50 protein-coding genes and 8 tRNA genes (2 of these 58 cut by a window edge) are annotated in these 56,343 nt (G+C 67.0%); 23 read left to right on the plus strand and 35 right to left on the minus strand.

Features of this window, described 5'->3' with window-relative positions; genetic code table 11:
- The 3 genes from lpdA to KGA65_RS13765 all read right to left on the minus strand — a co-directional run.
- Window positions 1-638: the beginning of a dihydrolipoyl dehydrogenase gene (gene lpdA / locus KGA65_RS13755; RefSeq protein WP_225863696.1), read on the minus strand. 790 nt of this gene lie to the left of the window's left edge; 638 of the gene's 1,428 nt are visible here — the first part of the coding sequence; the start codon lies at window positions 636-638; the stop codon falls past the left edge of the window.
- Between the two features lie 15 nt (window positions 639-653).
- Window positions 654-1,925, minus strand: a complete 1,272-nt coding sequence (odhB, locus tag KGA65_RS13760) for a 2-oxoglutarate dehydrogenase complex dihydrolipoyllysine-residue succinyltransferase (RefSeq protein ID WP_225863697.1) — start codon at window positions 1,923-1,925, stop codon at window positions 654-656.
- A gap of 74 nt (window positions 1,926-1,999) precedes the next feature.
- Window positions 2,000-4,858 (minus strand): 2-oxoglutarate dehydrogenase E1 component, encoded by a 2,859-nt coding sequence (locus tag KGA65_RS13765; protein WP_225863698.1) that lies wholly within the window; start codon window positions 4,856-4,858, stop codon window positions 2,000-2,002.
- A 381-nt stretch (window positions 4,859-5,239) separates the two neighbouring features.
- Here KGA65_RS13765 and KGA65_RS21075 point away from each other — a divergent pair, with 381 nt between their 5' ends.
- Window positions 5,240-5,467 (plus strand): hypothetical protein, encoded by a 228-nt coding sequence (locus KGA65_RS21075; RefSeq protein ID WP_310740966.1) that lies wholly within the window; start codon window positions 5,240-5,242, stop codon window positions 5,465-5,467.
- Between the two features lie 43 nt (window positions 5,468-5,510).
- Here KGA65_RS21075 and KGA65_RS13775 read toward each other — a convergent pair whose 3' ends face one another.
- Window positions 5,511-6,443 (minus strand): electron transfer flavoprotein subunit alpha/FixB family protein, encoded by a 933-nt coding sequence (locus tag KGA65_RS13775; RefSeq protein ID WP_225863700.1) that lies wholly within the window; start codon window positions 6,441-6,443, stop codon window positions 5,511-5,513.
- A 2-nt stretch (window positions 6,444-6,445) separates the two neighbouring features.
- Entirely contained in the window at window positions 6,446-7,195 is a 750-nt protein-coding gene (locus tag KGA65_RS13780; RefSeq protein ID WP_225863701.1) for an electron transfer flavoprotein subunit beta/FixA family protein, read from the minus strand.
- Between the two features lie 227 nt (window positions 7,196-7,422).
- Between KGA65_RS13780 and murI the strand changes: the two genes are divergently transcribed.
- Window positions 7,423-8,235, plus strand: a complete 813-nt coding sequence (gene murI, locus KGA65_RS13785) for a glutamate racemase (protein ID WP_225863702.1) — start codon at window positions 7,423-7,425, stop codon at window positions 8,233-8,235.
- Between the two features lie 17 nt (window positions 8,236-8,252).
- Here the strand turns inward: murI and KGA65_RS13790 are convergent.
- The 12 genes from KGA65_RS13790 to KGA65_RS13845 all read right to left on the minus strand — a co-directional run bounded on the left by KGA65_RS13790 (window position 8,253) and on the right by KGA65_RS13845 (window position 19,603).
- Window positions 8,253-8,341: transfer RNA gene (locus KGA65_RS13790), tRNA-Leu, on the minus strand.
- A gap of 90 nt (window positions 8,342-8,431) precedes the next feature.
- Window positions 8,432-8,507, minus strand: a tRNA-Gly gene (locus tag KGA65_RS13795).
- Between the two features lie 60 nt (window positions 8,508-8,567).
- A tRNA-Gly gene (locus KGA65_RS13800) sits at window positions 8,568-8,643 on the minus strand.
- 17 nt (window positions 8,644-8,660) lie between these two features.
- A tRNA-Cys gene (locus KGA65_RS13805) sits at window positions 8,661-8,734 on the minus strand.
- 76 nt (window positions 8,735-8,810) lie between these two features.
- Window positions 8,811-8,886 (minus strand) — tRNA-Gly (locus tag KGA65_RS13810).
- A 171-nt stretch (window positions 8,887-9,057) separates the two neighbouring features.
- Window positions 9,058-11,490, minus strand: coding sequence for an endopeptidase La (lon, locus tag KGA65_RS13815; protein ID WP_225863703.1), 2,433 nt, complete (start codon window positions 11,488-11,490; stop codon window positions 9,058-9,060).
- A 103-nt stretch (window positions 11,491-11,593) separates the two neighbouring features.
- Entirely contained in the window at window positions 11,594-12,865 is a 1,272-nt protein-coding gene (gene clpX / locus KGA65_RS13820) for an ATP-dependent Clp protease ATP-binding subunit ClpX (RefSeq protein ID WP_225863704.1), read from the minus strand.
- A gap of 57 nt (window positions 12,866-12,922) precedes the next feature.
- Window positions 12,923-13,531: an ATP-dependent Clp endopeptidase proteolytic subunit ClpP gene (gene clpP, locus KGA65_RS13825; protein ID WP_310740967.1), complete on the minus strand. Its 609-nt coding sequence runs from the start codon at window positions 13,529-13,531 to the stop codon at window positions 12,923-12,925.
- Window positions 13,532-13,689: 158 nt separating this feature from the next.
- Window positions 13,690-14,997 carry a trigger factor gene (gene tig / locus KGA65_RS13830; protein WP_225863705.1) on the minus strand — a complete coding sequence of 436 codons (1,308 nt, stop codon included), beginning with the start codon at window positions 14,995-14,997 and terminating at the stop codon, window positions 13,690-13,692.
- Between the two features lie 42 nt (window positions 14,998-15,039).
- A tRNA-Leu gene (locus KGA65_RS13835) sits at window positions 15,040-15,126 on the minus strand.
- Window positions 15,127-15,319: 193 nt separating this feature from the next.
- Window positions 15,320-18,466, minus strand: coding sequence for an efflux RND transporter permease subunit (locus KGA65_RS13840; protein ID WP_225863706.1), 3,147 nt, complete (start codon window positions 18,464-18,466; stop codon window positions 15,320-15,322).
- A gap of 21 nt (window positions 18,467-18,487) precedes the next feature.
- Window positions 18,488-19,603, minus strand: a complete 1,116-nt coding sequence (locus tag KGA65_RS13845; RefSeq protein WP_225863707.1) for an efflux RND transporter periplasmic adaptor subunit — start codon at window positions 19,601-19,603, stop codon at window positions 18,488-18,490.
- A 119-nt stretch (window positions 19,604-19,722) separates the two neighbouring features.
- On the opposite strand from KGA65_RS13845, the gene hpnC reads away from it, so the two are divergent.
- From hpnC to KGA65_RS13865, 4 genes are all read left to right on the plus strand, one after another.
- Window positions 19,723-20,556, plus strand: coding sequence for a squalene synthase HpnC (gene hpnC / locus KGA65_RS13850; RefSeq protein WP_225863708.1), 834 nt, complete (start codon window positions 19,723-19,725; stop codon window positions 20,554-20,556).
- Window positions 20,553-21,401: a presqualene diphosphate synthase HpnD gene (gene hpnD, locus KGA65_RS13855; protein WP_225863709.1), complete on the plus strand. Its 849-nt coding sequence runs from the start codon at window positions 20,553-20,555 to the stop codon at window positions 21,399-21,401. The genes hpnC and hpnD overlap by 4 nt, the downstream gene beginning before the upstream one ends.
- Complete coding sequence (gene hpnE, locus KGA65_RS13860; protein WP_225863710.1) at window positions 21,398-22,723, plus strand: hydroxysqualene dehydroxylase HpnE; 1,326 nt, start codon at window positions 21,398-21,400, stop codon at window positions 22,721-22,723. Before hpnD ends, hpnE begins: the two co-directional genes overlap by 4 nt.
- 84 nt (window positions 22,724-22,807) lie before the next feature.
- On the plus strand, window positions 22,808-23,593 hold the full coding sequence (locus KGA65_RS13865; protein WP_225863711.1) for an IclR family transcriptional regulator: 786 nt from the start codon (window positions 22,808-22,810) through the stop codon (window positions 23,591-23,593).
- A gap of 93 nt (window positions 23,594-23,686) precedes the next feature.
- On the opposite strand, the gene pbpG is transcribed toward KGA65_RS13865, so the two are convergent.
- From pbpG to KGA65_RS13895, 6 genes are all read right to left on the minus strand, one after another.
- Complete coding sequence (gene pbpG / locus KGA65_RS13870) at window positions 23,687-24,841, minus strand: D-alanyl-D-alanine endopeptidase (RefSeq protein WP_225863712.1); 1,155 nt, start codon at window positions 24,839-24,841, stop codon at window positions 23,687-23,689.
- 183 nt (window positions 24,842-25,024) lie between these two features.
- Window positions 25,025-26,566: a 2-isopropylmalate synthase gene (locus tag KGA65_RS13875; protein WP_225863713.1), complete on the minus strand. Its 1,542-nt coding sequence runs from the start codon at window positions 26,564-26,566 to the stop codon at window positions 25,025-25,027.
- A 272-nt stretch (window positions 26,567-26,838) separates the two neighbouring features.
- Complete coding sequence (gene pssA / locus KGA65_RS13880; protein WP_225864111.1) at window positions 26,839-27,621, minus strand: CDP-diacylglycerol--serine O-phosphatidyltransferase; 783 nt, start codon at window positions 27,619-27,621, stop codon at window positions 26,839-26,841.
- A 170-nt stretch (window positions 27,622-27,791) separates the two neighbouring features.
- Window positions 27,792-28,808 (minus strand): ketol-acid reductoisomerase, encoded by a 1,017-nt coding sequence (ilvC, locus tag KGA65_RS13885; RefSeq protein ID WP_225863714.1) that lies wholly within the window; start codon window positions 28,806-28,808, stop codon window positions 27,792-27,794.
- Window positions 28,809-28,862: 54 nt separating this feature from the next.
- Complete coding sequence (gene ilvN, locus KGA65_RS13890) at window positions 28,863-29,354, minus strand: acetolactate synthase small subunit (RefSeq protein ID WP_225863715.1); 492 nt, start codon at window positions 29,352-29,354, stop codon at window positions 28,863-28,865.
- Window positions 29,355-29,518: 164 nt separating this feature from the next.
- Window positions 29,519-31,324: an acetolactate synthase 3 catalytic subunit gene (locus tag KGA65_RS13895; protein WP_225863716.1), complete on the minus strand. Its 1,806-nt coding sequence runs from the start codon at window positions 31,322-31,324 to the stop codon at window positions 29,519-29,521.
- 260 nt (window positions 31,325-31,584) lie between these two features.
- Here KGA65_RS13895 and KGA65_RS13900 point away from each other — a divergent pair, with 260 nt between their 5' ends.
- From KGA65_RS13900 to KGA65_RS13925, 6 genes are read left to right on the plus strand one after another with little or no spacing between them, the layout of a single operon-like run.
- On the plus strand, window positions 31,585-32,157 hold the full coding sequence (locus KGA65_RS13900; protein ID WP_225863717.1) for an RNA polymerase sigma factor: 573 nt from the start codon (window positions 31,585-31,587) through the stop codon (window positions 32,155-32,157).
- Window positions 32,158-32,168: 11 nt separating this feature from the next.
- Complete coding sequence (locus KGA65_RS13905) at window positions 32,169-32,636, plus strand: DUF3619 family protein (protein WP_225863718.1); 468 nt, start codon at window positions 32,169-32,171, stop codon at window positions 32,634-32,636.
- A 10-nt stretch (window positions 32,637-32,646) separates the two neighbouring features.
- Entirely contained in the window at window positions 32,647-33,405 is a 759-nt protein-coding gene (locus KGA65_RS13910; RefSeq protein WP_225863719.1) for a DUF3106 domain-containing protein, read from the plus strand.
- On the plus strand, window positions 33,402-33,938 hold the full coding sequence (locus KGA65_RS13915; RefSeq protein ID WP_225863720.1) for an RDD family protein: 537 nt from the start codon (window positions 33,402-33,404) through the stop codon (window positions 33,936-33,938). The genes KGA65_RS13910 and KGA65_RS13915 overlap by 4 nt, the downstream gene beginning before the upstream one ends.
- Before the next feature lie 43 nt (window positions 33,939-33,981).
- The gene (locus KGA65_RS13920) at window positions 33,982-34,371 is read left to right on the plus strand and encodes a diacylglycerol kinase (RefSeq protein ID WP_225863721.1); all 390 of its coding nucleotides are present in this window, start codon (window positions 33,982-33,984) and stop codon (window positions 34,369-34,371) included.
- Entirely contained in the window at window positions 34,368-34,967 is a 600-nt protein-coding gene (locus tag KGA65_RS13925; RefSeq protein ID WP_225863722.1) for an LOG family protein, read from the plus strand. The genes KGA65_RS13920 and KGA65_RS13925 overlap by 4 nt, the downstream gene beginning before the upstream one ends.
- A 24-nt stretch (window positions 34,968-34,991) precedes the next feature.
- Here KGA65_RS13925 and KGA65_RS13930 read toward each other — a convergent pair whose 3' ends face one another.
- Both KGA65_RS13930 and KGA65_RS13935 read right to left on the minus strand, forming a co-directional pair.
- Window positions 34,992-35,330 (minus strand): P-II family nitrogen regulator, encoded by a 339-nt coding sequence (locus KGA65_RS13930; protein ID WP_225863723.1) that lies wholly within the window; start codon window positions 35,328-35,330, stop codon window positions 34,992-34,994.
- Between the two features lie 48 nt (window positions 35,331-35,378).
- Entirely contained in the window at window positions 35,379-37,079 is a 1,701-nt protein-coding gene (locus KGA65_RS13935; protein ID WP_225863724.1) for an NAD+ synthase, read from the minus strand.
- A 22-nt stretch (window positions 37,080-37,101) separates the two neighbouring features.
- Between KGA65_RS13935 and KGA65_RS13940 the strand changes: the two genes are divergently transcribed.
- On the plus strand, window positions 37,102-38,262 hold the full coding sequence (locus KGA65_RS13940) for a GNAT family N-acetyltransferase (RefSeq protein WP_225863725.1): 1,161 nt from the start codon (window positions 37,102-37,104) through the stop codon (window positions 38,260-38,262).
- A 60-nt stretch (window positions 38,263-38,322) separates the two neighbouring features.
- On the opposite strand, the gene ppa is transcribed toward KGA65_RS13940, so the two are convergent.
- On the minus strand, window positions 38,323-38,856 hold the full coding sequence (gene ppa, locus KGA65_RS13945; RefSeq protein WP_225863726.1) for an inorganic diphosphatase: 534 nt from the start codon (window positions 38,854-38,856) through the stop codon (window positions 38,323-38,325).
- Between the two features lie 99 nt (window positions 38,857-38,955).
- Here ppa and aat point away from each other — a divergent pair, with 99 nt between their 5' ends.
- The 6 genes from aat to KGA65_RS13975 all read left to right on the plus strand — a co-directional run bounded on the left by aat (window position 38,956) and on the right by KGA65_RS13975 (window position 44,240).
- On the plus strand, window positions 38,956-39,723 hold the full coding sequence (gene aat / locus KGA65_RS13950) for a leucyl/phenylalanyl-tRNA--protein transferase (RefSeq protein ID WP_225863727.1): 768 nt from the start codon (window positions 38,956-38,958) through the stop codon (window positions 39,721-39,723).
- Window positions 39,720-40,481 carry an arginyltransferase gene (locus KGA65_RS13955; RefSeq protein ID WP_225863728.1) on the plus strand — a complete coding sequence of 254 codons (762 nt, stop codon included), beginning with the start codon at window positions 39,720-39,722 and terminating at the stop codon, window positions 40,479-40,481. Before aat ends, KGA65_RS13955 begins: the two co-directional genes overlap by 4 nt.
- Before the next feature lie 98 nt (window positions 40,482-40,579).
- The gene (locus KGA65_RS13960) at window positions 40,580-41,332 is read left to right on the plus strand and encodes a head GIN domain-containing protein (RefSeq protein ID WP_225863729.1); all 753 of its coding nucleotides are present in this window, start codon (window positions 40,580-40,582) and stop codon (window positions 41,330-41,332) included.
- 86 nt (window positions 41,333-41,418) lie between these two features.
- A complete protein-coding gene (locus tag KGA65_RS13965) occupies window positions 41,419-41,769 on the plus strand; it encodes a hypothetical protein (RefSeq protein WP_225863730.1) in 351 nt (116 codons plus the stop codon).
- Window positions 41,770-41,811: 42 nt separating this feature from the next.
- The gene (locus tag KGA65_RS13970) at window positions 41,812-43,332 is read left to right on the plus strand and encodes a thymidine phosphorylase family protein (protein ID WP_225863731.1); all 1,521 of its coding nucleotides are present in this window, start codon (window positions 41,812-41,814) and stop codon (window positions 43,330-43,332) included.
- Window positions 43,329-44,240 (plus strand): ribose-phosphate diphosphokinase, encoded by a 912-nt coding sequence (locus KGA65_RS13975; protein WP_225863732.1) that lies wholly within the window; start codon window positions 43,329-43,331, stop codon window positions 44,238-44,240. The genes KGA65_RS13970 and KGA65_RS13975 overlap by 4 nt, the downstream gene beginning before the upstream one ends.
- 63 nt (window positions 44,241-44,303) lie before the next feature.
- Here KGA65_RS13975 and KGA65_RS13980 read toward each other — a convergent pair.
- The 4 genes from KGA65_RS13980 to lgt form a co-directional block, all read right to left on the minus strand.
- A tRNA-Val gene (locus tag KGA65_RS13980) sits at window positions 44,304-44,378 on the minus strand.
- Between the two features lie 27 nt (window positions 44,379-44,405).
- A tRNA-Val gene (locus KGA65_RS13985) sits at window positions 44,406-44,480 on the minus strand.
- A gap of 87 nt (window positions 44,481-44,567) precedes the next feature.
- Entirely contained in the window at window positions 44,568-45,275 is a 708-nt protein-coding gene (gene dnaQ / locus KGA65_RS13990; RefSeq protein ID WP_225863733.1) for a DNA polymerase III subunit epsilon, read from the minus strand.
- Entirely contained in the window at window positions 45,272-46,108 is an 837-nt protein-coding gene (lgt, locus tag KGA65_RS13995) for a prolipoprotein diacylglyceryl transferase (RefSeq protein ID WP_225863734.1), read from the minus strand. Before lgt ends, dnaQ begins: the two co-directional genes overlap by 4 nt.
- A 108-nt stretch (window positions 46,109-46,216) precedes the next feature.
- On the opposite strand from lgt, the gene ilvD reads away from it, so the two are divergent.
- Window positions 46,217-48,064: a dihydroxy-acid dehydratase gene (gene ilvD / locus KGA65_RS14000; RefSeq protein ID WP_225863735.1), complete on the plus strand. Its 1,848-nt coding sequence runs from the start codon at window positions 46,217-46,219 to the stop codon at window positions 48,062-48,064.
- Between the two features lie 45 nt (window positions 48,065-48,109).
- Here the strand turns inward: ilvD and KGA65_RS14005 are convergent, their stop codons facing one another.
- The gene (locus KGA65_RS14005) at window positions 48,110-48,358 is read right to left on the minus strand and encodes a TIGR04438 family Trp-rich protein (RefSeq protein ID WP_225863736.1); all 249 of its coding nucleotides are present in this window, start codon (window positions 48,356-48,358) and stop codon (window positions 48,110-48,112) included.
- Window positions 48,359-48,477: 119 nt separating this feature from the next.
- Between KGA65_RS14005 and KGA65_RS14010 the strand changes: the two genes are divergently transcribed.
- A complete protein-coding gene (locus tag KGA65_RS14010) occupies window positions 48,478-48,789 on the plus strand; it encodes a c-type cytochrome (RefSeq protein ID WP_225863737.1) in 312 nt (103 codons plus the stop codon).
- Between the two features lie 59 nt (window positions 48,790-48,848).
- Here the strand turns inward: KGA65_RS14010 and acs are convergent, their stop codons facing one another.
- Window positions 48,849-50,816: an acetate--CoA ligase gene (gene acs / locus KGA65_RS14015; RefSeq protein ID WP_225863738.1), complete on the minus strand. Its 1,968-nt coding sequence runs from the start codon at window positions 50,814-50,816 to the stop codon at window positions 48,849-48,851.
- Window positions 50,817-51,071: 255 nt separating this feature from the next.
- Between acs and KGA65_RS14020 the strand changes: the two genes are divergently transcribed.
- On the plus strand, window positions 51,072-51,653 hold the full coding sequence (locus KGA65_RS14020) for a TIGR00645 family protein (protein WP_225863739.1): 582 nt from the start codon (window positions 51,072-51,074) through the stop codon (window positions 51,651-51,653).
- A gap of 2 nt (window positions 51,654-51,655) precedes the next feature.
- Here KGA65_RS14020 and nhaA read toward each other — a convergent pair whose 3' ends face one another.
- Window positions 51,656-52,837, minus strand: coding sequence for a Na+/H+ antiporter NhaA (nhaA, locus tag KGA65_RS14025; RefSeq protein WP_225863740.1), 1,182 nt, complete (start codon window positions 52,835-52,837; stop codon window positions 51,656-51,658).
- Between the two features lie 109 nt (window positions 52,838-52,946).
- Between nhaA and KGA65_RS14030 the strand changes: the two genes are divergently transcribed.
- Complete coding sequence (locus KGA65_RS14030; protein ID WP_225863741.1) at window positions 52,947-54,473, plus strand: fumarate hydratase; 1,527 nt, start codon at window positions 52,947-52,949, stop codon at window positions 54,471-54,473.
- Window positions 54,474-54,531: 58 nt separating this feature from the next.
- Here the strand turns inward: KGA65_RS14030 and KGA65_RS14035 are convergent, their stop codons facing one another.
- Both KGA65_RS14035 and KGA65_RS14040 read right to left on the minus strand, forming a co-directional pair.
- Window positions 54,532-55,824: a mechanosensitive ion channel family protein gene (locus tag KGA65_RS14035; RefSeq protein WP_225863742.1), complete on the minus strand. Its 1,293-nt coding sequence runs from the start codon at window positions 55,822-55,824 to the stop codon at window positions 54,532-54,534.
- Between the two features lie 33 nt (window positions 55,825-55,857).
- Window positions 55,858-56,343, minus strand: partial view of a histone deacetylase family protein gene (locus KGA65_RS14040; RefSeq protein WP_225863743.1) — the 3' portion only. The gene runs 450 nt beyond the window's last position; 486 of the gene's 936 nt are visible here — the last part of the coding sequence; its start codon lies beyond the right edge, outside the window; it ends in the stop codon at window positions 55,858-55,860.

Genomic DNA, 56,343 nt, shown 5'->3' on the forward strand with positions numbered 1-56,343 from the left:
TCGAGGATGGTGACCTCGGCCCCCAGACGGCGCCAGACCGAGCCCATTTCCAGGCCGATCACGCCGGAGCCGATCACGCCCAGCTTCTTGGGCACCGAGCCCAGGCGCAACGCGCCGTCGTTCGAGAGGATGTGCTCCTCATCGAAGGGCACGCCCGGCAGGGCACGGGCATTCGAGCCGGTGGCGACGATCACCTGCTTGCCGGTGATGGACTCCTCGGCAGACCCCGTGACCTTGATCTCGTAGGCGCCATCCTTGGCGGCCACGAAGGAGCCACGGCCGTGGAAGAAGCTGACCTTGTTCTTCTTGAACAGGTAGAGGATGCCGTCGTTGTTCTGCTTCACGACGCCGTCCTTGCGGGCCACCATCTTCGCCACGTCCATCTTCACCGTGCCGGTGCTGATGCCGTGCTCGGCGAAGTGGTGGGTGGCGTGGTCGAAGTGCTCGGAGGACTGCAGCAGCGCCTTGGATGGGATGCAGCCGACGTTGGTACAGGTGCCGCCCGGGGCCGGGCCACCGGCGGCGTTCTTCCATTCGTCGATGCAGGCCACGTTGAAGCCCAGCTGGGCCGCGCGGATGGCGGCGATGTAGCCACCGGGGCCGCCGCCGATCACGACGACGTCAAATTGCTTGGACATGAAAACTCCCGGGGATCAGATGTCGAACAGCAGGCGAGCCGGGTCTTCCAGCGCTTCCTTCATCGCCACCAGGCCCAGCACGGCTTCGCGGCCGTCGATGATGCGGTGGTCGTAGGACATGGCCAGGTAATTCATCGGACGCACCACGACCTGACCGTTCTCCACCACGGCGCGGTCCTTGGTGGCATGCACGCCCAGGATGGCCGATTGCGGCGGGTTGATGATCGGGGTCGACAGCATCGAGCCGAAGGTGCCGCCGTTGGAGATGGAGAAGGTACCACCCGACAGGTCTTCCAGACCCAGCTTGCCGTCCTTGGCCTTCTGGGCGAAGACGCCGATGGTCTTCTCGATCTCGGCGAAAGTCAGCTGGTCGGCGTTGCGGATGATGGGCACCACCAGGCCACGCGGCGAACCGACGGCGATGCCGATGTCGAAGTAGCCGTGGTAGACGATGTCGTTGCCATCGACCGAGGCGTTCAGGATCGGGTACTTCTTCAGGGCGTGCACCGCGGCCTTCACGAAGAAGCTCATGAAGCCCAGTTTGATGCCGTGTTCCTTCTCGAACTTGTCCTGGAAGCGCTTGCGCATCTCCATCACCGGGGCCATGTTGACCTCGTTGAAGGTGGTCAGGATGGCGTTGGTGGACTGCGACTGCAGCAGACGCTCGGCGATGCGGGCGCGCAGACGCGACATCGGCACGCGCTGTTCCGGACGGTCGCCCAGGTTCTGAGCCACCGGCGCGGCCACGGCGGGCAGCGGCTTGGCGACGGAGGGAGCCACCGGCGCGGCGATCGGTGCGGCAGCGGGCTTGGCGCCACCGGCCACGGCGGCCAGCACGTCACCCTTGGTCACGCGGCCATCCTTGCCGGTGCCGGCCACGGAACCCGCGGCCAGGCCGTTGTCGGCCATCAACTTGGCAGCGGCCGGCATGGCCACGTCGGACTTGCTGCCACCGGTGGCAGCCGGGGCCGCCACGGCGGCGGCTGCGGGGGCCGGCGCAGCGGCAGCAGCGGCCGGGGCCGGCGCAGCCACGGCACTCGCGGCGGCTTCGGTATCGATCTTGGCGATCACCTGATCGCTGACCACGGTGCCGCCATCGGCCACCACGATCTCGGTGATCACCCCGGCCGAGGGAGCCGGCACCTCGAGCACGACCTTGTCGGTCTCGATCTCGATCAGGATTTCATCGACGGCGACGGCCTCACCGGCCTTCTTCTTCCATTGCAGCAGGGTGGCCTCGGCCACGGACTCAGACAGCTGCGGAACCTTGACTTCTACGATTGCCATGATGGGGAGATTCTTTGAAGTGTGCGACAGGGCTCCGGCGCACAGGCGCCAGAGCCGCGTTCAATGTGTTGTGCTTACTTGGAGAGCACGAAGCCCTTGAGCTTGCCGAAAGCCTGGTCCAGCAGCGACTTGAGTTGCTCCTGGTGCAGATGGGCGTAGCCCACGGCCGGCGAAGCCGAGGCCGGACGGCCGGCATAACCCAGCTTCTGGCCTTCGAGCATGTTCTCGTGGATGTAGTGCTGCACGAAGAACCAGGCGCCCTGGTTCTGCGGCTCGTCCTGGCACCACACGATCTCGGTCGCGTTGGGGTACTTCTTGATTTCCGCGGCAAAGGCCTTGTGCGGGAAGGGGTAGAGCTGCTCGACGCGGAGGATGGCCACGTCGTGCGCCTTCTTCTCTTCACGCTTCTTGACCAGGTCGTAGTAGACCTTGCCCGAGCAGGCGACCACGCGCTTCACCTTGGCAGCATCGATCTCGGCATGGCGTTCGCCGATCACGGTGTGGAACTCGCCCTTGGTGAACTCGCTCAGCGGCGAGGTGGCATCCTTGTTCCGCAGCAGCGACTTCGGGGTGAAGATCACCAGCGGCTTGCGGAACATGCGCACCATCTGACGGCGCAGCACATGGAAGATCTGGCTGGCCGTGGTCGGCTGGACGACCTGCATGTTGTTGTCCGCGGCCAGCTGCATGAAGCGTTCGACGCGGGCCGAGCTGTGCTCGGGGCCCTGGCCTTCGTAGCCATGCGGCAGCAGCAGCGTCAGGCCATTGGCACGGCCCCACTTCACCTCGCCGGAGGCGATGAACTGGTCGATCACCACCTGGGCACCGTTGGCGAAGTCGCCGAACTGGGCTTCCCAGATCGTCAGCGTGTTGGGATCGGAGCCGGCGTAGCCGTATTCGAAGCCCAGCACCGCCTCTTCGGACAGGATGGAGTCGATGACCACGAACGGCGCCTGGCCTTCGGCCACGTGCTGCAGCGGCACGTAGATGCCTTCGTCGTACTTGTCGCGGTTCTGGTCGTGCAGCACGGAGTGGCGGTGCACGAAGGTGCCACGGCCGCAGTCCTCACCGGACAGACGCACCGGATAGCCAGAAGCAACCAGCGAGGCGTAGGCCAGGTGTTCGCCCATGCCCCAGTCGACATTGATGTCGCCCCGGCCCATGGCGGCGCGGTCGGCGATGACCTTCTCGACCAGCGGATGCAGCTTGAAGTTCGAGGGGATCGTGGTGATCTTCTCGGCCAGGCGCTTGATCTCGGCCAGCGGCAGCGCGGTGTCGGCGGCGTCGGTCCACTTCTTGCCCAGGAACGGCGTCCAGTCGACGGCGTACTTGCTCTTGAAGTTGGTGAGCACCGGATCGACCGTGTGCTTGCCCGCGTCCATCGCGGCGCGGAAGGCCTTGACCATGTCGTCCGGGCCACCGGCGGGCAGCACGCCCTGGGCGACCAGCTTGTCGCCATACAGCTTGCGGGTGCCGGGGTGCGCCGCGATCTTCTTGTACATCAGCGGCTGGGTCAGCGAGGGGGTGTCCTGCTCGTTGTGGCCCAGCTTGCGGTAGCAGACGATGTCCACCACCACGTCCTTCTTGAACTGCTGGCGGTAATCCATCGCCAGCTGGGTGCACCAGACCACGGCATCGGGATCGTCGCCGTTCACGTGCAGCACCGGCGCCTCGATCATCTTGACCACGTCCGAGCAGTACAGCGTCGAGCGGGTGTCACGCGGGTCGGAGGTGGTGAAACCGATCTGGTTGTTGATGACGATGTGCACCGTGCCGCCCGTGTAGTAGCCACGGGTCTGGGCAAGCGCCAGCGTTTCCATCACCACGCCTTGGCCGGCAAAGGCCGCATCGCCGTGCACCAGCACCGGCAGCACGGTCGTGCCTTCCTTGTCGCCACGGCGATCCAGGCGCGCCTTCACCGAGCCCTCGACCACCGGGTTCACGATTTCCAGGTGGGACGGGTTGAAGGACAGCGACAGGTGGACGGGGCCACCGGCGGTGGTCACGTCGCTGGAGAAGCCCTGGTGGTACTTCACGTCACCGGCCGGCAGGTCTTCCGGTGCGGTGTGCTCGAACTCGGCGAACAGGTCCTTGGGCATCTTGCCCAGGGTGTTGACCAGCACGTTCAGGCGGCCACGGTGGGCCATGCCGATCACGATCTCCTGCACGCCGTTCTCACCGCCGTGCTGGACGACCTCGTCCATCGAGGCGATGAAGCTCTCGCCGCCTTCCAGCGAGAAACGCTTCTGGCCGACGTACTTGGTGTGCAGATAGCGCTCCAGGCCTTCGGCCGCGGTCAGACGCTCCAGGATGTGCTGACGCTTTTCCGGCGAGAAGCTGGGCTTGGAACGCACGCTTTCCAGGCGTTCCTGCCACCAACGCTTCTCGGTCGGGTCCGTGCAGTGCATGAACTCGGCGCCCACGGTACCGCAGTAGGTCTCACGCAGGGCCTGCATGATGTCGCGCAGCGACATGTGCTCGGCGCGCGAGAAATAGGTGTTCGCGGCGCTGAACGGAATGTCCATGTCCGCTTCGGTCAGGTCGTAGAACGACGGTTCCAACTCGGGAATCTTCGGGCGCTCGCGGCGCTTGAGCGGATCCAGATCGGCCCAGCGCGAGCCCAGGAAGCGGTAGGCGGCGATCAGGGACTGGACGTGGACCTGCTTGCGGGCCACGGCCAAGTCGGTGGAACTGGCCTTCACCGTGAAGGCATTCGACTTCGCGCGCTGCGCAAAGGATTCGATCACGGGGGCGTGGGGAACGTCGCGACCGGACGAACCGTCCACGGCGGGCACGTTCTGCAGCGCGTCGAAATACTCGCGCCAGTTGTCAGGCACCGAGCCCGGGTTGTCGAGGTACGCTTCGTACATCTCTTCGACGTACGGGGCATTGCCTCCGAACAGGTACGAGTTCGACCTGTATTGCTGCATCATTTCTCGCTCACCTTTTGCTCCGGTTTCCAGAGCTCCGATGGGTTGATCAACCTTCCGCGGCCCGGCTCGACCGTTTGGCGGATTGCGATCCGCCTTGCTGCCTTGGGGTAGGGCCAGCAAGGGGACACAGAAGGACCTAAATTGTCACCGGCGAGACTGTAGCACCGTTGGCCCCACCCCGCCGTACGGTAACTACCCTGCACCAGAGTAGGTCTTCGGTGCATCGGCCGCGGACTTGAGTGGCAAAGTCCGTGCGGCATGGCTCCCCACCCTCCCCCCCATTCGCGCACCCTCTGGCTGCAAGCCCAGGCCCCGCCCAAGCCGCCACTGGGATCGCCATGCAACGGATGCGGTGTGTGCTGCGCCCTGGAGCCCTGCCCCGTGGGCATGCTGCTGAGTCGCCGACGCCACGGCGGTTGTTCGGTGCTGCGCTGGGATGCGGCGGCCAGGTGCTATCGCTGCGGCCTGATCAGCGCGCCGGACGACGTGCTGGCACGCTGGCCCCGACCGCTGCGGCGATGGATCGACCGCCGGGCATGGCGCTGGATTGCCAGCGGCAGCGGATGCGATGCCGATTGGGAAATCGCCCTTGAACAGAGTCCACCATGAAAAAAGCGCCCCGCAGGGCGCTTTCAGAGGAAGGCCATGAAGGTCACAGCGCCTTGACCAACTCCGGCACAGCCGTGAACAGGTCGGCTTCCAGACCATAGTCGGCCACCGAGAAGATCGGTGCTTCTGGATCCTTGTTGATCGCGACGATCACCTTGGAGTCCTTCATGCCGGCCAGATGCTGGATGGCGCCGGAGATGCCGCAGGCCACGTACAACTGAGGCGCCACGATTTTGCCGGTCTGGCCGACCTGCCAGTCGTTGGGAGCGTAACCCGCGTCCACCGCGGCGCGGGAAGCACCCAGCGCGGCACCCAGCTTGTCGGCCAGTGGCGTCAGCACTTCGGTGAACTTCTCGCTGCTGCCCAGCGCCCGCCCCCCAGAGACGATGATCTTGGCCGCCGTCAGTTCGGGGCGGTCGCTCTTGGTGACCTCCCGGCCGACGAAGCTGCTCTGGGCCCCGGCGGCAACGGCCGCGAGGCTCTCCACCGCCGCGGAGCCACCGGTGGCCGCCGCCGGGTCAAAGGCCGTGCCACGCACGGTGATGACCTTGACCGCATCGGCGCTCTGCACCGTGGCGATCGCGTTGCCCGCGTAGATCGGACGCTCGAAGGTGTCGGCGCTCACCACCTTGGTGATGTCGGTGAGCTGCGCCACGTCCAGCTTGGCGGCCACGCGCGGCGCGACGTTCTTGCCGCTGGCGGTGGCCGGGAACAGGATGTGGCTGTAACCCGAGGCGATGGCCAGCACCTGGGCCGCCAGGTTCTCGGCCAGGCCGTCGCCCAGGCCGGCACCGTCGGCGTGCAGCACCTTGGTCACGCCGGCGATCTGGGCCGCCGCCTGGGCCGCAGCCCCAGCGTTCTGACCCGCCACCAGCACATGCACGTCGCCACCCAGCTGGGTCGCTGCGGTGACGGTGTTCAGGGTCGCGCCCTTGATCGACGCGTTGTCGTGTTCAGCAATGACGAGGATGGCCATGTTCAGATCACCTTGGCTTCAGTCTTGAGCTTGGCCACCAGGGTGGCGACGTCCGGCACCTTGATGCCGGCACTGCGCTTGGGCGGCTCGGCCACGCTCAGGGTCTTGATGCGCGGCGTCACATCCACCCCCAGATCGGCGGGTTTGATGTTCTCCAACGGCTTCTTCTTGGCCTTCATGATGTTGGGCAGCGTGACGTAACGCGGCTCGTTCAGACGCAGGTCGGTGGTGACCACGGCCGGCAGTGTCAGCTTCAGCGTCTCCAGGCCGCCATCCACTTCACGGGTGACCGTGACCGCACCGTCGGCCACGTCCACCTTGGAGGCGAAGGTCGCCTGCGGCAGATCGGCCAGCGCCGCCAGCATTTGGCCGGTCTGGTTGCAGTCGTCGTCAATGGCCTGCTTGCCCAGGATCACCAGCGCCGGCTGTTCCTTGTCGACCAGGGCCTTGAGGATCTTGGCCACGGCCAGCGGCTGCAGCTCGGCGTCGGTCTCGACCAGGATGCCGCGGTCGGCGCCGATGGCCATCGCGGTGCGCAAGGTTTCCTGGCACTGCGTCACGCCGCAGGACACGGCCACCACCTCGGTGACCACGCCCTTTTCCTTCAGGCGCACCGCCTCTTCGACAGCGATCTCGTCAAAGGGGTTCATGCTCATCTTCACGTTGGCCAGATCCACCCCCGTGCCGTCGGACTTCACGCGTACCTTCACGTTGTAGTCGACGACGCGCTTGACGGCTACCAGTACCTTCATATCGCGTTGCTCCTGTCGGATCGTTTGAGTGATTTGACGTTTACGTAAACTGTCGGATTCTAGGACCTGACCCGAGATGCGCCAAGAGGCCATCCCCCGATACTGTCCTATCGAACGATCTCAAAACCGCACGACCGTTCTATTTTATGGCCCTGCAGCCACTTGCTGGCTCGCGTATCCTTGGGGACAACCCTAGGTTGGTCCCGTGCCAGCCCGGCTTTCACACCATGTCCGACCTGATTGCATCCGTCCCGCCCATCGGCATCTTCGACTCGGGCGTCGGCGGCCTGTCGGTGCTGCGCGCCTTGCGCACGCGTCGTCCCGACATTCCCCTGCTCTACGTGGCCGATTCCGGTCACGCCCCCTACGGCGACCGCGACCCGACCCATGCGCTGCAACGCTCGCTGCGGGTCACGGAACACCTGATGGATCAAGGCGCCCGCCTGATCATCGTGGCCTGCAACACCGCCACCGCCCGGGCCATCGACACCTTGCGGCGGCGCTATCCCGAGGTCACCTGGGTGGGTGTCGAGCCCGGCGTGAAGCCCGCCGTGCGCCACAGCGCCAATGGCCGCATCGGCGTGCTGGCCACGCCTTCGACGCTGAGCAGCCCGCGTTTCGATTCCCTGATCGACCGCTTCGCCCAGGGCTGCGAGGTCATTCGCGTGCCCTGCAAGGGCTTGGCCGCCGCCATCGAGAAGGGCGGCCCCTCCGACCCAGCCCTCGACCCACTGCTGGACCGCTACTGTGCGCCCGTGATCCAGGCCGGAGCGGACACGGTGGTGCTGGGCTGCACCCACTACCCCTTTGTGGCCGAACGCATCGCCGCGCGGCTGGGGCCGCACGTGCAACTGCTGGACACCGCCGATGCGGTGGCCGCCCATGCCCTGCATCTCTGGCCGAACGCCACGGACGAATGGCTGCCGCGCGAGGCCAGCGCCCCTGTTCAGCTTGAGACGACCGGCGACGCCACGGTGCTGGCACGCCTGGCCAAGGAAGGCCTGGGGCTGGATGTGCCGGTGCGAGCCATTGAGGTGTGATCGACAGGCCGCGCCGATGGTGCCCGGAACCGGGATCGAACCGGTACGCCCCGTGAAGGGCGGCAGATTTTAAGTCTGCTGCGTCTGCCTGTTCCGCCATCCGGGCACGGGGCGGGATTATGGCGGCCACGCGGCCAGCCTCCCGCGAAGCGGCAAGAAAAAAGGGAAGCCTCACGGCTTCCCTTTTTTGAGCATTTGGAGCGGGAAACGAGGCTCGAACTCGCGACCTCAACCTTGGCAAGGTTGCGCTCTACCAACTGAGCTATTCCCGCTCGGGATCACCAGGAAGCTCCTGGCGCCAGCCCCGTGCAAGCACGTGACCGTTTGGTATTTGGAGCGGGAAACGAGGCTCGAACTCGCGACCTCAACCTTGGCAAGGTTGCGCTCTACCAACTGAGCTATTCCCGCACGTCGTCTTCGTTTTTTGGAGGCGCGATCCAGAGTCGAACTGGACTAGACGGATTTGCAATCCGTTGCATAACCGCTTTGCTATCGCGCCTTCGAAAACCGAAGACCTGCATTCCGCCCACTGCCCTGCCTGATGAAAAAGGGAAGCCGGGGCTTCCCTTCGAATCTGGAGCGGGAAACGAGGCTCGAACTCGCGACCTCAACCTTGGCAAGGTTGCGCTCTACCAACTGAGCTATTCCCGCATGGCTCCTGACGGAACACGTTTCCTGAACTGTGTTTGGTGACACCGACCCGGTTGTTTCTGATTTCTCAGACGTTCCCGCGTCGCATCAGGAAAGCACGCATTATAGGCATGCTTTTTAGGCTTCGACAAGCCCTCTGTCAAAAAACAGAGGGCTTGTCCCAGCGGCCCCTCAATGCGGCCGCACGTCCCCCGCGGGCGTCGCAGCGGCTGCCGGGGCCTCGGCCGGCGCCGCAGGGGCAACGGCGACCGGCTCCTCATCAGGCAACGGTGTCGGCGCACGCTCCAGCGCCACCTCCAGCACCTTGTCGATCCAGCGCACGGGCACGATCTCCAGCTGGCTCTTGACGTTGTCCGGAATGTCTTGGAGGTCCTTGACGTTGTCTTCCGGAATCATCACCAGCTTGATGCCCCCGCGGTGGGCGGCCAGTAGCTTCTCCTTCAGGCCGCCGATGGCCGTCACCTCGCCGCGCAGCGTGATCTCGCCGGTCATGGCGACATCCGCACGCACCGGGATGCCGGTCAGCGCCGAGACAAAGGCCGTGGTCATCGCGGCCCCCGCGCTCGGGCCGTCCTTGGGCGTCGCACCATCGGGCACGTGGACGTGCACGTCGCGCTTCTCGAACAGCTCGTCCTTGATGCCCAGGCGGCGCGAGCGGCTGCGCACCACGGTGCGCGCGGCCTCGACCGATTCCTTCATCACGTCGCCCAGCGAGCCGGTGCGGATGATGTTGCCCTTGCCCGGCATGGCCGTGGCTTCGATGGTCAGCAGATCGCCGCCCACCTCGGTCCAGGCCAGACCGACCACCTGGCCAACCTGGTTGGTCTTCTCGGCACGCCCGAAGTCGTACTTGCGCACCCCCAGGAAGTCGTTCAGATTCTCATCCGTCACCACCACCTTGCCGGTGTAGGTCTTGAGCAGCAGGCCCTTGACCACCTTGCGACAGATCTTGGAGATTTCACGCTCCAGCGACCGCACACCGGCTTCGCGGGTGTAGTAGCGGATGATGCCCCGGATGGCGTCCTCGGTGACCTCCATCTCGTCGTCCTTCACGCCGTTGTTCTTGGCCTGCTTGGGCAGCAAGTACTTCTGCGCGATGTGGAGCTTCTCATCCTCGGTGTAACCCGACAGGCGGATGACCTCCATCCGGTCCAACAGGGCCGGCGGGATGTTCATCGAGTTGGACGTGGCCACGAACATCACATCGGACAGGTCGAAATCGACCTCGATGTAATGGTCGCCGAAGGTGTGGTTCTGCTCCGGATCCAGCACCTCCAGCAGGGCCGACGAGGGATCGCCGCGGAAATCCATGCCCAGCTTGTCGATCTCGTCGAGCAGGAACAGTGGATTGCGCGTACCGACCTTGGCCAGGCTCTGCAGCACCTTGCCCGGCATGGAGCCGATGTAGGTGCGACGGTGCCCGCGGATCTCGGCCTCGTCGCGCACGCCGCCCAGCGCCATGCGGACGAACTTGCGGCCCGTGGCGCGCGCCACGGACTGCCCCAGCGAGGTCTTGCCCACGCCCGGGGGCCCCACCAGGCACAGGATGGGTGCCTTCACCTTGTCCACGCGCTGCTGCACGGCAAGGTATTCGAGGATGCGGTCCTTGACCTTCTCCAGACCGTAGTGGTCCTCGTTGAGCACCTCCTCGGCCAGACCCAGGTCGTGCTTGATCTTGGTCTTGCGCGACCACGGCAGCCCGATCAGCGTGTCCAGGTAGTTGCGCACCACCGTGGCTTCGGCCGACATCGGCGACATCAGCTTGAGCTTCTTGAGCTCGGCTTCGGCCTTCTTGCGTGCCTCCTTGGGCATGCGGGCGGCCTGGATCTTCTTTTCCAGCTCTTCCAGGTCGGCGCCCTCTTCGCCGTCGCCCAGTTCCTTCTGGATGGCCTTGACCTGCTCGTTCAGGTAGTACTCGCGCTGGCTCTTCTCCATCTGGCGCTTGACGCGGCCACGGATGCGCTTTTCCACCTGCAGGATGTCGACTTCGTGCTCGAGCTGCTCCAGCAGCTTCTCGAGCCGCTGGGCCACGTCGAACAGATCCAGCACCGATTGCTTGGCTTCCAGCTTGAGCGGCAGATGCGCGGCAATGGTGTCGGCCAGACGGCCCGGGTCGTCGATGCCGGCGATCGAGGTGAGGATCTCCGGCGGGATCTTCTTGTTGAGCTTGACGTACTGGTCGAACTGCTGGGTCACCGCGCGGCGCAGTGCCTCCACCTCGGGGGTGGGTTCACCGGCCGGCTCCACCGGCAGCACTTCGGACACGAAGTGTTCGCCGTTGTCGCTGACGCTCTGGGTCTGGGCGCGCTGCACACCTTCGACCAGCACCTTCACGGTGCCGTCGGGCAGCTTGAGCATCTGCAGGATGCTCGACACACAGCCCACGCCAAACAGGTCTTCGGCCCGCGGTTCGTCCTTGCCAGCGGCCTTCTGGGCCACCAGCATGATCTGGCGGCCGCCATCCATCGCGGCTTCCAGAGCCTTGATCGACTTGGGGCGCCCCACGAACAGCGGGATGACCATGTGGGGGAACACCACCACGTCCCGCAGCGGCAGCAGCGGCAGCGTGGTCGGTTCCGGGGGGAGGATGGGATGTCCTGACATGGGTTGCCTCACTTTCTCGGATCCACATGGGGCCCGAGGGTTGGATTGCAAGAAGCCGGCTCGGTCAAAAAACCGGGGGACCGGCGTGGAAGGACATGGAGGCTCAGGCGCTGGCCTTGGCCTGTTCCCTGTAAACCAGCAGGGGCTTGCCGCCCTCTTCGATGATGTGCTCGTCGACCACGACCTTGGCCACGCCATCGAGCGTGGGCAGTTCGAACATGGTGTCGATCAAGGCCGCTTCCATGATGGAGCGCAGGCCACGCGCGCCGGTCTTGCGCTTGAGTGCGCGGCGGGCGATCGCGCTCAGCGCGGTCGGGCGGATCTCCAGCTCGACCCCGTCCATCGCGAACAGCTTCTGGTACTGCTTGAGCAGCGCGTTCTTGGGCTCGACCAGGATCTGGATCAGCGCCTCCTCGGTCAGCTCGCCCAGGGTGGCGACCACCGGCAGGCGGCCCACCAGTTCGGGGATCAGGCCAAAGCGCACCAGATCCTCGGGCTCGACGTTGCGGAAAACCTCGGAGACCCGCTTCTCGGACTTGCTGTGCACGGTCGCCCCAAAGCCGATGCCCGACTTCTCGGTGCGGTTCTGGATGACCTTCTCCAGACCATCAAAGGCCCCGCCGCAGATGAACAGGATGTTGGTCGTGTCGATCTGCAGGAAGTCCTGGTTCGGGTGCTTGCGGCCACCTTGCGGCGGCACGCTGGCCATGGTGCCCTCCACCAGCTTCAGCAGGGCCTGCTGCACGCCCTCGCCCGAGACATCGCGGGTGATCGACGGGTTGTCGGCCTTGCGGGAGATCTTGTCGATCTCGTCGATGTAGACGATGCCGCGCTGCGCCCGCTCGACGTCGTAGTTGCAGTTCTGCAGCAGCTTCTGGATGATGTTCTCGACGTCCTCGCCCACGTAACCGGCTTCGGTCAGCGTGGTGGCATCGGCGATCACGAAGGGCACGTTCAACAGCCGGGCCAGCGTCTGGGCCAGCAGCGTCTTGCCGGAGCCGGTGGGGCCGATCAGCAGGATGTTGCTCTTGGCCAGCTCCACCTCGTCCTTGCTCGCGCCCATGTGCTTGAGACGCTTGTAGTGGTTGTAGACCGCCACCGAGAGCGTGCGCTTGGCCGTGTCCTGGCCAATCACGTACTGGTCCAGGCTGGTCTTGATCTCGGCCGGAGTGGGCAGATCCGACTTGGCCGGAGACTTGGCCGCGCCGGGTTCGGCTGGCGTTTCATCCCGGATGATGTCGTTGCACAGCTCGATGCACTCGTCGCAGATGAAGACCGAAGGTCCCGCGATGAGCTTCTTGACCTCGTGCTGGCTCTTTCCGCAGAAAGAGCAGTAGAGGACCTTTTCGCCAGAGGCGCCTTTCTTGTCCGACATGAGTGTGTGCCTGGGCTGTGCTAGGGAAGCGTGAAGGAATGATAGAGCAAGCGCCGATCAACCCCGCTTGTCGAGAACCTGATCGATCAGGCCGTAGGCCTGGGCTTCGGCAGCGGACATGTAGTAGTCGCGCTCGGTGTCGGCCTGGATCTTCTCCAGCGGCTGGCCGGTGCGTTCGGCCAACACACGGTTGAGCTGCTCGCGGGTCTTCAGGATCTCGCGGGCGTGGATCTCGATGTCCGTGGCCTGGCCCTGGGCGCCGCCCAGCGGCTGGTGGATCATGATCTTGCTGTTGGGCAGCGAGAAACGCTTGCCCTTGGCCCCGGCCGCCAGCAGGAAGGCGCCCATGCTGGCTGCCATGCCGATGCACAGCGTCGAGACATCGGGCTTGATGAACTGCATGGTGTCGAAGATCGACATGCCGGCGCTGACGCTGCCGCCCGGGGAGTTGATGTAGAAGGAAATGTCCTTGTCGGGGTTCTCACTCTCCAGGAACAGCAGCTGAGCGACCACCAGGTTGGCGCTCTGGTCATTGACCGGCCCCACCAGGAAGACGATGCGCTCGCGCAGCAGCCGGGAGTAGATGTCGTAAGCACGCTCGCCGCGCCCCGACTGCTCGATGACCATGGGAACCATGCCGAGGGCTTGGGTGTCCAGTGCGCTCATGGAACTCCTTCAGGAAGGTATGTGACGGTTTGTCCTGCTGCCCATTATGTCGCCGCAGGAAAACCGTGGGATCGAAGAAAAAAAGCCCGGCCAACAGGCTCGGGCGATTTTTCAGGAACGGGGCCGGATCAGCCCGGCCACCGTCTGCTTGATTGAAATCAAGCGGTCATCAGCTCGTCGAACGGCAAGGCCTTGTCGACCACCTTGGCCTGGCCCAGCACGAAGTCGGTCACGTTGTTCTCGATGACGATGGCCTCGACCTCGGCCATGCGCTGACGGTCCGACAGGTACCAGCGCACCACCTCGGCCGGCTTCTCGTAGGACTGGGCCATCTCTTCGATGTGGGCCTGCAGCTGCTCCGGCTTGGCCTGCAGGTTGTTGGCGCGCACCAGCTCGCCCACCACCAGGCCCAGGCGCACGCGCTTCTCGGCCTGCGGCGCGAAGATCTCGGTCGGGATCGGGGTCTTGTCGGCGTCCTTGATGCCGCGCTGCTTCAGGTCCTCGCGGGCGCCTTCGACCAGGCGATCGGTCTCGGCGGAGATCAGGGCCTTGGGCAGGTCCAGCTCAGCGGCCTTGACCAGGGCGTCCATCACGGCCGCCTTGTTGCGCGCCAGCACGCGGAACTTGACCTCGCGCTCCAGGTTCTTCTTCACATCGGCGCGCAGGGCTTCGACCGTGCCCGCCTCGATGCCCAGGGCCTTGATGAAGTCGCCGTCCACCTCGGGCAGGTGCTGGGCTTCGATCTTCTTCATGGTCACCAGGAAGTCAGCTTCCTTGCCGGCCACGTCCTTGCCGTGGTAGTCAGCCGGGAACTGCAGCGGGAAGGTCTTGGACTCGCCCACCTTCATGCCGCGCACGGCCGCGTCGAACTGCTCCAGCATCTGGCCTTCGCCGACCAGGAACTGGAAGCCTTCGGCCTTGCCGCCGGCAAACGGTTCGCCGTCGATCTTGCCTTCGAAGTCGATCGTGACGCGGTCACCGGCTTCAGCGCCTTGATCGGCCGGGCGCTGGGCGAAGGTGCGGCGCTGCTTGCGCAGGATATCGACGGTCTTGTCGATCGCGGCGTCATCCACCTCGGCGGACACGCGCTCGACCTCGACGGCCGACAGGTCGCCCAGCTTCACCTCGGGGTAGACCTCGAAGGTGGCGTCGAAGGCCATCTGGCCTTCCGCGGCTTCGTCCTTCTGGGTGATGTTGGGCACACCGGCCACGCGCAGCTGCGCCTCGTTGGCGGCCTGTGCGAAGGCCTGGCCCAGCTTGTCGTTCATCACTTCGTACTGCACCGAATAGCCATAGCGCTGGGCGACGACCGACATCGGCACCTTGCCGGGGCGGAAGCCATCGGCCTTGACGGTGCGCGCCAGCTTCTTCAGACGGGCTTCGACTTCGGAGTTGATCTCGCTGGCCGCCAGCGTCAGGGTGATGCGGCGTTCGAGCTTCTCGAGGGTTTCAACGTTGACTGCCATGGTGCGAACTCTGATGTTGCGTGTACGGAAACGTCATGGGGGTGGTGCGCGGGGCCGGACTCGAACCGGCACGCCCGTGAAGGCGTCAGGACCTAAACCTGGTGCGTCTACCAATTTCGCCACCCGCGCGATCCTGGCTCGGCGCGACGGCATCCACTGCCGCCGGCACGCCGGACCTGTCCCGATGACTGATGTGTCGGAGCGGACCCCCACCCCTTTTCAGGCGTGCGCATCCACCCCGGGCGAACCGGTAAACCGCGTATTCTATCGGTCAACCGGTCCGCTGAACGCCACGGCCGTCATGCCGTGGCAAAAACAGGGCTCAAACCGCCTCCTTCGACGGTGGCACCGGCGCGGGCTGCACGCGGAACCACGCCGCATACATGGCCGGCAGGGCCAGCAGGGTCAGCGCCGTGGCGGCGACCAGCCCGCCCATGATGGCCACCGCCATCGGCCCCCAGAACACGCTGCGTGACAAGGGAATCATCGCCAGCACCGCCGCCGCTGCCGTCAGCACGATGGGCCGGAAACGACGCACCGCCGATTCGACGATGGCCTCCCAGGCTGGCACGCCACGCAGCCGGTCCTGCTCGATCTGGTCGATCAGGATCACCGAGTTGCGCATGATCATGCCCACCAGGGCGATGAAGCCCAGCATGGCCACGAAGCCGAAGGGCCGGTCCAGCAGCAGCAGCGCGGCGGCCACGCCGGCAATGCCCAGCGGTGCGGTCAGCACCACCAGCATGGCGCGCGAGAAGCTCTGCAGTTGCAGCATCAGCAGCGTCAGCATCAGGAAGCCCATGATCGGCAGCCCGACCATGATGGAGCCCTGTCCTTTGGCGCTCTCCTCCACCGCGCCGGCCAGTTCGATGCGCATGTCGGGCGGCATGCGCTGCTGCAAGGCCTGCAGCCGGGGCCACAGGGCGAAGCTGACGGTGGGCCCCTGGATGCCCTCGATCACGTCGCCCTGCACGGTGATGGCGTATTTGCGGGCGTCACGCCACAGCACGCCAGGTTCCCAGCCCTGTTCCCAATGGGCGATCTGGCTGAGCGGGATGGCGCGGCCACTGCTGGTGGCCACATAGGCGCTGTCGAGCTGGCTCACGCTGCGCCGCTCCTCGGGCGGCTGGCGCAGCACGATGCTGACCAGCCGGTCGTTCTCGCGGTACTGACCGATGGTGCGCCCACTGAACAGGGTCTGGGTGGCCTGGGCGATGGACTGACTGGTCACCCCCAGCGCGCGGGCCTTGTCCTGATCGACCGACAGCCGCACCACGCGCACCGGCTCGTTCCAGTTGTCGTTCACCCCGCGCATGCGGGCATCGGCCCGCATCAGGGCCTTGACCTCGTCGGCCCAGTGCCGCACCGCCGGGATGTCGTCCCCCAGCACGCGGAACTGCACCGGGTAGGCCACCGGTGGCCCGCTGGGCAGCAGCTTCACCCGCCCCCGCACTTCCGGGAACTCGGTGGCCAGCAGTTCGGGCAGGCGCTTGCGCAGGGCCTCGCGGGCCACCAGGTCCTTGCTCAGCAGGATGAACTGGCTGACGTTGGTCTGCGGAAAGATCTCGTCGAGCGGCAGGTAGAAGCGCGGTACGCCGCGCCCCACCCAGGCGGCCACCGATGCCAACCCGGGCTCCTTCAGCATGCGCTGCTCGAAGCGTTGCGCCACGCGGTCGCTGTCCTGGATCGTCGAGCCTTCGGGCAGCCACAGGTCCACCAGGATCTCCGGCCGGTTCGAGTCCGGGAAGAACTGCTGCTGCACCCGGCTCATGCCCACCACGCCCAGGGCAAACACCGCGACCGTGATGCCAATCGTCCACCAGCGGTGGGCCACGCACCAGTTCACCGCCGCGCGGAAGCGGCTGTAGAACGGCGTGTCGAACAGTTCGTGGATCTCCCCTTCGCCATGGGCAGCCCGGGTGTGCAGCAGCCAGGCCCCCAGGTAGGGCACGAAGTAAACCGAAACCACCCACGAGATGATCAGGGCCGCGGCCGTCACGGCGAACATCGCAAAGGTGTACTCGCCCACCGTCGACTGGGCCATGCCGATGGGCAGGAAGCCGGTGGCGGTGATCAGCGTGCCGGTCAGCATCGGCATCGAGGTCACCTCGTAGGCGTGGGTGGCGGCATGCAAGCGGTCATAGCCCTCCTCCAGCTTGCGCACCATCATCTCGACCGCGATGATCGCGTCGTCCACCAGCAGCCCCAGCGCCACGATCAGCGAGCCCAGCGAGATCTTGTGCAGGCCCACACCCCAATAGAACATGGTGACGAAGGTGATGGCCAGCACCAGCGGGATGGTGATGGCCACCACCAGGCCCGGCCAGACATCGATGCGCAGCGGCCGCGTGTGCAGCCCCAGGCTCAGAAAGCTCACCGCCAGCACCACCACCACGGCCTCGATCAGCACGTGAACGAACTCGCTGATCGAATGGCTCACCGCCTCGGGCTGGTTCTGGATTTGACCGAGCGTCACGCCCACAGGCAGTTCGGCCTGGATGGCCTTCACCTGCGCCTGCAGGGCCTGGCCCAGCGCGATGATGTCACCACCCTTGGCCATCGACACGCCCAAGGCCACCACGGGATGGCCCTGGAAACGCACCATCGTCGTGGGCGGATCCACATAGCCGCGGTGGATGTCGGCGATGTCGCCCAGCTTGATGGTGCTGGCCGCCCCCGTCGTCGGATTCACGGCGCGGATGGGCATCTGGCGCAGCGCATCCAGCGAGTCCAAGGCCCCCTGGACCCGGATCTGCACATTGCGGCTCTCGGTGTTCACCACCCCCGCCGCCGCCACCGCGTTCTGGGCGTTGAGCTGCGAGACCACCTGGTTCATGTCCAGCCCCAGTTCCGCCAGGCGGCGCGCCGAGATCTCAACCTTCACCTCCTCGGCCTGGACGCCGAACAGCACCACCTTGGCCACGCTGGGCACGCGCAGCAGGCGCGAGCGCACATCCTCGGCGAAGACGCGCAGTTCCTCGTCCGAGAAGCCATCGGCCGACAACGCGAAGATGGAGCCGTACACGTCCCCGAAGTCGTCGTTGAAATACGGCCCCTGCACGCCCGAGGGCAGCGTGGGCGCCATGTCGCCGATGCGCTTGCGCACCTGGTACCAGGCCTCGCTGACCTCCTTGGGCGGCGTCGAGTCCTTCACCTGGAACAGCGTCAGCGACTCTCCCGGCTTGGTGTAGCTGCGGATGGTGTCCGCATGGGGCACTTCCTGCAGCGTGCGCTCGATCTTGTCGGTCACCTGCTCGGCCACCTGCTGTGCCGTGGCACCGGGCCAGTAGGCCTGCACCACCATGGCCCGGAAGGTGAAAGGCGGGTCCTCGTCCTGCCCCAGCTGGAAATAGGCGAACAGCCCCAGCGTCATCAGGACGATCATCAGATAGCGCGTCAGCGGCGCATGTTCCAGCGCCCAGCGCGAAACGTTGAACGGGGCGCGGCGCGACTCTTGGTTGGCATCCATCTCGGGTTCCCGGTCGACCGATCAGCGCGAGGCGGCCATCTTGGCCGGCTCCACATAGCGTTTGACCGTCTGCCCAGCCGCCAACAGGTGCGTGCCGGCCGTGACCACCTCGTCGCCAGCCTTCAGCCCGGCCGACACCACCACCTGGCTGCCTTCCGAACGGGCCACCTGCACGGGCTGCGGCTTCACCGTCATGGAGGCCGGATCCAGCAACCAGACCGCGTCGTGGCCCTGCTGGCTCACCAAGGCGGTCAAAGGCAGACGGAGGACACCGGATTGGGCTGGCTGCCGCACCGACACCGTGGCCGTGCGGCCCAGGCGCAGCTCGGCCGCCCCCACATCGGCCTTGACCAGAAAGGTCCGGGTCACCGGATCGGCCGCGGCGGCCACCTCCCGGATCACCACCGGCCACCGTGCGTCCTGGCCCCAGGCCTTGACCTGGACCGCCCCGGACCGCCCCACCATCCCCCGCACCGCCTCGACCTGGGTTTCCGGCACCGCGAACACCGCATCCCGCGGCCCGTCGTGGGCCAAGCGCACCACCGGCGTGCCCGCAGCCACCACCTGCCCCGGCTCGGCAGGTGTGGCGGTGATCACCCCCGATGCGTCGGCCAGCAGGTCCGCATAGCCGGTCTGGTTGCGCTGCACCTGGGTCTGGGCCAGGGCCTGCTCCCATTGGGCGCGGGCCGTCTTCTCGGTCGTCTCATGCCGCTCCAGTTCGGCAGCGCCGATGAAGCCCTGCTCCCGCAGCGCCCGGTAGCGTTTCAGGTTGGCGCTGGCCAACTCCAGGCTGGTCTTGGCTGCGGCTTCGGCGGCCTGGGCGACATCCTGCCCCAGTTGCAGATCCCGGGCGTCCAGCCGGGCCAGCAGTTGGCCGCGCCGCACCGTCTGTCCCAGGTCCACCGGTCGGGTCAGCAGTTTGCCGCCCACCCGGAAGCTCAGATCGGTCTCGGTGCGGGCCCGGATCTCCGCCGCATAGTCCACCATCGGTTGCAGTTCCCCGCCCCCCAGCTTGAGCGTGCGGACCGCCCGCACGGGTTCAGGGGCGGCGGGTTTGGGTGCACAGGCGGACAGCAACAACACCGGCAGCAGCGCAACCAACAGAACAGGGCTGCGGCGAAGCGACAGATTCGTCATGGGCGAGGGACAGGCGGTCACCTGTCGGGATGGTTAATGACTGACTGGTCAGTAATGTAGGCAGCCCGCCTGGCGACGTCAATCCGCGCGCACGGGCGCTGCGGCGACAATCCCCCGCCGTGAGCGTTGAACATTACGAAAACTTCCCGGTGGCCTCCTGGCTGTGCCCGCCAGCCCTGCGTCCGCCGATCACCGCCATCTACTGGTTCGCCCGCACGGCCGACGATCTGGCGGATGAAGGCGATGCGCCGGCCGAACAGCGCCTCGCCGATCTGTCAGCCTACCGGGCCGAGCTCCAGCGGGTGGCCGCTGGTCAGTCGCCCGGGCCGCGCTGGGCGCCCATCTTCACGGCGCTGGCCCGGGCCCTCCAGGCCCACGCCCTGCCCCTGCCGCTGCTGGACGACCTGCTTCAGGCCTTTGAGCGGGACGTCCCCAGCCCGCGCTATGCCGACCGGGCCGAACTGCTGGACTACTGCCGCCAGTCGGCCAACCCGGTGGGCCGGCTGCTGCTGCACCTGCATGGCATCACGCAGCCACAGGCCCTGGCGCAATCCGACGCCATCTGCAGCGCGCTGCAGCTGATCAATTTCTGGCAGGACCTCAGCGTGGACCTGCCCCGCGGGCGCTGCTACCTGCCGGCCGAGGACCTGGTCCGGCACGGGCTGATGCCCAGCCAGCGGCCCACCACCGACACGGCCGCCACGCAGGCCCTGGTGGCTGACTTGTGCGCCTGGGCCCGGGCCCTGATGCGGCAAGGCGCCCCGCTGGTTCACACACTGCCGGGCCGGGCCGGCTGGGAACTGCGCCTGGTCGTGCAGGGCGGCCTGCGCATTCTGGAGAAAATCGAGGCCATGCACTGTCGCAGCTTGACCCGACGCCCCACCCTGGGCCCGACCGACCTGGCCCGGATGGCCTGGCGCAGCCTGTGGATGCCTCGGAGCACCCTGTCATGACCCCCCAGCAATACGTCGAACAAAAGGCCGCGGCCAGCGGCTCCTCGTTCTATTACGCCTTTCTCTTCCTGCCCCCCGAGCGGCGGGCCGCCATCACCGCCTTCTATGCCTTCTGCCGGGAGGTGGATGACGTGGTCGACGAGGTGCACGACCCCAGCGTGGCAGCGGCCAAGCTGGCCTGGTGGCGCCAGGAGGTCCGGCAGGCGTTTGCGGGCCACCCCACGCACCCGGCCATGCAGGCGTTGATGCCGCTGGCGCCCCGCTACGCCATCACGGCCGAGCACCTGGACCAGGTCATCCAGGGCTGCGAGATGGACCTGACCCAGACCCGCTATCTGGATTACCCTGGCCTGCAGCGCTACTGCCACCTGGTGGCGGGTGTGGTCGGCGAGGTGGCCTGCAACATCTTCGGCCGCACCCAGGAGACGACGGTAGCCTACGCCCACCAGTTGGGCCTGGCCCTGCAGCTGACCAACATCATCCGTGACGTGGGCGACGACGCCCGGCGTGGCCGCATCTACCTGCCGATCGAGGACCTGCAGCGTTTTGACGTGAAGGCCCATGAGCTGCTCAAGCGCGACGCGCCCTGGGGCTACAGCGATCGCTTCCAGGCCTTGATGCAGTTCCAGGCGCAGCGGGCCCAGCGCTGCTACGACGAGGCGCTGGCCCTGCTGCCCGAGGTGGACCGCAAGGCCCAGAAGCCCGGCCTGATGATGGCCTTCATCTACCGCGACCTGCTGCGCGAGATCGAGCGCGGCGGCTTCCAGGTGCTGCACCAGCGCATCTCGCTGACGCCGCTGCGCAAGCTCTGGCTCGCCTTCAAGACCCAGTGGCGGGGCCGGTGAACCCTGCCCACGCCCGCCCGCCCGGCCGGCTGGCCGTCGTCGGGGCCGGCTGGGCCGGGCTGGCCGCGGCCGTCGAAGCGGTGGACGCCGGCTGGGCCGTGACCCTGTTCGACATGGCCGGGCAGCCCGGCGGGCGAGCCCGCAGCACGGCCCAGGACGGACTGGAGCTGGACAACGGCCAGCACATCCTGATCGGCGCCTACCGGGACACACTGGCGCTGATGCGCCACGTCGGGGTGGCCCCCGAGACGGTGCTGCATCGCCAGCCTCTGGCGCTGGTTCCCCCGGCCGGCGGTGGCCTGCGGTTGCCAGCTGGGCCGGCCCTGCCTGCCTTTCTGCGTGGCGTGCTGGGCTGGCGTGAACTGTCCTGGCGGGCTCGCCTGGCCCTGCTGGGCCGGGCGGCCCGCTGGCGCCTGTCGGGATTTCGCTGTCCGCCCCACTGGAGCGTGGAGCGTCTCTGCGCCGGCCTGCCCCGGGAGGCCTTCGAGGCGCTGATCGACCCGCTGTGCGTGGCGGCCCTGAACACCCCCGCCCACCAGGCCAGTGCACAAGTGCTGCTGACGGTGCTGCGGGACGCCCTGTTCGGCCCGCCGGGCAGCGCCGACCTGCTGCTGCCGACGCGGCCGCTGCAACAACTGCTGCCGACCCCCGCCCTGCACTGGCTGCATCAGCAGGGGGCCCGGTGGTGCCCCGGCCACCGGGTCCACCGACTCGCGCCCCAGGAACACGGCTGGCAGGTCGACGGCGAAGACTACGACGCCGTGGTCCTGGCCTGCAGCGCCGTGGAAGCGGGCCGTCTGCTGGCCGATCTGGCCCCGGACTGGTCCGCCCAGGCGCTGGCCATGGACTACCAGCCCATCGTCACGGTCTGGTTGAGCCAGCCCGGTGCGCGCTGGCCTGAAGCGATGATGGCGCTGCCCGCATCCCCGAACGCAGCGACAGCCCCGGCGCAGTTCGGCTTTGACCTGGGCCAGTTGGGCGGCCCGTCCGGCACCTTTGCGCTGGTGATCAGCGGGGCCGCCCGCTGGGTGGCCCAAGGGCGTGAAGCGACGGTGGCCGCCGTCCGCCAGCAGTTGAGCCAAGCGTTTGCCGACACGCCCTGGCCCTGGAACGACGCCACCGCCTCGCTGCAGGCCGTGCGGACCGAGAAACGGGCCACGTTTGCCTGCACCCCCGGTCTGCAGCGACCCGCGCCCACCCCCCTGCCCCGCCTGGCGGTGGCCGGCGACCATGTCGCCGGGCCCTATCCCGCCACATTGGAGGGCGCGGTCCGCAGCGGAATCGCCGCGGTGCGGCATCTGTCAAGCCAGGAGGGTCGTTGAGCCCGGGCCCATTGCTGCAGCGCAACACATGGCCCCGGTGTCTTTTCGCCATGTAAAATGCAGCCTTCTCCTGGTCGGATTGCCATGCAAAAGAAAGACCCGCAAACGCCGAGCATCCAGGTCCTCGCACGTGCTTTCGCCCTGCTGGATGTCCTGGCGGCCCAACCGGACCCGGTCCCCCTGAAGGACCTGAGCGAACGCACCGGGCTGCACCCGTCGACCGCCCACCGCATCCTGAACGATCTGGCCGCGGGCCGCCTTGTCGATCGCCCCGAAGCCGGCACCTACCGCCTGGGCATGCGCCTGCTGGAGCTGGGCAATCTGGTGAAGGCCCGCCTCGACGTGCGTGAGGCCGCATTGGGCCCCATGCGAGAGCTCAACCGCCTGACCAACCAGCCAGTCAACCTGTCGGTGCGGCAAGGTGACGAGATCGTCTACATCGAGCGGACCTACAGCGAACGCTCGGGCATGCAGGTGGTGCGCGCCGTCGGCGGCCGCGCCCCCTTGCACCTCACCTCCGTGGGCAAGCTGTTCCTGGCCTATGAAGAGCCTCAGCGCGTGCGCAGCTATGCCACACGCACCGGCCTCACCGGCCACACCCGCAACAGCCTGACCACCCTGCCCGCGCTGGAGCGCGAGCTCTCACAGGTGCGACGCCAGGCCGTGGCGCGCGATGACGAGGAACTGGAGCTGGGCGTGCGCTGCATGGCCGCCGGCATCTTCGACGACCAGGGCAAGCTGGTGGCTGGGTTGTCGATCTCGGCCCCCAGCGACCGGCTGGAGGAATCGTGGATGGAACGGGTGAAGTCCACCGCCAGCCAGATCTCCGCCGCGCTGGGCTACCGTGGGCCAGCGACACCGGTCGTCTGAGACCGGGGCTCCAACGCGCGTTGGTCCCACCCCAAAAACAAAGGCAGCCTGTGGGCTGCCTTCTTTTTGATCCCGCGGGCGGCGGGATGACGCTCAGCTTGTCGGCTTGAGGCGGCTGTCCAGGGTACCGACCGGGGTCGGGTGGTTGGTCAACAACCACTTTCGGATGCGTTCGGCATCGGCGATGCGCGAGTACTTGCCGGCCGAATCCAGCAGCACCAGGATCAGCTTGCGGCCCGCCAGCTTGGCCTGCATGACCAGGCACTGGCCTGCTTCGGTGATGTAACCCGTTTTCTGCACCCCGATGTCCCAGTCTGGGCTCTTCACCAGGCGGTTGGTCGTGTGGTACTGCAGCTGCCGTGAGCCCACTTCCACCTGGTATTCCTGTGAGGTCGACAGCTGCCGGATCAGCGGCACCTGGGATGCGGCCTTCACCAGCACCGCCAGATCCTGAGCGCTCGACTGGTTCTGACTCGACAGGCCCGTGGGTTCCACATAGCGGGTGTCGTGCATGCCCAGTTGGCGGGCCTTGGCATTCATCGCAGACACGAAGGCCGAGATGCCACCCGGGTAGTTGTGACCCAGCGCACTGGCGGCCCGGTTTTCGGAGGACATCAGCGCCAGGTGCAGCATCTGGCCCCGGGTCAGCTTGGTGCCCACGCGCAGACGCGAAGAGCTCATCTTCTCGGTGTCGACGTCGTCCTGCGTGATGGACAGCGTCTCGTCCATCGGCAGATGCGCCTCGGTCACCACCATCGCGGTCATCAGCTTGGTGATCGACGCGATCGGCAGCACGGCCTGGGAATTCTTGTTCAGCAGGACCTCATTGGTGTCCTGGTCCAGCACGAAGGCCACGCTGCTGCGCAGCGACAGCGGATCGTCGGTCGAATGCAGGCCATACATCTGGCCGAAGGAGCGGGCCCCCGGCGCTGGCGTGAACGACGCGGGCTCCACCGGCTTGCGCTCCGGCGCCACGGCCTTGGCGGCATGCACCGGGCGCTGCGAGGAGGCCGAAGCGGTCCGGGTCCGCGGCTTGGCAGCCGCTGCCGTCTTGCGGGTCGAAGACGACTTGCTTGCGCTGCTCGACTTCTTGCTCTTGACACCGGAAGCCTTGCCGCTCGTCGACGCCTTGGCCGACGCACTGGCCTTGTGGTGCGAGCCCCCCTGGGCATCGGCCGCCCACGCGTGGGTTCCGGCCACCGAGGCCACCAAACAACACAGCGCCACCAAAGCCTTGTGAGATCTCATCTTCATCCTTCGCGTCGTCTCTCGCAGTCAGGCAGCCCCTGCCGGTGTCACCCACCACACCGGGACGACTTTGTCGCCCTCTTGAAACACAGTTTCATTATCGCCCCCTGAGTTCCCCATGGCAATGAAAAAAGACATGCAAGACATTGACTTGCACGTCCTTCCTCAAGTGCCAGGGTGTACTCAGCCCTGGGCGGCCACACGCTCCACGCCGGCGTGCAGCTTGCTCAACGCAGACAGATAGGCTTTGGCTGACGCGACCACGATATCCGGATCGGACCCCACGCCATTGACAATGCGCCCCCCCAGCTGCAGCCGGAAGGTCACCTCGCCCTGGGATTCTGTGCTGCCCGAGGTGATCGCATTGACGGAATAAAGCACCATCTCCGCACCACTTTGGACCTTGGACTCGATGGCCTTGAGCGTGGCATCCACCGGACCATTGCCTTCGCTCTCGACCACCGTTTCCTGCCCGCCCATCGTAAGCACGACACGTGCCCGCGGACGCTCACCGGTCTCGGAATGCTGGGACAGAGACACGAACCGGTAGAAATCGGGCTCGGCGGCGCGCGAACTGTCGCCCACCAGCGCAATGATGTCTTCGTCGAAGATCTCGCTCTTGCGGTCGGCCAGATCCTTGAAACGGGCGAAGGCGGCGTTCAGGTCCGCCTCCGAGGCCAGCTCCACCCCCAGCTCCTGCAGACGCTGCTTGAAGGCATTGCGCCCAGACAGCTTGCCCAGCACCAGCTTGTTGGCCGCCCAGCCCACGTCCTCGGCCCGCATGATCTCGTAGGTGTCACGCGCCTTCAGCACACCATCCTGGTGGATGCCGGAAGCGTGCGCAAAGGCGTTCGCTCCCACCACGGCCTTGTTGGGTTGCACCACGAAGCCAGTGGTCTGGCTGACCAGGCGGGAGGCCGGCACGATCTGGGTCGTGTCGATGCCCACCTCGAGACCGAAGTAGTCGCGGCGGGTCCTGACCGCCATCACCACCTCTTCCAGCGAGCAGTTGCCGGCGCGTTCACCCAGGCCGTTGATCGTGCACTCGACCTGCCGCGCCCCACCGATCTTCACCCCGGCCAGGGAGTTGGCCACCGCCATGCCCAGGTCGTTGTGGCAGTGCACCGACCAGATGGCCTTGTCCGAATTGGGCACCCGCTCGCGCAGATGCTTGATGAAGTTGCCGTAGAGCTCGGGGATGGCGTAGCCGACCGTATCGGGGATGTTGATGGTCGTCGCGCCTTCGGCGATGACCGCCTCCACCACCCGGGCCAGGAAATCCGGCTCCGAGCGGTAGCCGTCTTCGGCCGAGAACTCGATGTCCGCGCACAGGTTGCGGGCGAAACGCACCGACAACCGGGCCTGCTCCAGCACCTCTTCCGGCGTCATCCGCAGCTTCTTTTCCATGTGCAGCGGGCTGGTCGCGATGAAGGTGTGGATGCGGCTGCGGGCCGCGCCGGCCAGCGCCTCGGCCGCCCGGCTGATGTCGCGGTCATTGGCGCGGGCCAGCGAGCAGACCGTGGAATCCTTGATCTGGTTGGCGATCGTGCGCACAGCCTCAAAGTCGCCGTTCGAGGCGGCGGCGAAACCTGCCTCGATCACATCCACGCGCAGACGCTCCAGTTGGCGCGCAATGCGCACCTTCTCTTCACGGGTCATGGAGGCCCCGGGGGACTGCTCACCGTCACGCAACGTGGTGTCGAAAATGATGAGCTTGTCGGTCATGCGGAAATCTCCTGGAACGCTGCGGCGGCCTGGACGGCAACCCGGTGGGAACGGAAGGTGAAGGACATGGACGTCTCCGGTGGAAATGCACGCAGCCGGAGGTCAAAGAAAAACGGCCCGCTGCGATGCGCTGGCGGGCCGTGATCCGAAAAAATGGTTCGGTGAACTTCGATGGACGTGTTCGATCAGCGTGCCCGCAGACTGGCTAGGGGCAGCGATAGCAGCAGAGCGCAGGCCATCACGATCGAGTTCATGTTTTCAAGTATAGCGTCTCAGTGCAGACCACGCTCATCGGGTTCGTCCTTGGAGGTGGAAATCACGCTCACCGGACGCCCCTTCATGCGCTTGTAGCCGTACACCGCGTAGCCCGACACGCCATAAATGCAGAACAGGCCGAACAGCACGATGGGAGGGTGGATGTTGATGATGGCGATGCCCAGCGCGATCAGCACGATGACGATGAAGGGCACGCTGCGCTTCAGGCTGATGTCCTTGAAGCTGTAGAACGGCACGTTGGTGACCATCGTCAGCCCCGCGTACAGGGCGAAGGCAAAGGCCGTCCAGGTGAGCGCCGGGGAACCGACGACATTCTTGATGCCCTGGTCATCGACGACCCAGATGAAGCCGACCACCATGGCTGCCGCGGCCGGGCTGGGCATGCCCTGGAAGAAGCGCTTGTCGACGATGCCGATGTTGGTGTTGAAACGCGCCAGACGCAGCGCGGCGCACGCGCAGTAGACGAAGGCGGCGATCCAGCCGGCCTTGCCCAGGCCCTTGAGGGCCCATTCATAGACGATCAGGGCCGGCGCGGCGCCAAAGCACACCATGTCGGACAGGCTGTCCATCTGCTCGCCGAAGGCGCTCTGGGTGTGGGTCAGCCGGGCCACACGGCCATCCAGGCTGTCCAGCACGGCCGCGCAGAACACGCCGACGGCGGCCATGTCGAAGCGCCCGTTCATGGCCATCACTACTGCGTAGAAGCCGCCGAACAGGGCGCCCAGCGTGAACAGGTTCGGAAGTATGTAGATGCCACGACGCCGGCGACGCGGCGGCATGTCGTCCAGATCCTGGTCGTCATCATCCAGGGCATCCGGAACGTGCGGAGTCAAATCGGTCATGGGAAAGAGGATACCTCAGCGTCCCGGGCCCCACCGGCCCGCCAACGCAACGGGCCGCCCGCAGGCGGCCCGCTGGACAGAGGGCAGCCAGAGGCCGCCCGTCTGCATCAGTTGCGGGTCTTGTCGACCAGCTTGTTGGCCTTGATCCAGGGCATCATGGCGCGCAGCTTCTCGCCCACCACCTCGATCGGGTGCTCGGCGGTCAGGCGGCGGCGCGAGGTCAGCGTCGGGGCGCCGGCCTTGTTCTCCAGGATGAAGCTCTTGGCGTACTCACCGGTCTGGATGTCCTTCAGGGCCTGACGCATCGCGTTCTTGGTGTCTTCGGTCACCACGCGCGGGCCGGTCACGTACTCACCGTACTCGGCGTTGTTCGAGATCGAGTAGTTCATGTTGCCAATGCCGCCTTCATAGATCAGGTCGACGATCAGCTTCAGCTCGTGCAGGCACTCGAAGTAGGCCATCTCAGGCGCGTAACCGGCTTCGGTCAGCGTCTCGAAGCCGGCCTTGATCAGCTCGACCGCGCCGCCGCACAGCACGGCCTGTTCGCCAAACAGGTCGGTTTCGGTTTCTTCGCGGAAGGTGGTCTCGATGATGCCGGCCTTGCCACCGCCGTTCGCCACGGCATAGCTCAGGGCCAGGTCACGCGCCTTGCCCGACTTGTCGGCGTAGACAGCGATCAGGTGCGGCACGCCGCCACCCTGGGTGTAGGTGCCACGCACGGTGTGGCCCGGGGCCTTGGGGGCGACCATCCAGACGTCCACGTCGTCGCGCGGCACGACCTGGTTGTAGTGCACGTTGAAACCGTGGGCGAAGGCCAGCGAGGCGCCCGGCTTCAGGTTCGGGGCCACCTGGTTGTTGTACACGTCGGCGATCTGCTCGTCAGGCAGCAGGATCATCACGACGTCGGCGCCCTTGACCGCCTCGGCGATCTCGGCCACCTTCAGGCCGGCCTTCTCGGCCTTGCCCCAGGACGCGCCACCCTTGCGCAGGCCCACGGTCACCTTCACGCCGCTGTCGTTCAGGTTCAGCGCGTGGGCGTGGCCTTGCGAGCCGTAGCCGATGATGGTGACGTTCTTGCCCTTGATGAGGGAGAGGTCGGCGTCCTTGTCGTAGTAAACCTTCATGGGATGTCTCTTCGGTTGGATGGGTACAAATGGAGCGGGAAGTGATCGCGGGGATCAGACGCGCAGGATGCGCTCGCCGCGACCGATCCCGCTGGAGCCGGTGCGCACGGTTTCGAGGATGGCGGTGCGGTCGATCGCCTCGATGAAGGCGTCGAGCTTGCCTGCGTCCCCGGTCAGTTCGATGGTGTAGCTCTTCTCGGTCACGTCGATGATGCGGCCACGGAAGATGTCGGCCATGCGCTTCATCTCCTCGCGTTCCTTGCCCACGGCACGGACCTTGATCAGCATGAGCTCACGCTCGGTGTAGTGGCCTTCGGTCAGGTCAACGACCTTGACCACGTCGACCAGCCGGTTCAGGTGCTTGGTGATCTGCTCGATCACCTCGTCCGAACCGTTGGTGACGACCGTCATGCGCGACAGCGACGGATCTTCCGTCGGCGCCACGGTCAGGCTCTCGATGTTGTAGCCGCGGGCGGAAAACAGGGCCACCACACGGGACAGGGCGCCGGGCTCGTTCTCGAGCAGCACCGCGATGATGTGTTTCATGTGCATTCTCCTGGCGCGCTCTTCAGGATGACGGCGGTAACCGCCATCCCTTGGCCACGCCGCATTGGCACGGTTGGGACAATCTCAGCCTCGGCTGCGGGAACCCCCTGAGCCAGCGCAGTCGGCGGCGCGGTAACGCCATCGCCCCGCCAGCCCGAAGGCGCTCACAGGTCCTCGGCGCCGAGCAGCATCTCCGAGAGACCCTTGCCCGCCTTGACCATGGGCCAGACGTTCTCGGTCGGGTCGGTGCGCACGTCCAGGAAGACGGTGCGGTCCTTCAGACGCATCATCTCCTTCAGGGCCGGTTCGATCTCCGAGGGCTTCTCGATCTTGATGCCGACGTGGCCATAGGCCTCGGCCAGCTTCACGAAGTCCGGCAACGCATCCATGTAGCTGCTGGAGTAGCGGCCTTCGTAGTCAATCTCCTGCCACTGCCGCACCATGCCCAGGTAGCGGTTGTTCAAGGCGATGATCTTGACCGGCGTCTTGTACTGCTGGCAGGTCGACAGTTCCTGGATGCACATCTGGATCGAGCCTTCGCCGGTGATGCAGAACACATCCGACTGCGGCTTGGCCAGCTTGATGCCCATGGCATACGGCAGGCCCACGCCCATCGTGCCCAGGCCGCCGGAGTTGATCCAGCGGCGCGGCTCGTCAAAGCGGTAGTACTGGGCGGCCCACATCTGGTGCTGCCCCACGTCCGAGGTGATGTAGGTGTCGGTGCCGCGGGTCATCTCCCACAGCGCCTCGATCACCTGCTGCGGCTTGATCACATCCGGGCTGCGCCGATAGGCCAGGCACTCGCGGCGGCGCCATTCATTGATCTGGCTCCACCACTGGGAGATCACCGCGGTGTCGGGCTTCTGCTGCGCTTCCTTGATCTGGGCGATCAGTTCCTGCAGCACGTCCTTCACGTCCCCGACGATGGGGATGTCCACCTTGACCCGCTTCGAGATCGACGAGGGGTCGATGTCGATGTGGATGATCTTGCGCTCCACCGAAGCGAAGTGCTTGGGGTTGCCGATCACCCGGTCGTCAAAACGTGCGCCCACGGCCAGCAGCACATCGCAGTTCTGCATGGTCATGTTGGCTTCGTAGGTACCGTGCATGCCGGGCATGCCCAGGAACTTCGGGTCCGAGGCCGGTGTGGCGCCCAGGCCCATCAGCGTGTTGGTGACCGGGAAGCCCAGCAGATCGGACAGCTGGCGCAGTTCGGTCGAGGCGTTGCCCAGGATGACCCCACCGCCCGAATAGATATAGGGGCGCTTGGCATTCAGCAGCAGCTGCACCGCCTTGCGAATCTGCCCTCCATGCCCCTTCTTCACCGGGTTGTACGAGCGCATCTCGACGTGCTCGGGGTAGTGGAAGGGGGCCGTCTTCAGCGAGACGTCCTTGGGAATGTCCACCACCACCGGGCCGGGACGGCCGGTGCGGGCAATGTGGAAGGCCTTCTTGATCGTGGCCGCCAGGTCGCGCACATCCTTGACCAGGAAGTTGTGCTTGACCACCGGGCGCGTGATGCCCACGGTGTCGCATTCCTGGAAGGCATCCAGGCCAATGGCGGTGGTCGGCACCTGGCCGGTGATCACCACCAGCGGGATCGAATCCATGTAGGCGGTGGCAATGCCGGTCACGGCATTCGTCACCCCGGGGCCGGAGGTGACCAGGGCCACCCCGACGTCGCCGGTCGCACGGGCATAGCCGTCGGCGGCATGGACTGCGGCCTGCTCATGACGCACCAGCACGTGCTGGATGCTGTCCTGCTGGTACAGCGCGTCGTAAATGTAGAGAACCGAGCCACCCGGGTAACCCCAGATGTGCTTGACACCCTCGGCCTGCAGACAGCGCACGAGGATCTGGGAGCCATTGAGCTCCTTGGGGGAAGCGGAAGACGTGGAGGAAGCGTTCGGAGAGATGGCGCGCCCTTCGGAAGGGGCGGCCCGCTTGACGTCCGCGGCAGACATGTTCATTTCGAACCTCTGTGAATTTCTCTGACGAAAAACCTTCGGTGCCCCTCCCCGCGCCCTCGTGAGGCGGGATTGGAACCTGCGCGGTCAACAATCGCCGGCACCCGCGGTCGGGGCGGCCTGAGGACCTGTTCGCAATAGTGCGAGCGGGCATTATGACATCACTCGGAACCGCCGACCGCGCCGCGCCATGCTGCAATGACATAATCCGCCTTCCCCAGACCGGTCCACCCGCCGTTTGTATCGGGTGGATTTCGCAGCTCGTGGCTTCCGACAAAGAACTTACCGACTTCCTGAAAAGCATCGACAAGCGCGCCTTCAAGCGGACGGTCTACACCGTGCGCGATGAGGATGCCGCCTTGGACATCGTTCAGGACGCCATGATCCGCCTGGCCGAGAAATACGCCGACCGCCCTGCGGCGGAGCTGCCCCTGCTGTTCCAGCGCATCCTCTCCAATGCCACGATGGACTGGTTTCGTCGCCGCAAAGTGCGTCAGGCGGTGGAACAGAGCCTGTCCGACTTCGACGGACCGGATGGCAGCGACGGCGGCGACTTCGACCTGCTGGAACTGCTCGAGACCGCCGAAGGCAGCCTGGGCTCGGAAAGCGCCGCCGACACGGTGGGGCGGGAACAGATCCTGCTCGCGATCGAACAGGAGGTGGCCCAGTTGCCCACCCGTCAACGGGAGGCCTTCCTGCTGCGTTACTGGGAAGAACTCGATGTGGCTGAAACCGCCAGTGTGATGGGGTGCTCGGAAGGCAGTGTCAAGACGCACTGCTCCCGGGCCGTGCATGCACTGGCGAAGTCACTCAAAGCCAAGGGGATTGCGCCGTGAACACCCGTCCAATGACTTCTCGTCTGCTGCCACAGGAAGTGAGCACCCTGGAGGCACGTTTCGGCCTGCGTGTGGGGGCCGCCCTGACCGAGCGCAGCGCCCTGCCGCAACATGACATCGCCGAGCGGCTGCGCGTGGCCCGCGAGCAGGCCCTGGCCCGGGCGCGCAGCGCGCGCACCGCGGGATCGGTCGTGCAGACTGCCGCCGAGACACAAGGGGTCATGGCCCATGCGAACGGCACCTTGTCGCTGGGTCGTGCGGGCGGCGATCCCTTCCAGGGGGGGCGCTGGGCCCTGCTGGCCTCGTTCCTGCCTTTGCTGTTGCTGGTGCTGGGCCTGGTCCTGATCGACACCTGGCACGATCGCGTGCAATCCGCCACGGTGGCCGAGGTCGACACAGCCTTGCTGGCCGACGACCTGCCGCCCGACGCCTACACCGACCCCGGTTTCACCGAGTACCTGAAGACCGGCCAACCCTGATGCCATGTCGATGACCGCTCCTTCTGTCTGCCGATGGCTGAGCCTGCCTGTGCTGGGCTTGGTGCTCGCGCTGGCTGGCACCCCTGTCTGGGCGCAGGCCAGCCAAGCCGGCCCGGCGAGCCAAGCCGCCAGCGCAGGCACCCCCTGGGAGAGCCTGAGCCCCGCCCAGCAGAAGGCGCTGGCGCCACTGGCCAAGGACTGGAACCAGTTGCCCGAGGAGCGCCGGCACAAGTGGGAAGAAGTGGCCGAGCGTTTCGACCGCATGTCCCCGGTGCAGCGCCAACGTGTGCAGCGGCGCATGACCGAATGGGCCCGCATGAGCCCCCAGGAACGGGATCGCGCCCGCCTCAACTACCAGAAGGCCCAGCAGCTTTCCGCCAAAGAACGCGAAGCGCGTTGGCAGGCCTACCAGGCGCTCAGCCCCGAACAACGCCACGCGTTGGCCGCCAAGGCCCGTCCGGCCTCCACCTCAGCCGAAGGCAACAGCCTGCGCGCCCTGCGCCGCGCACCGGTGGACGCCCAGGCCCCCAAGTCGAACATCGTGCGCCCCCCCCAGGGGCCAGGCACGGCACCCAAGTCGGTGTCGCCGGTGCTGGTCCAGGGGCGGCCGGGCGCCAGCACCTCGCTGATCAACCAGCGCATGCAACCACCGGTGCACCAGCGCGCGGGACAGCCGAAGATCACCGTGTCGCCGGCCGAGGTGAACCCCAACACCCTGCTGCCCCGCCAACGCCCGCCTGCGCCGCCGGCCTCCGGAGCGGCCCGGTGAGCGGCGCGGTTTCCGCCGCGCCCGGCACCCCCGATCCCGCCCCCCTGCCCACCCCGGCCCTCGGCCGGCGGCTGGCGGCCTTCCTGTATGAGGGGGTGCTGCTGTTCGGCGTGATGTTCATCTCGGGCTGGCTGTACTCCACCCTCACCCAACTCAAGGATCCGGACCATCAGGGCACCCTGGGCCTGCAGCTGTTTCTGTTGCTGGTGTTGGCCGTGTACTTCTGCTGGTTTTGGACCCACGGCGGCCAGACGGTGGCCATGAAGGCCTGGCACATCCGCCTGGTGGACCGCGCCGGGCAGCCGGTCACCCCGGGCCGTGCCCTGGCACGCTTCGCCCTGGCCTGGCTCTGGTTCGTCCCCGCGCTGTTGACCGCCAAGCTGGCCGGCCTGCATGGCGGTGCCTTGTTCGGCCTGATGCTGGTGGGCGTGGGCGCCTATGCCGCGCTGGCCCGCCTGCACCCCGATCGCCAGTTCTGGCACGACGCGGTGTGTGGCACCCGTCTGGTGGACTGGCGCCCCACCCGCCCCTGACCTGCGCCATCGCACCCCAGGCATCGGCGACAATCCCGACCCGATGACACCTCCGTTCCCTCGCCGCACCGGCCTGTCCCGCATCCTCCACGCCTTCGGCTATTCCCTGGCCGGCCTGCGTTCCGCCCTGCTTGGCGAAAGCGCCTTCCGTCAGGAAGCGGTGCTTGCCGTTGTGCTGCTGCCCGCCTCGTTCTGGCTGGGCGACGGCTGGGTGGAGGTGGGCCTGCTGGCCGGCTCCGTGATCCTGGTGCTGGTGGTGGAACTGCTCAACACCGCGGTGGAATCCACCATCGACCGCATCGGCCCAGAGCGGCACGAACTGTCCGGCCGGGCCAAGGACCTGGGCAGCGCGGCCGTGCTGCTGAGCCTCCTGCTCGCGGCCGGCCTCTGGGCCGGGGCCTTCTGGCAACACTTCATGAGATCAGGCGCATGAGCCAACGACCGTTTTCTGTCTGTGTGTACTGCGGCTCCCGTCCGGGCAGCCAAGCCCTCTATGCCGAATCCGCGGCCCGGCTGGGCCAGGAAATCGCGCGCCGGGGTTGGCGGCTGGTCTATGGCGGCGGCCATGTCGGCCTGATGGGCATCGTGGCCGACGCGGCGCTCTCGGCCGGCGCCCCGGTGATCGGCATCATCCCCGAGCGCCTGCAGTCACGCGAAGTCGGCCACCGCGGCCTGACGGAACTGGTGGTCGTGTCCAACATGCACCAGCGCAAGCAGCGCATGGCCGAGGAAGCCGATGCTTTTCTGTCCATGCCCGGCGGGCTGGGCACCTTCGAAGAGTTGTTCGAGGTCTGGACCTGGCACCACCTGGGCTACCACAGCAAGCCCATCGGCCTCTTGAACGTGGCGGGTTTCTACCAGCCGCTGCTGGACTACATGGGCTTTGCCCATGAGCAGGGCTTTGTCGACGCCAGCCAGCAGCAGGCGCTGACGGTGGACGAGGTGCCGGGCCGTCTGCTGGACCGGCTGGCCGCCCGTGCCGGCCACAAGGCCCTCAACGCCAGCCCGACCGACTACTCGGCCATCTGAACGTCCCGGGCCCGCGGGCGCGGCTCAGACCGCGTTCGCGTCGGTCTCGCCGGTGCGGATGCGCACCACCTGCTCCACCGCCGTCACGAAGATCTTGCCGTCGCCGATCTTGCCGGTCTTGGCCGCCTTGACGATGGCCTCGAGGGCATGGTCCACGTCCTCGTCACGCACGACGACCTCGACCTTCACCTTGGGCAGGAAGTCCACCACGTATTCGGCACCGCGGTACAGCTCGGTATGGCCCTTCTGCCGGCCAAAACCCTTCACCTCGGTCACGGTCAGGCCGGACACGCCGACATCGGCCAGTGCTTCACGCACCTCTTCCAGCTTGAACGGTTTGATGATGGCGGTGATCTGCTTCATGGTGTGTTCTCCGTGTCAGGACATGCGCTCGTGGCGCCTGACACGAATTTAAGCACGGAACTTCGAAGTGATCGGATAGCGCCAATCCCGCCCGAACGCACGGTGGGTGATTCGGATCCCGACCGGTGCCTGGCGGCGTTTGTACTCGTTGAGCTTGATGAGCCGCGTCACCTTCTCGACATCGGCCCGCGCGAAGCCCGCGGCGACGATTTCGTCGATGCCCTGGTCCTCTTCCATGTAGCGGGCCAGGATGGCGTCCAGCACCTCGTACGGGGGCAGACTGTCCTGGTCGGTCTGGTCGGGACGCAGTTCGGCCGAAGGCGGCCGGGTGATGATGCGCTCGGGAATCACCGGCCCGATGCTGCCGTCGGCGCGGCGGCTCGGCTGCCGGTTCTTCCACTCGGCCAGGCGGTAGACCAGGGTCTTGGCCACGTCCTTGATGACCGCAAAGCCACCCGCCATGTCGCCGTAGAGCGTGCAGTAGCCGGTGGCCATCTCGCTCTTGTTGCCGGTGGTCAGCACGATGGCGCCGGTCTTGTTGGACAGCGCCATCAGCAGCGTACCGCGGATGCGGGCCTGGATGTTTTCTTCGGTCGTGTCTTCCGGCAAACCGGCGAACTGGGGGGCCAGCGCCTGCTTGAAGCCCTCGAACACCGGGGCAATGCCGATCTCGTCGTAGCGCACGCCCAGCCGGGCCGCCATGTCGCGCGCATCCAGCCAGGAGATGTCCGCCGTGTAGGGCGAGGGCATCATCACCGCCCGCACCCGGTCCGCCCCCAAAGCATCCACCGCCACCGCCAGCACCAGGGCCGAATCAATGCCGCCGGACAGGCCGATGAGTGCCCCCGGGAAGCCGTTCTTGCCGACGTAGTCGCGCACGCCCATCACCAGTGCGTGCCAAGCCTGCCCCTCCAGCGGGGGCAAGGGCGCGACCGGGCCACGGACATGGCCATCGGCCCCCACTTCCAACATCAGCGTGGCGGGCTCGAAGCTGGGGGCGCGGGCGCCGACCAGCCCCTGGGCATCCAGGGCGAACGAGGCGCCATCGAACACCACCTCGTCCTGCCCGCCCACCAGGTGGGCATACAGCAGTGGCAGCCCGACGGCCCGCGCCCGGGCCGCCATGCGGGCCTCGCGCTCACCGTGCTTGTCCAGATGGAAGGGGGAGGCGTTGAGCACGCACAGCACCTCGGCCCCCGCGGCCTTGGCAGCCTCGGCCGGTTCGTCAAACCAGGCGTCCTCGCAGATCAGCAGACCACAGCGCAGGCCGCCCACCTCGAACACCACGGCGCCCCGCCCGGCATCCCGCCCCGAGGCGAAATAGCGTCGCTCATCGAACACCTGGTAATTGGGCAGCTCGCGCTTGCAGTAGGTGGCCAGCACCTGCCCCCCCGCCAGCACCGAGGCCGCGTTGAAGCGTCGCGGCAGGGAATAGGACTTGGACCTAAGATCGGCGCCATCGTCCCAGTCCTGGGGATGGCCCACCACCACATGCAGCCCGGCACAGTCGGCCAATTCGGCCGCCAGTTCCTGCAGGGTCCGCTGGCAGGCGGCCATGAAGGCTGGGCGCAGCAACAGATCCTCGGGCGGATAGCCGGTCAGCGCCAGTTCCGGCGCCAGCACCAGCTGGGCGCCCTGGGCGTGGGCCGCGCGGGCCGCCTGGGCGATGAGACGGGCATTGCCGGCCAGGTCGCCCACGGTGGCGTTGATCTGGGCCAGGGCGACGGAGAGGGTGACCGGACTGGACATGGCAGAGGAGAACAGGAAGGCGATGGATTATCACATCGGGGTCCATGCCCACCCGGGCGAGCTGGATGCGGCCGCCTGGGACGCCCTGCTCGCCCGCCAGGCCCAGCCCACTCCGTTCATGCGCCACGCCTACCTGAGCGCCCTGGTCGATTCCGGCAGTGCGACGCCCGAGACCGGCTGGGCCCCGGCCTGGTTCAGCGTCACGCAGGGCGGCCGTCTGGTGGGCGCCACCACGGCCTGGCTCAAATCCCATTCTTACGGCGAGTACGTGTTCGACTGGGCCTGGGCCGATGCCTACGCCCGGCACGGGCTGGCCTACTACCCCAAGCTGCTGGATGCCGTGCCCTTCACCCCGGTGCCGGGCAGCCGGCTGCTGGCCGAGGACGACGCGGTGCGGCAGCGGCTGCTGCGCCAGCTGCGGGACTGGGCCGATCAAGGCGGGCTGTCGTCGGCCCACCTGCTGTTCCTGGACGAGGCCGAGCAAGCCGCCGCGGCCGCACAAGGCTACCTGCTGCGCCACGGTGTGCAGTTCCATTGGCAGAACCGCCCCGGCCAGCCCTATGCCGACTTCGCCGACTTTCTGGCCACCTTGCAGCGTGACAAGCGCAAGAAGATCCAGCAGGAACGCCGCAAGGTCGAAGCAGCGGGTGTGCGCTTTCGGGCGCTGGAAGGGGCCGACATCACCGCAGCCGACTGGGACTTCTTCCACCGCTGCTACGAGGGGACCTACCGCGCCCACCAGTCCACGCCCTACCTGACACGCGATTTCTTCACCCGGGTCGCCCGCGACCTGGCACCGCACTGGCTGCTGTTCATCGCCGAACGGGCGGGCCAACCGGTGGCGGCCTCGCTGCTGGCCATCGACCGCGCCCAACGCGTCGCCTGGGGCCGCTACTGGGGCGCCACCGAGCCGATCGACTGTCTGCACTTCGAAGCCTGCTACTACCAACCCCTGGCCTGGTGCATCGCCCAGGGCTTCGAGCGCTTTGAAGGCGGCGCCCAGGGCGAACACAAGATGGCCCGCGGCCTGATGCCGGTGCGCACCACCTCCGCCCACTGGCTGGCCCACCCCCAGTTCGCCCGAGCGGTGGAGGACTTCCTCGCCCGCGAGGGCGCGGGAATCCACGGTTATCTGGACGAGTTGCACGAGCACAGCCCGTTCAAGCGCCCCGCGCCGGCATGAAAAAAGCCGCCGGGGTCCCCCCTGGCGGCTTTCTGGCCGGATCCCGGAACCGTCAGGCCATCAGGCCTTCTCGGCGTGGCGCTTCAGGCCATCGGTGATTTCCTGCTTGGCCGCGGCCACATCGGCCCAGCCTTCCACCTTCACCCACTTGCCCTTTTCCAGGTCCTTGTAGTGCTCGAAGAAGTGCTGGATCTGCTTGAGCACCAACTCATTCAGGTCTTCCAGCTTGGTGATGTGGGCGTGGCTGGGCAGCAGCTTCTCGGTCGGCAGCGCCAGCAGCTTGGCGTCGCCGCCGGCCTCGTCGGTCATGTTCAGCATGCCGATGGCGCGGCAGGTCACGACCGAGCCTGCGACCAGCGGGAAGGGGGTGATCACCAGCACGTCGACCGGGTCACCGTCGGCGGCCAGGGTCTGCGGGATGAAGCCGTAGTTGCACGGATAGTGCATGGCCGTGCCCATGAAGCGGTCCACGAACAACGCGCCGGATTCCTTGTCCACCTCGTACTTGACGGGGTCGGCATTGGCCGGGATCTCGATGATGACGTTGAACTGTTCCGGGATCTTGGCGCCCGGGGTCACGTTGAGCAGGCTCATGGTTGTCTCGTAGGTGTCGGTGGAGGGTTTGGAACCGGCGCACATTCTACGGATGCCAGCCAACGCCAGTCTGACCAGGTGGCGCGTTATCCTGGCCGCATGACGCTGCCCTGGCTTGGCGAGCACAGCCCCTTCCCCCCCACGCAGCAGGCGCTGGGGGCCGACAGCGACGCGCCCGGCCTGCTGGCGGCCGGCGGCGGGCTGGCTGTGCCGCGCCTGCGCGAAGCCTACCGCCACGGCATCTTTCCCTGGTATGGCGAAGGGCAGCCGGTGCTCTGGTGGACCCCCGATCCGCGGATGGTGCTGCCGGTGGCCGAATTCCGGCTCGCCCGCTCGCTGCGCAAGACGCTGCAGAAGTTCCTCGCCACCCCGGGCTGCGAGATCCGCTTCGACCACGGTTTCCGCGAAGTGATCACCGCCTGTGCAACCACGCCGCGCGAGGGCCAGCCCGGCACCTGGATCGTGCCGGAGATGATCGAGGCCTATGTGCGCCTGCACCAGGCCGGTCTGGCCCACAGCGTCGAAACCTGGATCGACGGCGTACGGGTCGGCGGGCTCTACGGCATCGGCCTGGGCCGGATGTTCTTCGGCGAATCGATGTTCGCCCACCGGACCGACGCCTCCAAGATCGCCCTGGCCGCGCTGGTGGCCTTCTGCCGCGCCGAGGGCATTGGTGTGATCGACTGCCAGCAGCACACGCGCCACCTGGCCAGCCTGGGCGCCCGGCAGATCGACCGTCCCCAGTTTGAAGCCCACCTCGCGGCCACCGTGGACCTGCCCGGCCCGGCACGCTGGTCCTATGATCCAGCCCATTGGGCCCGCCTGGGCATTGCCAGCCCGCCCCCTCCGGTTCCGCCTGCGCCGTGACACACCCGAAAGAGTTCCCGTTCTCCTCGCTGCAGTTCTACGCCACGGCGCCCTATCCGTGCAGCTACCTGCCCGAGCGCACGGCCCGCTCGCAGGTGGCCACGCCCAGCCACATGATCCACGCCGAGGCCTACTCGGCCCTGGTCGCCAGTGGCTTCCGGCGCAGCGGCCTGTTCACCTACCGGCCTTACTGCGATGACTGCCGGGCCTGCGTACCGCTGCGCCTGCCGGTGGACCGTTTTCAGCCCGACCGCAGCCAGCGCCGTGCCCGTGCCGCCCATCAGCACCTGCGCAGCCGGGTGATGCGGCTGGGCTTCGTCGCGGAGCACTACCAGCTGTACCTGCGCTATCAGTCGACCCGCCACGCCGGCGGCGGCATGGACCAGGACAGCGTGGACCAGTACACCCAGTTCCTGTTGCAAAGCAGGGTCAACTCCCGGCTGGTGGAGTTCCGCGAGCCGGCCGCTGACGGCCCCGGCCTGCTGCGCATGGTGTCCATCGTCGACATCCTGGCCGACGGGCTGTCGGCCGTCTACACCTTCTACGATCCGGCGGCCAAGGGCAGCTATGGCACCTATGGCGTGCTCTGGCAGATCGAGCAGACCCGCCAGCTCAAGCTGCCCTATCTGTACCTGGGCTACTGGATCGCGGAAAGCCCCAAGATGGCCTACAAGACGCGTTTTCATCCCTACCAAGTGCTGCAGGGCGAACGCTGGGTCGAACCGGCCGACGACCACGCGCCATCCAGCCACGGCTGAGGTTCGTCGGCCCTGGCAGCCGTCTGTCGCACACCTCGGGCAAGGCCGCAGCCTCCCGGCTAGCCTGTGGCCCTTGTCCTGTCCACACGGAACCCCGCATGCTCCCCCAACGCCGCACCCTGCTCCTCACCCCGTTGCTGCTGGCCGGCGCGGCGCTTTCCGCCCCTGCCCAGGCCTGGGAACTGCCCCTGGGGCTGCCCATCCAGGGCTCGGGCCAGTTGGTATCGCAGGACCGCTCGGTCCCATCCTTCACCCGCCTGCAAGCCGATGGCCCCTTCGAAGTGACGGTGCGACCGGGCACGACCCGTCGTGTCCGGGTGCGCACCGACGACAACCTGCAGTCCTTGGTGGACACCCATGTCGAAAACGACACGCTGGTGATCGCCCCCACCCGGCAGACCGGCTGGCACAGCCGCGAGAAGATCCAGGTGACAGTGGAGACCCCAGCCCTGGCTGCGGCCAGCCTGCGCGGCAGCGGCCGACTGAGCTTGGAACGGCTTCAGGGCGGCCCCTTTGCGCTGGCGCTCAGCGGATCGGGGGAGATCCGCCTGGCCGATGCCCGCCTGACGCGACTGAACGTGCAGTTGGCCGGCTCAGGCGACATCTGGCTGCAGGGCCAGGCCGATGAGGCACGCTACGAGCTGGCCGGCTCAGGAGGCGTCCACGCCGACCCAATGCGGGCCCGCCAGCTCAGCGTGAGCGTGGCGGGCAGTGGCGACGCGGTCGTCCGGGCACAGGATGACCTGACGGTCCGCATCGCCGGCTCGGGCAACGTGCGCTATGCCGGCACGCCCCGCGTGCGGCAGCAGGTGGCCGGCTCAGGTCGCGTCAGCGCGCTGCAGGAACCTTGATCCCGCGGCCCCTGTCCCGACATCCGCTGGGCCACAATGCAGTTCCCTTGACTGGCCGGAGCGGCTTGCCGTTCCTGTGCATTGCCATGAACTGCCTCCGTTCGCTCCCCTCCCTGCTCCTGTCCCTGGCGCTGATCGGGGGATTGGGCGCCTGCACGGCGCCTGTCGCCCATGTCCGCGTGGTCTTCCAGGTCGATGACGGTGGCCAGTGCCGGATGAACGGCCAGGCGGTACCCTGCCCGCAGGCCGGTGCCGACGCCATCGGGCGCTGGGCGGTGGACCAGATCCATGCCGTGCTGCTGCCGTCTCCGCATGCCCCCCAAGCCGCCGTCCAGGCCCTGGACGAAAGCCTGCGCGAGGCCCACATCGCCCATGTCCAGTTCGGGGATCCCAGTACCTTCAAGTACGACCCGAACGAACACGGCTTCCACATCTGACCCGACGCCGCGGGCCCCGCAGGGGCACGGCGGCCGCCCTTCATGAAGAAATTGAAAGAGCTCCGTGTCCGGCGCGTGGGCATCGACACCTGGCGTGAGAACGTCGCCTACCTGCACCGCAACTGCGCGGCCGTGCGGGCCGCCGGCTTCCAGGCCCTGGCCAAGGTGCTGGTGCGCGCCAATGGCGCGGCCATCAACGCCGTGCTCAACGTCGTCGACGACGACTGCATCGTGCAGCCCGACGAGCTCGGCCTGTCCGAGGACGCCTTCGCCCGCCTGAACGTCGAGGCCGGCCATCCCGTGCATGTGTGGCCGGCCGAGCCGCCGCTCTCCCAGCCCGCCCTGCGCAGCAAGATCGCCGGAGAGCGACTCGGGCGGGAGGACTGGCACGCCATCATCCGGGACGTGGCCCAGGCCCGCTATTCCAAGATCGAGCTGGCCGCCTTCGTCGTGGCCACCAACGGCTACGACCTGGAACGCGAGGAAGTGCTGTACCTGACCGACGCGATGATCGACGTCGGCCGCCGGCTGGACTGGCAACACTCGGTGCGCGGCGGCCCGGTGGTGGACAAGCATTGCATCGGTGGCATTCCGGGCAACCGCACGTCCATGTTGGTGGTGCCCATCGTCACCGCCCACGGCATGCTGTGCCCCAAGACCAGTTCGCGCGCCATCACCTCCCCCGCCGGCACGGCCGACACGATGGAGGTGCTCGCGCAGGTCGAGCTGCCGCTGGAGCGCCTGCGCGAGATCGTGCGCGACACGAACGGCTGCCTGGCCTGGGGCGGCACCGCCGGGCTCTCGCCCGCCGATGACATCCTGATCTCGGTCGAGCGCCCCCTGGCCATCGATTCGCCCGGTCAGATGGTCGCCTCCATCCTGAGCAAGAAGATCTCGGCCGGCTCCACCCACCTGGTGCTGGACATCCCGGTGGGCCCGACCGCCAAGGTGCGCACGATGGCTGCGGCGCAACGGCTGCGCAAGCTGTTCGAGTACGTCGCCGGGGCCCTCAACCTGCACCTGGAGGTGATGATCACCGATGGCAGCCAGCCGATCGGCCGGGGCATCGGCCCGGTGCTGGAAGCACGCGATGTGATGCAGGTGCTGCACAACGAGCCCGACGCCCCCGCCGACCTGCGCGAGAAGGCCCTGCGGCTGGCCGGCCGCGTGATCGAGTTCGACCCCGACGTGCGTGGCGGCGACGGTTGGCGCATCGCCCGCGACATCCTGGAGTCGGGTCGGGCGCTGACCCAGATGGAAGCCATCATCGACGCCCAGGGCCGTCGCGCCGACCCGCCCACGCTGGGCACGCTGACCCACGAGGTCTGCGCCCCGCGCGACGGCATCGTGCGGGCGATCGACAACCTGCAACTGGCCCAGGTGGCCCGTCTGGCCGGCGCGCCACAGGTGCCCGGCGCCGGCGTGGACCTGCTGTGCAAGGTGGGCGATCCGGTGCTGCAGGGCGTGCCGCTCTACCGCATCCACGCCCAGTACCCGGCCGATCTGAACTTTGCCCGCGATCGCTCGGCCCGCGACAGCGGCTACACCGTGGAGGCGGCATGACCCCCCCTTGGCCCGCCCTCAGCCTGGTCCTGGCCTTCGACGACGAGGCCACCGAAGCCGAGGCCCTGGCCCGGCAGCTGGCATGCCCCCTGGCGCTGGTGGTCCGGCACCGCTTTCCGGACGGCGAGCTGAAGCTGACCCTGCCAACGCCACTGCAGGGCACGGTGCTGCTCTACCGGGGGCTGCACCAGCCCAACGAGAAGCTGGTCGAGCTGATGATCACCGCCCCGGCCGCCCGGGCACTGGGGGCCGAGCGGCTGCTGCTGGTCTGCCCCTACTTGGCCTACATGCGGCAGGACATCGCCTTCCACCCCGGTGAAGCGGTCAGCCAGCGCCACATCGCCGGTCTGCTGGCCAGCCGGTTCGACGGACTGGTCACGGTCGATCCGCACCTGCACCGCATCGCCTCGCTGGACGAGGTGATGCCGGGCTGCCGCGCGCTGTCGCTGTCCGCTGCCGGCCTGCTCGGCCGCTGGGTGGCCCAGCAGGTGCCCCAGCCGCTGCTGCTGGGCCCCGACGGCGAAGCCGAGCAATGGGTGCGCGAAGCGGCCCAGGCCAGCGGCAGCGCAGGCGCCTGGTGCCTGAAGGAACGCCATGGCGACCGCGAGGTCGCGGTGAAGCTGCCGCCCGCGGTCGATTTCCGGGGCCGGGCGGTGGTGCTGATCGACGACGTGGCCAGCACCGGCCGCACCCTGGTGGCCGCGGCCCAACTGGCGCTGGCCGCGGGCGCGGCGTCGGTGGATGTGGCGGTGACGCACGGCCTGTTCGTGGGCGATGCGCTGGTGACGCTGCAGGCGGCCGGCATCCGCCACATCTGGAGCAGCGACTGTGTGCCCCATCCCAGCAATGCCATTCCGGTGGCCCCGCTGCTGACCGAGGGCGTGCGCCGGGTGATGGCAGGCACCTGAGCCCCGGCGAACCGCCAAAGAAAAACCCCGTGCGCCAGAAGCGGACGGGGTTTTTGCAGGTCTTGGTGGGCGGTGCAGGGTTCGAACCTGCGACCCCTGCCGTGTGAAGGCAGTGCTCTACCACTGAGCTAACCGCCCGGTCTTCGGGTCAGGCTGAAGCGAATCTGGTGGGCGGTGCAGGGTTCGAACCTGCGACCCCTGCCGTGTGAAGGCAGTGCTCTACCACTGAGCTAACCGCCCGGCTGCTTTCTGTGGGCCTGTAGAAACAGGCCCTTCAGTCAGCGAACAACTGCCTCAGCAAGAAGTCGTTCCCGGGAAAGTCTGCCATTATGCCATTGCCTTTTCCCATTGGGCAAGCACCTCGCCGGTCTTGTCGATCGATTTCAGCAATTCCTCGTGCGCGGCCCGCTCCGCCTCGCTGACGGCCACCGTGGGCAGGATGAAGGCGGAGAAATCCACCTTCTGGACCTGCAGCGCCGGCCCGTGAGCCGACTCGCCGCTGTCGATCACCAGGCTGTCCTGGCCGCGAGTCATGCGGATGTAGACCTCGGCCAGCAGTTCCGCATCCAGCAGGGCGCCGTGCAGGGTCCGGCTGGAGTTGTCCACCTCCAGGCGCTTGCACAAGGCATCCAGCGAATTGCTCTTGCCCGGGAACATGTCCCGCGCCATCAGCAACGAATCCGTCACCGAAGCCACATGGGCATGGAACAGCGGCTTGCCGATGTGCTTGAGCTCGGCGTCCAGAAAGCCCACGTCGAAGGCCGCGTTGTGGATCACGACCTCCGCACCGGCCCAGTACGCGATCAGGTCATCCGCCACCGCCGAGAACAGCGGCTTGTCGGCCAGGAACTCGTCGGTCAGGCCGTGCACCCGCACCGCCTCTTCGCTGCTCTTGCGTTCTGGGTTCAGGTAGAAGTGACGGTTGTTGCCGGTCAGACGCCGGTTGACCATCTCGACGCAACCGATTTCGACCACGCGGTCGCCCGTCTCGGGCGACAGGCCGGTGGTTTCCGTGTCCAGGAAGATCTGTCTCATGCGCGGGCCTCCTCGGCACCGATGGGTCGGGCCCGGCGCGTGGCCCAGGCCCAGATCAGCGCGCCACCGACGATCATCGGCACGCACAGCCACTGGCCCATGCTCATGTTGAGCGCCAGCAGTCCCAGGAAGGAATCCGGCTCGCGGAAGTACTCGGCAATGAAACGGAAGCTGCCGTAACCCATCAGGAAGGCCCCGGACACCTGACCGGCCCAGCGCGGCTTGCTGCCATACCACCACAGCAGCCCGAACAGCAGCAGACCCTCCATGCCGAACTCATAGAGCTGCGAGGGATGGCGCGGCAACGGCGAGCCCGACTGCGGGAACACCATGCCCCAGGGCAGCGAAGGGTCGGCGAAACGGCCCCACAGCTCACCGTTGATGAAGTTGCCGACGCGCCCGCTGGCCAGACCGGTGGGCACGCAGGGGGCGATCAGGTCGGTCACTTCCCAGAACGAGCGCTTGCGCAGCCAGCCGAACACCGCCATCGCGGTGATCACGCCCAGCAGCCCACCGTGGAAGGACATGCCGCCCTTCCAGACCGAGAAGACCTCCAGCGGGTTGGCCAGGTAGTAGCCGGGCTTGTAGAACAGCACATAGCCCAGGCGCCCGCCCAGCACCACGCCCAGCACGCCGAAGAACAGCAGGTCCTCCACATCGCGCGCCGTCCAGCCGGCCTCGGTGAACCAGGGTTTGCGCACCCGCAGACGCGCCAGCCACAGGAACAGGCCAAAGGCCACCAGGTAGGTGATGCCGTACCAATGGATCTGGATCGGGATGCCGAAGCGCGTCAGATCGAGCGCAATCGGGTTGAACTGCGGGTGGATCAGCATGGGGCGGCATCATAAGCGCCCTGGCTGCGCGAAAATAAGACGCTTGCGGGCAGCCCTGCCCGCAGCAGGACCGTTTCGCCCCCTACACGCCGCAGCGCGTCACAACACATGCCCGCCTACCGCTCCAAGACTTCCACCGCTGGTCGCAACATGGCCGGTGCCCGCGCCCTCTGGCGCGCCACCGGCATGAAGGATGGTGACTTCAGCAAGCCCATCATCGCGATCGCCAACTCCTTCACCCAGTTCGTGCCGGGCCATGTGCACCTGAAGGACCTGGGCCAGCTGGTCGCCCGCGAGATCGAAGCCGCCGGTGGCGTGGCCAAGGAATTCAACACCATCGCCGTGGACGATGGCATCGCGATGGGCCATGACGGCATGCTGTACTCGCTGCCCAGCCGCGACATCATCGCGGACTCGGTCGAGTACATGGTCAACGCCCATTGCGCCGACGCGCTGGTGTGCATCTCCAACTGCGACAAGATCACCCCGGGCATGCTGATGGCCGCGATGCGGCTGAACATCCCGGTGATCTTCGTCTCCGGTGGCCCGATGGAGGCCGGCAAGACCCGCCTGGCCGGCAGCATCGAGATCAAGAAGCTCGACCTGATCGACGCCATGGTGATGGCCGCCGATCCCAAGGTGTCGGACGAGACCGTGGCCGAAGTCGAACGCTCGGCCTGCCCGACCTGCGGCTCCTGCTCGGGCATGTTCACCGCCAATTCGATGAACTGCCTGACCGAGGCGCTGGGCCTGTCGCTGCCGGGCAATGGCACGGTGCTGGCCACCCATGCCGACCGCGAGCAGCTGTTCAAGCAGGCCGGCCACCTGATCGTGGAACTGGCCCGCCGCTACTACGAGCAGGACGATGCGAGCGTGCTGCCGCGCGCCGTGGGCGTCAAGGCCTTCGAGAACGCGATGACGCTGGACATCGCGATGGGCGGCTCGACCAACACCATCCTGCACCTGCTGGCCATCGCCCAGGAGGCCGGCATCGACTTCACGATGACCGACATCGACCGCCTCTCGCGCAGCGTGCCGCAGCTGTGCAAGGTGGCGCCCAACACGCAGAAGTACCACATTGAGGATGTGCACCGCGCGGGCGGCATCATGGGCATCCTGGGTGAACTGGACCGGGCCGGCAAGCTGCACACCGACGTGCCCACCGTCCACAGTGCCACGCTGAAGGACGCGCTGGACCGTTGGGACATCATGCGCCAGCCCAGCGAGGCGGTGCAGACCTTCTACATGGCCGGCCCGGCCGGCATCCCGACCCAGGAGGCCTTCAGCCAGAACACCCGCTGGCCCAGCCTGGACAACGACCGGGCCGAAGGCTGCATCCGCTCGATCGACCATGCCTTCTCGAAGGAAGGCGGCCTGGCCGTGCTGACCGGCAACATCGCCCTGAATGGCTGCGTGGTGAAGACCGCCGGCGTGGACGACAGCCTGCTGGTGTTCGAAGGCCCGGCCCATGTGGTGGAGAGCCAGGACGAGGCGGTCGAGCACATCCTGAACGACCAGGTGAAGGCCGGTGACGTGGTGATCGTGCGCTACGAAGGTCCCAAGGGCGGGCCGGGCATGCAGGAAATGCTCTACCCGACCAGCTACATCAAGTCCAAGGGCCTGGGCAAGGCCTGCGCCCTGCTGACCGATGGCCGCTTCTCGGGTGGCACCTCCGGCCTGTCGATCGGCCACTGCTCGCCCGAAGCGGCAGCCGGCGGCACCATCGGCCTGGTGAAGAACGGCGACCGCATCCGCATCGACATCCCGGCGCGCTCGATCAACGTGCTGGTGAGCGACGAGGAACTGGCGCGACGCCGCGCCGAGCAGGACGCCAAGGGCTGGAAGCCGGCCTTGCCGCGTCCGCGCAAGGTCTCGGCCGCGCTGAAGGCCTACGCGCTGCTGGCCACCTCGGCCGACAAGGGCGCGGTGCGCGATCTGTCCCAGCTGGGCGATTGATCCCAGCGCTGGCCATCCGTCCCGGGTGGCCAGCGCTGCGCGCCCTCACTTGCGGCGCGGATCCTTCGCGCCCAGGCCCAGCGCCTCGACATTGCGCCGGCGGCGCTCCTCCTTGCGTTCAGCGTCCTTCTCCATGGCCCGGCGGCGGGTCAGGCCGCTGGCATCGGACCAGCCCCACCAAGCCAACGCCAGCCCGAAGGGCAGCAACACCGCCCACCAGGCCCAATCGGCCACAGGCCCCCAGCCGGCGAGTTTCATCACCAGCAACAGCACGCCGAGCGCCACAAACACCATTGGTCTCTCCTCGCCCGTCCGGATCCTGCGCGGCTCCCACGGGTTTCCCTAGAATCGGTCGGCCCCACTGTAATTCACCCACGCCACGCAAGCCACCGGGCTTGCCGCAAAGGCTTGCCATGACACGACTGCTGCTCTCCTTGCTACTGCTGGCGACCGGCCCGGCCGCCCTGGCCGCCCCGGCGGGGGCCGAGCTGGCCACGCGCAAGAACTGCCTGGCCTGCCATGCGGTGGACCGCAAGCTGGTCGGCCCGTCCTACCAGGATGTGGCGGCCCGCTATGCCGGCCAGAAGGACGTGGTCAGCCGCCTGGCCGAGAAGATCCAGAAGGGCGGCGCCGGTGCCTGGGGCCCGGTGCCCATGCCCGCCAACCCGGTCACACCGGAAGAGGCCAAGGCCCTGGCCACCTGGGTGCTGTCGCACAAGAAGTGAATCCGCCGGCCCCATGAAGAAAGCCCCGCAGTGCGGGGCTTTTTGCGGGGTGCGTCAGATCAGTTGTTCTGCGACAGCTGGTCCAGGATGGCCGGGTTCTCCAGCGTGGAGGTGTCCTGGGTGATGGCCTCGCCCTTGGCGATCGAGCGCAGCAGGCGGCGCATGATCTTGCCCGAGCGGGTCTTGGGCAGGTTGTCGCCGAAGCGGATGTCCTTGGGCTTGGCAATCGGGCCGATCTCCTTGCCCACATGGTCGCGCAACTGCTTGGCGATGGCCTTGGCCTCGTCGCCGGTGGGGCGCGGACGCTTGAGCACGACGAAGGCACAGATGGCCTCGCCGGTCGTGTCGTCCGGCCGGCCCACCACCGCAGCCTCCGCCACCAGCTCGGTGCAGCTCACCAGGGCCGATTCGATTTCCATCGTGCCCATGCGGTGGCCCGAGACGTTCAGCACGTCATCGATGCGGCCGGTGATGGTGAAGTAGCCGGTCTTGGGGTCGCGGATCGCGCCATCGCCCGCCAGGTAGTACTTGCCCTGGAAGTCGGCCGGGTAGTAACTTTTCTTGAAGCGCTCCGGGTCGCCCCAGATGTTGCGGATCATCGAAGGCCAGGGGCGCTTGACCACCAGGATGCCGCCCTGGCCCCAGGGCACGTCCTTGCCGGTCTCGTCCACCACCGCGGCCTGGATGCCCGGGAAGGGCAGCGTGCAGGAGCCCGGCACCAGCGGCGTGGCGCCCGGCAGCGGGGTGATCATGTGGCCGCCGGTCTCGGTCTGCCAGAAGGTGTCCACGATGGGGCAGCGGCCGCCGCCCACATGCCGGTGGTACCACTCCCAGGCGGCCGGGTTGATCGGCTCGCCCACCGAGCCCAGGATGCGCAGGCTGGACAGGTCGTAGCTCTTGGGGTGCACGGCGTCGTTGGCCTCGGCCGCCTTGATCAGGCTGCGGATGGCCGTCGGCGCGGTGTAGAAGATGCTGACCTTGTGGTCCTGGATCATCTTCCAGAAGCGGCCGGCGTCCGGGTAGGTGGGCACGCCTTCGAAGACGATCTCGGTGCCGCCCAGGGCCAGCGGGCCGTAGGTGATGTAGGTGTGGCCGGTGACCCAGCCGATGTCGGCCGTGCACCAGAAGACATCGTCCTCGCGCAGGTCGAAGGTCCAGGCGGTGGTGAGCGCGGCATGCAACAGGTAGCCGCCGGTGCTGTGCTGCACCCCCTTGGGCTTGCCGGTGGAGCCGCTGGTGTAGAGCAGGAACAGCGGGTGCTCGGCCTCGACCCATTCGGGCTCGCAGCTGTCGGGCAGGCCGGCAATGGCATCGGCCATCCACAGATCGCGGCCCGCCTTCATCGGCACGGCGCCGCCGGAGCGCTTGACCACCAGCACCTTTTCGATGGCACCGCAGCCATCCAGCGCCAGCGCCTCGTCCACGATGGCCTTGAGCGGCAGGTGCTTGCCGCCCCGCACCTGTTCATCGGCGGTGATGATCAGCTTGGCGCCGGTGTCCTCGATGCGGTCGCGCAGCGACTGGGCCGAGAAACCGCCGAACACCACCGAGTGGGTGGCGCCAATGCGGGCACAGGCCTGCATCGCGGCCACGCCATCGATCGACATGGCGATGTAGATGATGACGCGGTCACCCTTGCGGATGCCCTGCGCCTTCAGCGCATTGGCGATGCGGCAGGTGCGCGCCAGCAACTCGCTGTAGCTGACCTTGGTGACTTCGCCGCCATCGGCTTCGAAGATCAGCGCGGTTTTGTCGCCCAGGCCGCGTTCGATGTTGCGGTCCAGGCAGTTGTAGGAGGCGTTGAGCGTGCCATCGGCGAACCACTTGAAGAACGGCGCCTCGCTCTCGTCGAGCACCTGGGTGAACGGGGTCTTCCAACTGATCAGCTCGCGGGCCCGCTTGGCCCAGAAACCCTCGTAGTCGGTTTCCGCTTCCTTGCAGAGGGCCTCGTAGGCGGCCATGCCCGAGACGCGGGCCTTGGCGGCCACGGCAGGATCAGGCGCGTAGATCTTCAGCTCGTCGCTCATCGTGATGTCTCCTTTGTTCTCGATCTGAGTGCTTGGATGCACTTTCCGGCGCAACTGTGGGCCCCCGGTCTGACGAATGGCTTACTCGAAACAGGTGCTGCAATGCAGCAAATTTCACCTCTGAAACAGCCCTTGAAACCGCTGCGATCCAAGGCCTTCGGGACAACCCTAGAATCCCGCCCATCCGCGACCTTCCGGCCCTTCACCGTGGCCACCCACGACCCGATGAACTCCCCCCGAACTCCGGGGCCGCGCATGCGCCCCCTGCCCGCCCTGATCTTCGCCAGCCGCTGGCTGCAGCTGCCGCTGTACCTTGGGCTGATCCTGGCCCAGGCGGTCTACGTCTTTCATTTCTGGGTGGAACTCGTCCACCTGATCGAAGCGGCCTTCGGCAACCAGCAGGCCCTGGCGACCCTGGTGCAGAGCGTTGGCTATCTTCCCCCCACCGATGGCCAGGTCAAGCTCAACGAAACCCTGATCATGCTCGTGGTGCTGGGCCTGATCGACGTGGTGATGATCAGCAACCTGCTGATCATGGTCATCGTGGGCGGCTACGAGACCTTCGTCTCCCGCATGAACCTCGAAGGCCATCCGGACCAGCCGGAATGGCTGGACCATGTGAACGCCTCGGTGCTGAAAGTGAAACTGGCCACGGCCATCATCGGCATCAGCTCGATCCACCTGCTGAAGTCCTTCATCAGCGCGGCTAACATCGAACCCAAGACCCTGCTCTGGCAGACCCTGATTCACCTGACCTTCCTGGCCTCGGCCCTGGCCATTGCGGCCACCGATCGACTGCTGGGGCACAGCCACCCACCGTCAGCCGAAGAACACTGAGGTCAGCGGGCGCGCCGCGCCAGCAGCAGCGCGCCCAGCACGCCGGACAGCACCGAGCCACACAGCACACCCAGCTTGACCGGCGTGTCGTGATCGCCCGGCAGGCCGACAAAGGCCAGGCCGCCGATGAACAGGCTCATCGTGAAGCCGATGCCGCACAGCACGCTGACGCCGAAGATCTGCGACCAGTTGGCGCCGGCCGGCGCCGGAGCCCAGCCCAGGCGCACCATCGCCCACACGCAGCCGAACACGCCCAGGGTCTTGCCCACCAGCAAGCCGGCCGTGATGCCCAGCGATACGGGCTGCAGCAGATCCGACCAGCTCAGGCCCGCCAGCGAGACCCCGGCATTCGCGAACGCGAACATCGGCAGCACGCCAAAGGCCACCCAGGGGTGCAGACCGTGCTCCAGCGCCTCGGCCGGGGAATGCCCTTTCTCACCCTCGGCCGGGATGAACAGCGCGGTGGCCACCCCGGCCAGCGTGGCATGCACGCCGGACTTGAGCACGCAGGTCCACAGCACCAGCCCGATCACAATGTAGACATCGACCCGCCGGACACCGGCCCGGTTGAGCAACGCCAGCGCCACCAGGCACCCCGCCGCCGCGGCCAGCATCGGCAAGGACAGCTGGGCCGTGTAGAAGACCGCGATCACCATGATCGCCCCCAGGTCGTCGATGATGGCCACCGCGGTCAGGAAGACCTTGAGCGAGGCTGGCACCCGCCGCCCCAGCAGCAGGACGATGCCGATCGCGAAGGCAATGTCGGTCGCCGCCGGAATGGCCCAACCGCGCAAGGCCACCGGGTCGCCCCAGTTGATGGCCGCATAGATCAGGGCCGGCAAGGCCATGCCGCCCAGCGCCGCCACCGCGGGCAGCGCCACCTGCGCCGGCCGCGAGAGCTCGCCGTGCACGAACTCGCGCTTGATCTCCAGCCCCACCAGAAAGAAGAACACCGCCATCCACAGGTCGTTGACCCAGACCTGCAGCGGCTTGGACAGCACCAGCCAGTCGCCGCCGATCCGCACCTCACCCGGGATCTGGTCGAAGGCGGTGTAGAGAGGTGCCCAGGGCGAGTTGCTGAACAGCAGTGCCGCGACGGTGGCCAGCGCCAACACGATGCCCCCGGCCGTCGGGGCGGCGAAGAAGCGCCTGAGTCCGTTGAACACGCTGGGTTGACTCCTCATCGTTACACTGACGGGCTGCGACCCTGGCCCATCCGCTTCGGACATTGGACCATGGCCTGCCCGCCAGTCTGGCGGCCATCATCGCAAAGACTCGACCGAGCCATCCACCATGACCACCACCATCCGCTACCAAGATCTGGTCGACAGCGTCGCCGCCGCGCTGCAGTACATCAGCTACTACCACCCGGCCGACTACATCGCCCATCTGGCGCGCGCCTACGAGCGGGAGGAATCCCCCGCCGCCAAGGACGCGATCGCCCAGATCCTGACCAACTCGCGCATGTGCGCCGAAGGCCACCGCCCGATCTGCCAGGACACCGGCATCGTCAACGTGTTCCTGAAGATCGGCATGGACGTGAAGTGGGAAGGCTTCTCCGGTTCCATCCAGGACGCCGTCAACGAAGGCGTGCGCCGCGGCTACCTGAACCCGGACAACAAGCTGCGCGCCTCCGTGCTGGCCGACCCGATCTTCGAGCGCAAGAACACCAAGGACAACACGCCGGCCGTGGTGTCGATGGAAGTGGTGCCCGGCGACAAGCTGGAAGTGACCGTCGCCGCCAAGGGTGGTGGCTCGGAAAACAAGTCCAAGCTCTACATGCTCAACCCGTCGGACAGCATCGTCGACTGGGTGCTCAAGACCGTGCCGACCATGGGCGCCGGCTGGTGCCCGCCGGGCATGCTGGGCATCGGCGTCGGTGGCACGATGGAAAAGGCCGCGCTGCTGGCCAAAGAGTCTTTGATGGACGACATCGACATGTACGAGCTGCTGGCCCGCGGCCCGCAGAACAAGCTCGAAGAGCTGCGCATCGAGCTCTATGAGAAGGTCAACGCGCTGGGCATCGGCGCCCAGGGCCTGGGCGGCCTGACCACCGTGCTGGACGTCAAGATCAAGACCTACCCGACGCACGCGGCCTCCAAGCCCATCGCGATGATCCCGAACTGCGCGGCCACCCGCCACGCCCACTTCGTGATGGACGGCTCGGGCCCGGTCTACCTGGACCCGCCCAGCCTGGACCTGTGGCCCAACGTCCACTGGGCGCCGGACTACAACAAGTCCAAGCGCGTGGACCTGAACACGCTGACCAAGGAAGAGGTCGCCAGCTGGAAGCCCGGCCAGACCCTGCTGCTGAACGGCAAGATGCTGACCGGCCGCGATGCCGCCCACAAGCGCATCCAGGACATGCTGGCCAAGGGCGAGCCGCTGCCGGTGGACTTCACCAACCGCGTCATCTACTACGTTGGCCCGGTGGACCCGGTGCGTGACGAGGTGGTCGGCCCGGCCGGCCCCACCACCGCCACCCGCATGGACAAGTTCACCCGCATGATGCTGGAGAAGACCGGCCTGATCGCGATGGTGGGCAAGGCCGAGCGTGGCCCGGTCGCCATCGAAGCGATCAAGGATGCCAAGAGCGCCTACCTGATGGCTGTGGGCGGCAGCGCCTACCTGGTGTCCAAGGCCATCAAGGCCGCCAAGGTGGTGGGCTTCGCCGACCTGGGCATGGAAGCCATCTACGAGTTCGACGTGGTCGACATGCCGGTGACGGTGGCGGTGGATGCCGGCGGCACCAGCGCCCACATCGAAGGGCCCAAGACCTGGCAGGCCAAGATCGGCAAGATCCCCGTGGCCGTGGCCTGAGCAGCCTCACCCAACGGCAAAGCCCCGCCTCGGCGGGGCTTTTTCATGGCCGCAGGGCTCAGGCCGCCGGCGGTGTCGCCGAGGCTGGCAGCAGCTGCACCACCCGCTGCGGGAAGGGGATCTCCACCCCCAGCCGGTTCAGCAGCCGCCAGACGGCCAGGTTCACCTCGGAGCGCACACCGCCCTGGCCGTTTTCCGGGTCGATGATCCAGAAGGTGATGGTCAGCTCCAGCCCATCGGCGGCAAAGTTCGACAGCAGCACACCGGGCTTGGGGTCCTGCAGTACCCGCGGCACGCTCTTGACCGCCTCGATGATCTGCGGGAACAGCGCATCCAAGTCCGAGCCGTAGCCCACCTGCACCACGGTGGACACCAGCACCTTCGGATCGGCCAGCGAGCAGTTCTCCACCCGCTGGGTGATCAGCAGTTCATTGGGCACGATGGCTTCGCGGCCATTGAGCGCGCGGATCACCGTGTAGCGGGTGGTGATCTTGGTGATCCGGCCCTCGAAGCCATCCACCAGCACCGTGTCGCCGATGCGCACCGAGCGCTCGGCCAGGATCACGAAGCCCGACACATAGTTGGAGGCCAGTCGCTGCAGGCCGAAGCCCACGCCCACGCCGACCGCCCCGCCCAGCACCGACAGTGCCGACAGGTCGATGCCCGCCGACGACAGCGCCAGCAACAGGCCGACGAAGGTCAGCAGGGTGCGCACCAGGTTCGCACCGACCATGCGCAGCGAAAGCTGATCGCCGGTGGCGCCCTTGAGCAGCTGGTTCTCCAGCGCGGCGGAGATCCACAGCGTGATCACCATCACCACGCCGACGCTCAGCGCCCCTTCCAGCAGCGAGCGCACCGAGACCACCGAGTTGCCCAGCTTCCAGCGGATGTCGTCCAACTCGTTGAGGATCTCCGGCAGCACGCCGGTGATCCAGCCCACCACGGCCAGCCAGGCCAGCCAGGAAATGGTGCGTTCCACCAGGCGCACCACCCGCGATTCGGGGAAGGCGACGGTCAGCACCCGCACCGACAAGCGGATGCTGGCGAACGACATCAGCACCGGCAGGACGATCTTGAACATCGCCAGCGGCACGCCCCAGCCCAGCAGCAGCCGCCGAGCCAGGTAGGCCAGGCCCAGGGCCAGCATGGGGAACAGCACGCCATCGACGATGCGCCGCCCGTACCAGATCGAACGCTCGGGCGAAGCGGGCCCCCGCAGCACCCGCACCGCCAGCCAGGCCAGGGCCAGGCAGACCAGCACCACCCCGCTCTCAATCAGGGCGCTGGGGTGGGTCAGGGCGGAGAGAAACTCGTCGAGGGTGAGGACAGGAATGACGGGCGCTTGGGTCATGCGCCCGATTGTCGCCGCAGCGGATGACGCGCCTCAGACGTCGGCCAGCGCCCGCAGGTGGGCCACGACGCTGCGCGCCAGCGCGCTGAGCGAATAGCCGCCTTCCAGGCAGGAGACGATGCGCCCCTGGGCATGTTCTTGCGCAATGGCCACGATGCGCCGGGTGATCCACTCGAAGTCGGCCTCGACCAGACCCATGCGGCCCATGTCGTCCTCGCGGTGGGCGTCAAAGCCTGCCGAGATGAACAGCATCTCCGGCTTGAACGCCTCCAGGCGGGGCATCCAGTTGGCCTCGATCATCTCCCGGATCTCGCCGCCCCGGGTGTAGGGCGGCACCGGCAGGTTCACCATGTTCGAGCCCAGCGGCACCCCACCGCTGAAGGGGAAGAGCTGGTCCTGGAAGAAGCTGACCATCAGGATGCGCTCGTCGCCGGCCACGATGTCCTCGGTGCCATTGCCGTGGTGCACATCGAAGTCGACGATGGCCACCCGCTGCAGGCCCCGCACGTCCAGCGCATG

This window comes from Ideonella benzenivorans (genome assembly GCF_020387415.1).
GTDB classification, from domain to species: Bacteria; Pseudomonadota; Gammaproteobacteria; order Burkholderiales; family Burkholderiaceae_C; genus Ideonella; species Ideonella benzenivorans.

Excerpts from the sequence above, each read along its gene's own strand:
- odhB (WP_225863697.1), bottom strand. The coding sequence starts at position 1,925 with ATGGCAATCGTAGAAGTCAAGGTTCCGCAGCTGTCTGAGTCCGTGGCC.
- KGA65_RS13765 (WP_225863698.1), bottom strand. The coding sequence starts at position 4,858 with ATGATGCAGCAATACAGGTCGAACTCGTACCTGTTCGGAGGCAATGCC.
- KGA65_RS13775 (WP_225863700.1), bottom strand. The coding sequence starts at position 6,443 with ATGGCCATCCTCGTCATTGCTGAACACGACAACGCGTCGATCAAGGGC.
- KGA65_RS13780 (WP_225863701.1), bottom strand. The coding sequence starts at position 7,195 with ATGAAGGTACTGGTAGCCGTCAAGCGCGTCGTCGACTACAACGTGAAG.
- murI (WP_225863702.1), top strand. The coding sequence starts at position 7,423 with ATGTCCGACCTGATTGCATCCGTCCCGCCCATCGGCATCTTCGACTCG.
- lon (WP_225863703.1), bottom strand. The coding sequence starts at position 11,490 with ATGTCAGGACATCCCATCCTCCCCCCGGAACCGACCACGCTGCCGCTG.
- clpX (WP_225863704.1), bottom strand. The coding sequence starts at position 12,865 with ATGTCGGACAAGAAAGGCGCCTCTGGCGAAAAGGTCCTCTACTGCTCT.
- clpP (WP_310740967.1), bottom strand. The coding sequence starts at position 13,531 with ATGAGCGCACTGGACACCCAAGCCCTCGGCATGGTTCCCATGGTCATC.
- tig (WP_225863705.1), bottom strand. The coding sequence starts at position 14,997 with ATGGCAGTCAACGTTGAAACCCTCGAGAAGCTCGAACGCCGCATCACC.
- KGA65_RS13840 (WP_225863706.1), bottom strand. The coding sequence starts at position 18,466 with ATGGATGCCAACCAAGAGTCGCGCCGCGCCCCGTTCAACGTTTCGCGC.
- KGA65_RS13845 (WP_225863707.1), bottom strand. The coding sequence starts at position 19,603 with ATGACGAATCTGTCGCTTCGCCGCAGCCCTGTTCTGTTGGTTGCGCTG.
- hpnD (WP_225863709.1), top strand. The coding sequence starts at position 20,553 with ATGACCCCCCAGCAATACGTCGAACAAAAGGCCGCGGCCAGCGGCTCC.
- KGA65_RS13865 (WP_225863711.1), top strand. The coding sequence starts at position 22,808 with ATGCAAAAGAAAGACCCGCAAACGCCGAGCATCCAGGTCCTCGCACGT.
- pbpG (WP_225863712.1), bottom strand. The coding sequence starts at position 24,841 with ATGAGATCTCACAAGGCTTTGGTGGCGCTGTGTTGTTTGGTGGCCTCG.
- KGA65_RS13875 (WP_225863713.1), bottom strand. The coding sequence starts at position 26,566 with ATGACCGACAAGCTCATCATTTTCGACACCACGTTGCGTGACGGTGAG.
- pssA (WP_225864111.1), bottom strand. The coding sequence starts at position 27,621 with ATGCCGCCGCGTCGCCGGCGTCGTGGCATCTACATACTTCCGAACCTG.
- ilvC (WP_225863714.1), bottom strand. The coding sequence starts at position 28,808 with ATGAAGGTTTACTACGACAAGGACGCCGACCTCTCCCTCATCAAGGGC.
- ilvN (WP_225863715.1), bottom strand. The coding sequence starts at position 29,354 with ATGAAACACATCATCGCGGTGCTGCTCGAGAACGAGCCCGGCGCCCTG.
- KGA65_RS13895 (WP_225863716.1), bottom strand. The coding sequence starts at position 31,324 with ATGAACATGTCTGCCGCGGACGTCAAGCGGGCCGCCCCTTCCGAAGGG.
- KGA65_RS13905 (WP_225863718.1), top strand. The coding sequence starts at position 32,169 with ATGACTTCTCGTCTGCTGCCACAGGAAGTGAGCACCCTGGAGGCACGT.
- KGA65_RS13910 (WP_225863719.1), top strand. The coding sequence starts at position 32,647 with ATGACCGCTCCTTCTGTCTGCCGATGGCTGAGCCTGCCTGTGCTGGGC.
- KGA65_RS13920 (WP_225863721.1), top strand. The coding sequence starts at position 33,982 with ATGACACCTCCGTTCCCTCGCCGCACCGGCCTGTCCCGCATCCTCCAC.
- KGA65_RS13925 (WP_225863722.1), top strand. The coding sequence starts at position 34,368 with ATGAGCCAACGACCGTTTTCTGTCTGTGTGTACTGCGGCTCCCGTCCG.
- KGA65_RS13930 (WP_225863723.1), bottom strand. The coding sequence starts at position 35,330 with ATGAAGCAGATCACCGCCATCATCAAACCGTTCAAGCTGGAAGAGGTG.
- KGA65_RS13935 (WP_225863724.1), bottom strand. The coding sequence starts at position 37,079 with ATGTCCAGTCCGGTCACCCTCTCCGTCGCCCTGGCCCAGATCAACGCC.
- KGA65_RS13940 (WP_225863725.1), top strand. The coding sequence starts at position 37,102 with ATGGATTATCACATCGGGGTCCATGCCCACCCGGGCGAGCTGGATGCG.
- ppa (WP_225863726.1), bottom strand. The coding sequence starts at position 38,856 with ATGAGCCTGCTCAACGTGACCCCGGGCGCCAAGATCCCGGAACAGTTC.
- aat (WP_225863727.1), top strand. The coding sequence starts at position 38,956 with ATGACGCTGCCCTGGCTTGGCGAGCACAGCCCCTTCCCCCCCACGCAG.
- KGA65_RS13960 (WP_225863729.1), top strand. The coding sequence starts at position 40,580 with ATGCTCCCCCAACGCCGCACCCTGCTCCTCACCCCGTTGCTGCTGGCC.
- KGA65_RS13965 (WP_225863730.1), top strand. The coding sequence starts at position 41,419 with ATGAACTGCCTCCGTTCGCTCCCCTCCCTGCTCCTGTCCCTGGCGCTG.
- KGA65_RS13970 (WP_225863731.1), top strand. The coding sequence starts at position 41,812 with ATGAAGAAATTGAAAGAGCTCCGTGTCCGGCGCGTGGGCATCGACACC.
- KGA65_RS13975 (WP_225863732.1), top strand. The coding sequence starts at position 43,329 with ATGACCCCCCCTTGGCCCGCCCTCAGCCTGGTCCTGGCCTTCGACGAC.
- dnaQ (WP_225863733.1), bottom strand. The coding sequence starts at position 45,275 with ATGAGACAGATCTTCCTGGACACGGAAACCACCGGCCTGTCGCCCGAG.
- lgt (WP_225863734.1), bottom strand. The coding sequence starts at position 46,108 with ATGCTGATCCACCCGCAGTTCAACCCGATTGCGCTCGATCTGACGCGC.
- ilvD (WP_225863735.1), top strand. The coding sequence starts at position 46,217 with ATGCCCGCCTACCGCTCCAAGACTTCCACCGCTGGTCGCAACATGGCC.
- KGA65_RS14005 (WP_225863736.1), bottom strand. The coding sequence starts at position 48,358 with ATGGTGTTTGTGGCGCTCGGCGTGCTGTTGCTGGTGATGAAACTCGCC.
- KGA65_RS14010 (WP_225863737.1), top strand. The coding sequence starts at position 48,478 with ATGACACGACTGCTGCTCTCCTTGCTACTGCTGGCGACCGGCCCGGCC.
- acs (WP_225863738.1), bottom strand. The coding sequence starts at position 50,816 with ATGAGCGACGAGCTGAAGATCTACGCGCCTGATCCTGCCGTGGCCGCC.
- KGA65_RS14020 (WP_225863739.1), top strand. The coding sequence starts at position 51,072 with ATGCGCCCCCTGCCCGCCCTGATCTTCGCCAGCCGCTGGCTGCAGCTG.
- nhaA (WP_225863740.1), bottom strand. The coding sequence starts at position 52,837 with ATGAGGAGTCAACCCAGCGTGTTCAACGGACTCAGGCGCTTCTTCGCC.
- KGA65_RS14030 (WP_225863741.1), top strand. The coding sequence starts at position 52,947 with ATGACCACCACCATCCGCTACCAAGATCTGGTCGACAGCGTCGCCGCC.
- KGA65_RS14035 (WP_225863742.1), bottom strand. The coding sequence starts at position 55,824 with ATGACCCAAGCGCCCGTCATTCCTGTCCTCACCCTCGACGAGTTTCTC.